Origin of the sequence: Streptomyces sp. DvalAA-43 (assembly GCF_900091725.1) — a bacterium.
GTDB lineage: Bacteria > Actinomycetota > Actinomycetes > Streptomycetales > Streptomycetaceae > Streptomyces > Streptomyces pulveraceus.
Genome location: NZ_FMBW01000039.1, coordinates 225,738 through 266,261 on the forward strand (window position 1 = coordinate 225,738; position 40,524 = coordinate 266,261).

The following is a 40,524-nucleotide window of genomic DNA, read 5'->3' on the forward strand; positions in this document are numbered from 1 at the left end:
CGCGGCACGAGGGCAGACCGTGGGACCGGATCCAGGCCCTCTACGTCGACGCGGTCGTGGCCGCATGGGAAGGCGACGTGGAGACCGCACGGGCCTCCGGTACCGAGGGCGTCGGGCTGGCCGTCGAGCACGGGTTGTCCTACTGGAAGGCCATGGTCCATCTGCCGCTGGGCTGGGCACTCACGTACACCGGCCGCCGGGAGGGGATCTCCGCCATGAAGAACGCACTGGCCGAACTGCGGCGGTCCAGGACGAACATACGTCTCCCGCTCCACCTGGGGCTGCTGGCCCAGGCCCAGCACCACGCCGGGCAGCGGGAGGACGCCGTGGACACCCTGCGCACCATGGTCGCGGTGGTCGAGCACCGGCGCGAGTACGCGTACCTCAACTCCGCGCTGCCTGCCACGCACCTGCTGCACGAACTTCTGGGCCCGGAGTCGACAGAAACGGTACTGCCGTGACGATCCCGGGGGCCGTGTACGACGCAGGCGGGCCGGCCGGATGATCGCGGCATCGGCGGGCCCCTCGCGGACCTCGTGTGAATAGCGCTCGCGGATGTCCTCGGCAATCACCGACCGCTCGCGGAATTCGACGGGAAAGCGGATCCGCGGGAGATCCGGGCCCGGTTGAGGATGCTCGTCCTCCAGCCGTCCATGGATCCCCGGGTGTGGTTCGCAGCCGACGAGATGTCCCCGCCGGCCGCCGAGTTCCTGGCGGCTCACGGTCGGCGCCACCGCGATGCCGACGCGGCGCTCGCCGGCCGCACCGCCTCATGCGGCCGGACCGGACCACGAGTGCGGCCACCCCTCGGGGATCACGCCGGGCTTCGCCGTACTCGGCGGGCAGCTCGCGGTGGGCGCGGGCGTACCCGCGGAACTCAGGATACTCGCCGAACAGCACGAGGACGTGAGGCAAAGGGCCACCGGCGTTCCAGATCTTGCGGGCCGGAGAGAAACTCCACAGGCGTGCTCATAGGGCCCCTCCAACGAAAAAGTTCCCATTGCCAACGGAACCCTTATCGAATTTTTAGCAGGGCAGGCGGGCAGAACCAGCGTAAAACGGATGACCCCGAGATGGGGGCTCCCCAACCAGCTCATCGTGGGCTTAACTTAGGTGTCATGACCTCCCCCCGCTCCACCTACGGCGGCGGCTACTACGCCGCACCGTCGTTCCCCGACACTCCGATCTACGACTCCCTGGTCGCGGAGCGGGGCACCCCTCAGATCGCGCCGATCCGAGTCCCTGCCGCCTATGACACCGGCAACAGCTATCTGCCGGCTCTCCCGGCGGCGCTGCCGGCTCTTCCCGCGGCGCCTTCCCAGCCCGTTCCGTCGTACGGCTACCAGCAGCCGCCGGCTCAGCAGGGTTACGCGCCGATGCAGCCCGCTCAGTTGCAGCACGCCCCGGCGCCGTACATCCCGCAACAGCCGTCCGCGGCCCGCGGCGGATATCAGGCGCCCCATCCGCAGCAACAGCAGCGGCCCGCGCCGGGCACGGGCTACGAGGCGATGCGTCCGGCGTCACCGCGACCGGCCCCGGCGCCGCGTCAGGCCCCGGCGCCCTCGCCCTACGAGGATCCGTACAACCGCCCGTACCAGGGCCGGGGGTACTGAACCGAAGGTCACGCACGGTCGCACGGAGTCGTCGTCGAGCCATGGGGACTCGACGGCGGCTTCGGCGTTGCCGCACCGGACGGGCCGTCAGCTCGGCCGGGCGGGCGGGAACTCACGGGGGTGGCCGGTGCGTTGACCGGGGTGAGGTTGCTCTCTCTTCGCCGTCTTCCGCGTGCGAAGCATCCCGTGTCCGGCCAGGACGGACACGGAAGGGGGGTGCAGGACTGTGCGAGCGGTCACGGGTGTGTGGCGCTGGCGGCACAATCCCCTGCGCCGCGCCACCGACCGGCGCGAGGCGTGGGTGGCTCTTGTCGCGTTGCTCCTCATGGTGCTGGCGGCGCCTGCCCTGGGCTGGGTATGCGCGGCGCAGACCGACGACGCCCTGCAGAGATCGGTACGGGCCCAGCGGGCCGGGCGTCATGCCACCACCGCCGTCGTGGAGCGCCTGTCCCCGAGCGCGCCACGTCATGTCGCCGACCCCGAGATCTCCTCGGAGCACGCTTCGCAGACCTCGGTGGTGGCCCGCTGGAAGGCCCCGGACGGCACGAAGCGCCGCGGCACCGCGCTGACCGCCTCCCGGAGGACCGGCCCCGGCGCCCGGGTGGAGATCTGGACGGACTCCGAGGGGCGCCCGGTGCCGCGGCCCATGGACGCCGCCACGGCCCGTGCCCATGCGGTGCTGGCCGGGATCGGGGCGATGCTGCTGGCCGCCGGACTGGTCGAGTGCATACGCCTGCTGATCGTCCGGCACATGATGAAGGGGCGGTACACCCGGATCGACCGGGACTGGGCCGAGGCCGGTCCGGACTGGGGCCGGACGGGGACCGGCAGCTGATCAGCTGCTGATCGGGTCAACTCCCGCCCGCCATGCGCGCTACGGTGGACCGGCCCGCCCGCTTTCCCGGTGGGCGGTCCCGCGATTCACCGCTGCCGCAAGGCCGGTGACACGGGCATCACGCACGCACGAGGTGGGGGCACAACAGCGCCATGGCACAGGGCACGGTCCAGGTGACGCACACCGGCACATCGCGGTGGCGGCGCCGCACAGGCGAATACGCCTCCCTCACCGCAGCCCTGGAGGCCGCGGCCGACGGCGATGTTCTCACCATCGCACCGGGCACCTACCGGGAGAATCTGGTTCTGCACCGCGCGGTGACCCTGCGCGGGCCCGAAGGGTCCGTCGGATCCGTGCGGATCGCACCGGCCGACGGCGTACCGCTGACCATCCGCGCCGCCGCCGTCGTCTCGGACCTCCATGTGGAGGGCCAGGACTCGACGGCCCCCGCGCTGCTGGTCGAGGACGGCGCACCGGAGATCGCGGACCTGCGGATCGTCACCCGGTCCGCCGCCGGGATCGAGGTCCGCGGCGCGGCCCGGCCGACCGTGCGCCGCTGCACGGTCGACAACCCCGCCGGGGTCGGCATCGCCGTACTCGACGGCGCGGGCGGAGTGTTCGAGGAGTGCGAGGTCGTCTCCGCCGGGCAGTCCGGCGTCTCGGTGCGCGACGGCGCGCATCCGCGGCTGGAGCGCTGCCGGATCCACCACGCGTCGGGCGCGGGCCTGAGCGTCACCGGGGAGGGCAGCGGTCTGGAGGGCTTCGGCTGCGAGGTGTACGAGATCAAGGGCAGCGGGATACAGGTCACCGCCCGCGCGGCCGCCCACCTCACCGACTGCACGGTGCACCGCACTTCGGCGGACGGCGTGACGCTCGACACCGACGCCGTGCTGACGCTCGCCGACTGTGACATCCACGACATCCCGGAGAACGCGGTGGATCTGCGCTCCCGTTCGGTGCTCACCCTGACCCGCTCCACGGTGCGCCGCTTCGGCCGCAACGGCCTCTCGGTCTGGGATCCCGGGACCCGTGTCGACGCCAACCAGTGCGAGATCCACGACAGTACGGGCGACTACCCCGCGGTCTGGGTGAGCGACGGGGCGACCGTGATACTGGACTCCTGCCGGGTGCACGACGTGCCGGACGCCATCTTCGTGCTCGACCGGGGCTCGCGCGCCGATGTCGTCGACAGCGATCTCTCCCAGGTCCGCAACACCGCGGTGTCGGTGAGCGACGGGGCGACCGCGCAGTTGGACGACTGCCGCATCCGCGAGGCGTCCACCGGCGCCTGGTTCCGCGACCACGGCAGCGGCGGCACGCTCAACAACTGCACCATCGACACGGCGCAGACCGGAGTGATCGTCACCAAGGGCGCCGACCCGACGATCGAGCGCTGCACGGTCACCGCCCCCGCCGAGGCCGGATTCTATGTCTCCGCCGAGGGCCGCGGTACGTTCCACAGCTGCCGGGTCACCGGCAGCGACGGCTACGGCTTCCATGTGATGGACGGCTGCCGTACGACGCTGACGCGTTGCCGGACCGAACGGTGCGCACGCGGTGGGTACGAGTTCGCCGAGCCGCCCGTCGCGCACGGTGACGGGCAGGGCACCGGCCCCGTCGTGGAGGACTGCACCAGCGACGAGAGCGCGCTGCGCTCCCCCGCTCCCCCGGCGCCCTCCGTCCTGACGGCGACCCAGTCGGCCCCCGGGCTGCTCGGCGGGGTCCCCGGAGAGCGTGCCGTCGAGCCCGCCCCGGCCGAGGTTCCCGCCACCGAGCCGGCGCGCACGTCGGACGCGGTGCTCGGGGAACTGGACGCGCTGGTGGGCCTGGACAGCGTCAAGCGGGAGGTGCGCGCCCTCACCGACATGATCGAGGTGGGCCGCCGGCGCCAGGAGGCCGGGCTCAAGGCCGCCTCGGTCCGGCGCCACCTCGTCTTCACCGGTTCCCCCGGTACCGGCAAGACCACCGTGGCCCGGCTGTACGGCGAGATCCTCGCCTCGCTCGGGGTGCTGGAGCGGGGGCATCTGATCGAGGTGTCCCGCGTCGATCTGGTCGGCGAGCACATCGGCTCGACCGCCATCCGTACCCAGGAGGCCTTCGACCGGGCGCGCGGCGGGGTGCTCTTCGTCGACGAGGCGTACGCCCTGTCGCCCGAGGACTCCGGCCGGGACTTCGGCCGGGAGGCGATCGACACGCTGGTGAAGCTGATGGAGGACCACCGGGACGCGGTGGTCGTCATCGTCGCGGGTTACACCCACGAGATGGAGCGGTTCCTCACCGTCAACCCCGGTGTGGCGTCCCGTTTCTCCCGGACCATCACCTTCAGCGACTACGAGCCGGCGGAACTGCTGCGGATCGTCGGACAGCAGGCCGACGAGCACGAGTACAGCCTGGCCTCCGGGACCGACGAGGCGCTGCTGAAGTACTTCGCCGAGCTCCCCAAGGGTCCGGCGTTCGGCAACGGCCGCACCGCGCGCCAGACCTTCGAGTCGATGGTGGAGCGGCATGCGGGGCGGGTCGCCCAGCTCGCCGAGCCGAGCACGGACGACCTCACCCTGCTCTACCCCGAGGACTTGCCGGAACTGCCCTGACTCCGCGGGACTTCGAGGCTGTCCGGTCCATCGGCCTGGCGGGGCAGGACCGGGTCGAGCCGCTCCAGCAGCGCGGCCCGCTCCTGGGCGAAGACCGGGTCGGCCTGGTAGTCCGAGTGCCCCAGGACGGCTTCGGGCAGCGGATGTTCGGGGGTCCGCCCGTAGACCAGGGGGTCCCTCAGCGGCCCGCGGTCCACCTCGGGTCCCGGTCCCTCGTCGAGCCGGACCCGGCCGCCGATCGGGTCGGTGGCCCGCCACAGGTTGCGCCAGCAGTGCACGGACCGGTGCAGCGCGTGCAGCGGTCCGGGGCCGAAGTAGGCCGGGAACCAGCGCCCGTACAGTCGCTCGATCGGCGAGCCGTAGGTGAGCAGGGCGACCCGGCTCCGGGTGTGGGCGGGCAGCTGCCAGACCGCGGACGCCGCGAGGACACTGCCCTGGGAGTGCCCGGAGATGACGAGCCTGCCACGGGTGAGCCCGGTCCAGCCTGACATCCGTGACGCCAGATCGGGGACGGCGCGCTCGGCGTAGCAGGGCGGTGCGAAGGGGTGGGCGGCGCGCGGCCAGAACGTGCCGACGTCCCAGAGGATGCCGATGGTGCGCCGGGCCGAGGCGTCGCGGTAGGCGCGGCGGCCCCAGGTGACGAAGAGTATGAAGCCGAGTCCGACCATCCAGGAGCCGGTGGACTGCGCGGCCTGGGCGACCGACTCGATGAACGGGCCGTCGCCCTTCATCGCGAGCCCGGGTACCTTTCCGCTCAGCCAGGCTCCACAGACCGCCGCCGCGCCGAGCAGCAGGGTGGCGCCGCAGACCGGGCCGAGGATCCAGGCGGCGGAGTCGGTGAGGGCGGCGGCGGCCTGGATCCGGGCGATCTGCCGGGTGCGGGCGGGCTCCGGGCGTTCCTCCTCGTACTCCCGGTCGATGCCGGGCTCCAGGGCGCGGGCGGCGAGCCAGGTCCGTACGAGCAGCAGGAGGGCGGGGACGGCCAGCAGTGCCAGGAGCACGGGAATGACCGATGCCTGCCAGCTGAGCAGCACCGGCGGCCCCTCGATGACGGAGCTCCGGCCCATGCCTGGGGTGCCGGGGCCGTCCAGCCAGTCGGCGACGCGCTGGGAGACACCGCCGCTCATGACCCCGCCGAGGGCGCAGGCGAGCATCGCGACGACGGGGCCGCCGAGCCCGAACATGACGGTGCGGGGTTCGGGGGTCCGGCGGTAGAGGCCCAGTGACACCAGGGCGAGTACGACGACGAGTGCCCCCTGGCCGACGGTGACGACACTGAAGGCGAGATCGCCGGGCAGGGCACCGGAGGAGACCCAGTCGGGGCGGGACCAGGCGGCGTAGGCCGCGGCGAGGACGAGCAGGGCCAAGGCGGCGCCGGGCAGATAGGTGATGAGGGCGCGGTCGAGCCGGTTGTCGAGGCGCCGTTCGCTGCGGCCCCGTCGGCAGACCACCCAGACCACGACGAACGCGCCCAGGACCAGTGCCGTCTCGATCAGCCGGCCGATGATGCCGGGCACCGGGCCGGTGACGGCGCGGTCGTGGCGGGCGGCGGCGCCGGCGACCGATGCGGCGACGGTCAGGAATCCGGCGGCGGTGTGGGCGGCGCGCAGCCGGGCGACCAGTCGGCGGCCGTACCAGAATCCGGGCCGTCCGAGGGCGGGACGGCCGAACGGCGTGGTGCCGGCGGAGGCCGGTGAGGGGTCGGGCTCCGCGTCGGGGTCGTCGTCCGGTTCGGTTCCGGCGAGCGGGCGCTGTGACTCGTACGCGCTCCAGGTCCGGTTGGACAGGAACCACAGGAGCACCACCAGGGCGGCGGGCACCAGGGCGGCGAGGGCGAGCCTGCGGCCCGGCTGGGACCACCAGCCGCCCTGTGCCGTGGAGAGGAAGCCGAGCCAGGACCGCTGGTTGGAGCAGTCAGGTACACCGGCGCACTGCCAGGCGGTCAGATCGAGCGCGACCTCGCAGGCCGCCGCGGTCAGCAGGACGGTGAGGCTGAGCGCGACGAGCCGGACGAGGACGCCGTACAGGCGCACGGCCCTGGTCCGGGAGCGGGCGGTGGGGCGCATCCAGTGGGCGAGGTTGACCACCATGAACGGGAGCAGCAGCAGCCACAGGGCACGGGAGCCGTTGCCGGAGGTCAGGTTGGACCAGCAGTAGGCCTCGGGAATGGGCCGGTCGCGGTACCGCTCCGGGTGCTGTTCGGCGTCCGTGTCCTCGGCCCGCCGGTAGATGGCGGCGGTCGCGTCGCCGGTGATGCGGACCGTACGCGGATCGTCGAGCATCTCCTGGGGGGTGGCGCCGCCCACGCCGTGGACCAGCAGTTCCAGCGCGGGCCCCGGACTCTGCGGGGCCTGGGTGGCAGGTGGCACTGGAGTGACTCGCTCTCTCGTTCGTGGGGGGAGTTGGGGGGAGTGCTGACGCGTGGTCACCAGAATCGTGGCAGAGGGCCGGCGGCCGCATCTCTCTCACGGAATCTCCCCAGTGCGGCGGCCGGCGACACCGCGTGCGAGGATGACCCCGTTCAAAGAGGCTGCCGCACGGCCAGAGGGAAGGACCGGACCGGCGTTGAGCGAGAATCAGAACCTGCTCGCGGAGCAGCGGCGCGCCCTGATCCTCGACGAGGTGCGCAAGCGCGGCGGGGTCCGGGTCAATGAGCTGACCCGCAAGCTGAACGTCTCCGACATGACGGTGCGCCGTGACCTGGACGCCCTGGCACGCCAGGGGGTCGTCGAGAAGGTGCACGGCGGGGCCGTTCCGGTGGTCGAGGCCAGCACGCACGAGCCCGGTTTCGAGGCGAAGTCGGCGCTGGAGCTGACCGCCAAGGAGGACATCGCGCGCGCGGCGGCGGCGATGGCGGTGCCCGGCAGCGCGATCGCGCTCTCCGGCGGCACGACGACGTACGCGCTCGCGCAGCAGCTGCTGGACGTGCCGGATCTGACGGTGGTGACCAACTCGGTGCGGGTCGCCGATGTCTTCCACGCCGCGCAGCGGGCGGGGGGCGCGTCAGGGACGCGGCCCGGGGCCGCCACGGTGGTGCTCACCGGTGGGGTGCGGACCCCTTCGGACTCGCTGGTGGGTCCGGTCGCCGATCAGGCGATCGCCTCCCTCCATTTCGATGTGCTGTTCCTCGGGGTGCACGGGATCTCGGTGGAGGCCGGGCTCTCGACGCCGAATCTGGCGGAGGCCGAGACCAACCGCCGTTTCGTCCAGTCGGCCCGGCGGGTGGTGGTGGTCGCCGACCACACCAAGTGGGGCACGGTGGGCCTGAGTTCGTTCGCGGCGCTGGAGCAGGTGGACACGTTCGTGACGGACGCGGGGCTGTCGGCCGCCGCCCGTGCGGAGATCGAGGAGCATCTGCCGGGCCTGGTGGTGACGGGCCGGGCCGCGGACGACGACGCCTGAGCAGCCGGACCGGGCGGGGATTCCGCTTGCCGGCGCCGGGCGCCGCGCGGGCCGGGGCCCTGCGGGCGAGCCTTTAGGATCGTGGCGTGGCCGTCTTCCGGATCGAGCGCTTCACCTCCTTGCCCGCCGCCGAGTCCTGGCGCCGGGTGACGGACTGGGAACGGCACGCCGCGCATGTCCCGCTGACCACGATCACCGTCCTGCCGGGTCCGCCGGCCGGGGTCGGGACCGTCTTCGTGGCGCGCACGGGCGTGGGGCCGCTGGCGTTCGACGATCCGATGGAAGTGGTGCGGTGGACGCCGCCCACGGCCGGGCGCGCGGGGCTGTGCCGGCTGGAGAAGCGCGGTTCGCCGGTGCTGGGCCGGGCCTCGATCGATGTGTATCCGACGGATTCCGGATCCCATGTGGTGTGGGTGGAGGAGCTGGGTGTGCGACTGCTGCCGCGGTGGGGCGATCCGCTGATCGCCGGAGCGGGCCGGCGGATCTTCGGCCGGGTGCTCGACAGTCTGCTGGACCGTCCGGCCCGGCACCATCCGTAGCGTGCGGCGCGCCCCGGGGTGTTTCCCCGAGGTCCGCGCGGGCGGCGACACCTGACGCCCAGTCAGCTATGGTGTGCGCGACCCGTCCGCGACCGCACGGGAGGTGCGTTCCATGGCCCGCCGACTCCGTTCCGTGGAGCTCGAATTCGTCGATGCCGCTCCGGTGCGGCTGGTCTTCGCCGCCGAGGTGTCCGCGGCTCCCGGGAAGGTCTACCGCGCGCTCGCCGATGACGTGCCGGGCTGGCCCGGCTGGTTCACCGCGGTGACGGCCGCCCGGCCCACCGAGGGCGGCGCGGGACGCGAGGTCCGGCTCAAGGGCGGCTTCGTGATCGGCGAGACGATCCTGGCCGCGGAGCCCGGCGAGCGGTACGCCTACCGGGCCGACCGGTGCAACGCCCCCGGGATGCGGGCCCTGCTGGAGGAGTGGCGGCTCACCCCGGCCGGGACCGGCACACGGGTGCAGTGGACGTTCGCCGCGGACGGTTCCGCGGCGTATCGGCTGGTCCTGCGGCTGGCCCGGCCGGGGATGGGCCGGGCCTTCCGGACCGCGGTGCGCACGCTCGACCGGCGGCTGACCGGGTCCGCGGCCTGAGCGTCACCGCGCCCCGGTGAGTGGGGCTGGTCAGGGCCAGTTGCCGTCGGCCAGGAACGATTCGATGGTCGCCGTGTGCGGGGCGATGTCCAGGCCCTGTCCGGCGAGCCAGCTGTCGGAGTAGTACTTGTCGAGGTAGCGGTCGCCCGGGTCGCAGATCAGGGTGACGACGCTGCCCGTATCGCCCCGTCCGACCATCTCGGCGACCAGTTTGAACGCGCTCCACAGTCCGGTGCCGGTGGAGCCGCCGGCCTTGCGGCCGATGGCCTTCTCCAGGGCGCGCACGGCCGCGATGCTGGCCGCGTCCGGCACCTTCATCATCCGGTCGATGGCGCCGGGCACGAAGCTCGGCTCCATCCGGGGCCGGCCGATGCCCTCGATCCGGGAGCCGCAGTCGCTGGTGGCCAGGGGATTGTGCTGGGTCCAGCCGTCGAAGAAGCAAGAGTTCTCGGGGTCGGGTACGCAGATCCGGGTGTCGAACTGCATGTAGTGCACATAGCGGGCGATGGTCGCCGAGGTGCCACCGGTGCCGGCCGTGGCCACGATCCACGTCGGCTCCGGATAGCGCTCCAGCTTCAGCTGCTGGTAGATCGACTCGGCGATGTTGTTGTTGCCGCGCCAGTCGGTGGCCCGTTCGGCGTAGGTGAACTGGTCCATGTAGTGGCCACCGCTCTCCGCGGCGAGCGTGGCGGACTCCTCGTACATCTTCCGCGAGTCGTCGACGAAATGACATCGGCCGCCGTGGAATTCGATCAGCCGGCACTTCTCGGGGCTGGTGGTGCGGGGCATCACGGCGATGAACGGCACCCCGATCAGCTTGGCGAAGTACGCCTCCGAGACGGCCGTCGAACCGCTGGACGCCTCGATCACCGGCTTGCCCGGCCGGATCCAGCCGTTGCAGAGCCCGTAGAGGAAGAGCGAGCGGGCCAGCCGGTGCTTGAGACTGCCCGTGGGATGCGTCGACTCGTCCTTGAGGTAGAGGTCGATGCCCCATGCCTCGGGCAGCGGGAAGCGCAGCAGATGGGTGTCGGCGGAGCGGTTGGCGTCGGCCTGGACCTTGCGCACCGCTTCCTTGAGCCAGGCCCGGTACCCGGCGTCGGAACGGTCGATGTCGATCGTCGTCGCGGCCCGCCCGCCGTCTTCCCGCTTCTCGGTGCCCATCAGCGCGCTCCTCCTCGTGTCCCGTCACTCTCCCCCATAACCTATTCCCCCCACCTGCACAAACGTTCACTTTGATGCTCCATAGCCCTGCCTTGGCGTCGACGGACCCCACAGCCGCGATTCCGGTCCGGACGCGGCCTGGCGCGCCGCTCCCGGTTTGTGCAGACTTCCCATCAGAAGCGTCACGAAGGGGGCGAAGCAGCCATGCCGGAAACGGAGTTCAGTGCGACGGGGGTACGGATCGAGCGGTGGGCCCGCTCGCTCACGAGGGCCGGGCAGGTGGTCGTCAAGGACGGCAGGCTGGCCCTGCTGACCAGCAACGGACGGGAGATCGACAGCGCCCCGGTGGTGACGGTGAGCGCGGGCAGGCCGTGGTTCGCCGGGGCCGGGGCCGCCGTGGCCCGCCTCAACGGGACGCGATACCGGCTGACGATGGGCCAGCGCAACCGCGGGCCGGACCGGACCGGCCCGACCCGCCGGTTCCTGGAGACGCTGCGCAGCGCGGGCGGACGGATGACCTGAGCCGGACGGCGGCACCCGGAGACCGCGAGTTGCGGAGCAGTGACCCCTGGGTGACATTGGACTCGTCACTCATGGTTCACCGGCGGTGACAGTGTGATCCACACCGCCGGGGCCGGATCGGCAGCCGGTCGGCTGCCGGATCCGTTCCTTCGTCTTCTTCCGGACCTATTTCGGGGAGTCGCAGCCGTGATCAGCGAGCCAAGCAGGCACTGCACGGTGGAGCTCCAGGCCCTGCCGTCGCGGATCGGTCAGGTCCGCAGAATCATCTCGGCGCAGTTGCGCTACTGGCATCTCGATCCTTTGATCGACCAGGCGGCGCTCGGCGTCACCGAACTGCTGACCAATGTCCACCGGCATGCCCAGCCGGACAAATCATGCACCGTCGAGATCGAGTTGCTGCTCGAACGGCTGACGGTGTCCGTCCATGACCACGACCCACGGCTGCCGACCGTGCGCGAGCCCAGCATGTCCAGTACGTCGGGACGCGGGCTCGCACTGATCGCCGCCGTCAGCGAGAGCTGGGGCGTCCGACCGAGCGGCGGGGCCGGGAAGGTCGTCTGGTTCACCCTTTCGGCGCCTTCCCGGTGCGCCGCGCTGCCGCCCCATCCGGTGTACGGGGCGACCACCGACGGGCCGTTCGAGCTGGGCCCCGTCACGTTCCTGGAGAGCGGCGCGCCTTCCGTCGCGCGGTCGGCGGTGGTGGGCTGACCTGCCGGCGGCCGGGACCGGCGTGGTGGAGAGGGGTGAGGCGCGCTACGACGTCCCGCCCCTCCCTCACCTCGCGTCACTCGGCGGCGATCGCGCGGAGCACGTTCAGCCGTGCGGCCCGGCGGGCCGGGCGCCGGCCCGCCAGTGCTCCGGCGGATACGCCCACCAGAGCGACCACCAGGAGGCGCAGCGGCGGCAGCTCGAAGGCGACGGCGGTGTCGCCCGCGGACGCCCTGACCAGGACCCAGCCGAGGAAGCCGCCGAGCAGCAGGCCGCCCGCCGTGCCGAACGCGGCCACCAGGACGGATTCCCAGCGGACCATCGAGCGCAACTGGCCCCTGGTCTGTCCCACCGCTCGCAGCAGGCCCATCTCCCTGGTGCGTTCGTGGAGGGCGAGGGTGAGCGTGTTGGCGATGCCCAGCAGGGCGATCAGTACGGCGAGCGCCAGCAGGGCGTAGACCAGGGTGAGCATCATGTCGATGCCGCCGGCCGAGGACTGCGCGTACTCCGCGCGGGTCTGCACATCGGGGTTGCCGTACGCCGCCGCGGTCCTCGCGACCGCCGCCTTGCCGTCGGCGGTGGACACACCGGGCCCGAAGGAGACGGCGATCAGCGAGTCGGAGTCCTGGGCGCGGTGCGGGGCCCAGGCCCGGCGGGTGATGACGTAGTCGCCTGCCAACTCCGACCGGTCGTAGACGGCGCGGACGGTGAATGCCTGCCGCGTGCCGTCGGTGAAGGCGAGCCGGGTGGTGGAGCCGGGGTGCAGGCCGCGCTTCGCGGCCTCGGTGCGGGACAGGGCGATCCCGTTCGTGCCCAGCCCCGTCAGCGAGCCGTCGACCCGGCCTAGGTCGAAGACCCTGCCGAGCGCGGCCGGGTCGGTGACGGTCAGGGCGCGTCCCGTGCCGTCGACCTCCGCGACCCCCTTGCCGAGGCCGACGGCGGTCGCGACCTGCGGCAGCCGGTCGACGGCCGGGGCGAGCCGGGGGCTGAGTCCGCTGCCACCGGCCCCGAAAGCGGGCGCGCTGATGGCGACATCTCCCGCGAAGGAGCGGTCGACGGTCCGGTTCATGGTCGCCTTCAGTGATGCGCCGAAGACGGTGAACAGGGAGACCACGGCGACACCGATCATCAGCGCGGTCGCGGTGGACGCGGTCCGCCGGGGGCTGCGCAGGGCGTTGCGCCCGGCCAGTCGGCCGCCGGCACCGCGCAGCCGGTCGAGCGGGGCGCCGAGGGCCCGTACCGCGTATGTGGCGGCGACCGGGCCGAGGACCACGAACGCGACGAGTGACGACACCGCGCCGATGGCCGACAGCCGGACGGACGGGACGGCCAGGGTGCCGGTCAGGACGGCGCCGACGGAGGCCACCAGCAGCACGAGCCCGGTGAGGGTCCGCGTCCGGGACGCCCCGGAGTCGTCGACTGCGCTCTCGCGCAGGGCGGCGAGCGGGGCGGTGCGCCCGGCCCGGACGGCGGGCAGGACGGCGGAGCCGAGGCAGACCAGGACACCCACGCCGAGCGGCAGCAGCAGTGAGACGGCGCCGATCACCAGCGCCCCGTCGGGGAAGGGGAACCCGACGACGGGGAACAGGGCCCGCAGCCCGGCGGCGAGGCCGATACCGCCGGCCAGACCCGCGGCCGAGGCGGTCACGGCGACCGCGGTCGCCTCGACGAGCGTCGAGGCGACGACCTGCCGACGCGAGGCGCCGAGGACGCGCAGCAGGGCGTTCTCACGGGTCCGCTGGGCGACGACGATCGCGAAGGTGTTGTGGATGGAGAACGTGGCGACGAGCAGCACGATGCCGGAGAACACCAGCAGCAGAGTGGTGAACAGGCCGAGGAAGGCGCCGGAGATCATGTCCCGGTTCTCGGCGGCCGCGGCCTGTCCGGTGACGGCCTCGACGCCCTTGGGCAGGACGGGCCGCAGTGCGGCGACGAGTTCCCGCTGGCTGGTGCCGGGCCCGGCGCGGACCTGGATGGCCGATGCCTCGCCGGGCTTCGGCGTGAGGTGCTTCTCCGCGTCGGTCTGCGTCATCGCCGTGTAGGTGACCTGCCCCATGCCGTCCTGGCCGCCGAAGGTGGCCAGTCCGACGATCGTGACGTGCACGGGGTCGGGGGTGCGCAGCACGGTCGTGTCGCCGATCCTGAGTCCGCCCCGGTCGGCGGCCCCGCGGTTGACGACGACCTCCCCGGGTGCGGCCGGGGCGCGTCCGGCGGCGAGCCGGTACGGGTTCAGTTCCGGGTCGCCGATCCAGTTGCCCGCGAGGGTGGGCGGCCCCTGACCGCCGATGGGTCTGCCGTCGGCTCCGATGAGCTGGCCGGCGCCCTGGATGTCGGGGGCCGCCGCGGCGACGCCGGGCGTCCGCTCGATCCGCTTCAGCAGCGCGGTGTTCACCGGTTGCCGGGTGCCCTGGGTCTCGCCCGCGACGGTGACCACGTCGGAGCCGCGCACGACGGCGTCGGTCCCGGCGTCGGCGGCGGCGAACATGGTGCCGAAGCTCGCGCGCAGGGTGTCGCCCATGACGAGTGTCCCGGTGAGGAACGAGACGCCGAGCAGGGCGGCGACGAACGTACCGGCGAAGCGGCGCTTGTGGGCGCGGAGCGAGGAGATGCCCAGGCGCAGGGAGGCACGGGTGCCGTTCAATGCCGTCACCGCCTGCGGGAGGGATGGGGCGCGAAGGCCTTGAAGCGGTCGAGCACGCGCTCCGCCGTGGGGTCGGGCATCCGGTCGACGAGTCGGCCGTCGGCGAGGAAGACGACCTCGTCCGCCTGGGCGGCGGCGACCGGGTCATGGGTGACCATGACGACCGTGCGGCCGGTCTGCCGGACGGTGCGGCCGAGCAGCCGGAGCACTTCCTGACCGGAGCGGGAGTCGAGGTTGCCGGTCGGTTCGTCGGCGAAGACGACATCGGGGCTGCCCACGAAGGCCCGTGCCACCGCGACCCGTTGCTGCTGTCCGCCGGAGAGCTCGCCGGGCCGGTGGTGCAGCCGGTCCCGGAGCCCGACGGTGTCGACGAGGACGTCGAGCCGCTGCGGGTCGGGCCGCTCCCCCGCGAGATCGAGGGGAAGGGTGATGTTCTCGGCGACGGTGAGCGTCGGCAGCAGGTTGAAGGACTGGAAGACGAAGCCGATGCGGCGTCGGCGCAGCAGGGTGAGTCTGCGATCGTCGAGCGTGCTGATGTCGGTGTCGCCGATGAAGGCGGAGCCCGAGCTGAGCGTGTCGAGTCCGGCGGCGCAGTGCATCAGGGTGGATTTGCCGGAGCCGGAGGGCCCCATGATCGCGGTGAAGCGTCCGGCCGGGAAGTCGACGCTCACCGCGTCCAGGGCCCTGACCCGGGTGTCGCCCGTGCCGTGGAGCTTCACGGCGTCGACGACCCGGGCGGCGGTGGCGGGATCGGAGGTGGTCATGCCACGCCTCCCTTGCTGCCGCGGCCGAACTGCTCGTCCAGGACGGAGAGTCGGCGCTCGTACTCGTCCTCGTCGATCTCGCCGGACGCGAAGCGTCGGCCGAGCAGGGTGATCGGTGAGGATTCGGCAGCTGTCTCCCGGGTCTGCCAGGGTCCTCCTCGGCCGCGCCACACGGTGCGGCGCAGCAAGGCGACACCGCCGATGACGACAGCCGCCCAGAAGAGCGGGAAGAACAGGATCCAGGGCCCGGGTCCACCGCTGTGCGCCAGAGTGTTCATCTCGGTCGGCTCCCTCGGTTCGGGGTTCGGGGTCGGGGTTTCCCGACGCTTGCGAGCCTCGCCCGAAAAGGGGTCCGAGTCGTCGTACGGCCAGCGGCCGTGTGCGTACCTCCTCGGGAGTACGTGGCGCCTGTGTGGCTGCTCCCGAAGGCGCCCGGGGCGTACGGGCGTTGTTTTGCGCCAGGCACACGGTCCCGGAACCGAAGGACCTGCGGGCCTACGAGATCCACGGCACCGTCATCGCAGCAGCGATCCGCCTACGCGTCGGCGGCCAACGCCCACACCGCGCGTTCGGCCGCGGCTCGGCGCCCCTCGGGAGTCCGGGCCTGGAGCAAGGGCAGAAGCACCAGGTACTTCGCGGTCCTGTCGAGTGCCGCGAAGGCTTTCGCCGCCCGGGTATCCGCCGCCAGCGCCGCCGCCAGTTCGTCGGGCACCGCGGCCGTCGACTGCGGCGCGTACGCGGCGGCCCAACGTCCGTCCGCCTGGGCCCTGCGCACCTCCGCCAGGCCCGGCTCGCGCATCCGGCCCTCGGCCGCCAGCGCGGCGACCTTGTCGACGTTGACTTGCGACCACAGGCTCCTGGGGCGCCGCGGCACATACTTCTGCAGGTAGTACGAGGCGTCGAGCGACCGGCGCTGACCCGAGATCCAGCCCCAGCACAGCCCCACGTCGACCAGTTCGTCGGCTGTCACGGACGCGATGTCGGAGCCCTTCTTGGCGACCTTGACCCACACGCCTTCGTGCCGTGCGTGGTGAGCCTCCAACCAGCCCTCGAACGCCTCGCCGTCCGCGAAGGCCACGACCTCGACACCGCCGATCTCGTCCATGTCCTCATGCTATGCGGCGGCGGCAGAGCGTCCGTCAGGAGAGCGCGGCACAACGTAAGAGCCCCGCCGCGGATGCGGCGAGGGCTCGCGGTGGTGTTCGGGCACGGTTCCTTCCGGCGATGGTCCTGTCCGGATTCACTGACCGCCGCCGACTCCGACCTGGAGCCTCGTCAGCGCGAACACGATCATGAGGTCGAGCGCCATCATGGGGATGGCCCAGGCCGGGTAGTACGGAACGAACATGAACTGGGAGATCAGACTGATCCCCGCGGCTGCCGCACCGGCCCCGCGGCCCCAGCTCTTGTTCAGCAGGACTCCCAGACCGGCGACGACGAGCCCCACTCCGATCACGAGGTGGATCACGCCCCACGTGGTCACGTCGAATCGGTAGGCGTAATGGGACGAGACGGCGAACAGGGTGTCCTGTGCGATGCCCGCGGCGCCCATCAGAATGCTGAGCGGCCCGCTGAGCATCAGCGCGGCCCCGGCGAACAGGGACGCGCCGTTGGCCTTTTCGCCGTCGGGCGCCCCATGCCTCGGCCGATTGCTGTCCGGTATCGCTGCCATGGCCGTCGCCTTCCTGTACAGCGCGGTCACCGACGCACACTGCCCGCGCGAAGCCGACCACGCTCCACTGCCAGGATCACCGCAATCCATCGGCGCCGCGACTGGAGGACCCGTCGCGGGGAGGCGACGGCGGACCCGTACGACACCGGGTGCCGCGGGGACGTAGGGCCGCTCGGCGCCCCTGTCAGGCCAGTGCGGCCAGCGGATCGTCCAGTACCGGCTGCCAGGCCAGTTCCGCCGCGCCCACCAGACTGTTGTGGTCCAGCGTGCACGGCAGGATCGGCACACTGCCACTCCGCCCCCACAGGCTGCGGTCGGCGACCACCGCACGCAGCCGCTCCGGATCCGCGTCGAGCAGGGCGCGGTGCAGTCCGCCGAGGATGATGCGGTCCGGGTTGAGGATGTTGACCAGACCCGCGAGCCCGAGGCCGAGCCGGTCGATCAGTTCCTCGGCCGCGCCCCGTACCGCCGCGTCCTCGTACTCCGTGCGCAGCAGATCGCCGGCCTGCTTGAGCAGCGACTCCTCCGGACCGGGTTCGCGGCGGGCGGCGACGAGGAAGGCCAGCGGGTCGGTCTCGACGTCCAGGCAGCCGCGCCCGCCACAGTGGCAGGGGCGCCCCTCGGGGTTCACCGTGAGATGACCCACCTCCAGCGCGAGTCCCGAACTCCCGGTGTGCAGGCGGCCGTCGAGGACCAGGGCGCCGCCCACTCCCCGGTGGCCGGTGGCCACACAGAGCAGATGCTGGGCGCCGCGGCCCGCGCCGTGCCGGTGTTCGGCGAGCGCGGCGAGATTGACGTCGTTCCCGGTGAACGCGGGTCCGGGGATGCCCGCTTCCCGTACGCAGTCGGCGAAGATCTCGCTCACCGGGGCACCGGCCGGCCAGGCGATGTGCAGCGGGTTGAGCGCGGTGCCCTCCGGTTCGGCGACCGCCGAGGGCACCGCGAGGCCCGCGCCGACGCAGCGCAGTCCGCTGTCCCGCAGCAACCGGGCGCAGTCGTCCACCACTTCGCCGATGACCTGCGCCGGGTCCGCCGTGACGGTGACACAGCCGGGTGCGGTGGCGACGAGCCGTCCGCCGAGCCCGACGAGCGCCGCCCGGAATCCGTCGGCGTGGACCTGGGCCGCGATGGCGACAGGTCCGGACTCCCGGACCGACAGCCGGTGCGAGGGGCGGCCCTGCGAGCCGGCCGCGGAACCTGGCCTGGAATCCACCTGGATCAGACCCAGCGCCTCCAGTTCGGCGGCGACCGCGCCGGCCGTCGCCCGGGTGACGCCGAGCTCGGAGGTGAGGACGGCGCGGGTGGGCGCGCGTCCGGTGTGGACCAGTTCCAGCGCGGGTCCGAGCGCGCTGCGGCCCCTCTCCAACTTTGTCCGGGTGGTGGACACCTTGCCGTTCATGGGGGCGAGTCTCCCACGGTCCCGGGGCGCTCCTGACGCCCCGGTGGCGCGACCGTATCGCCGGCAGCCGTCTTGCGCCCGTTGTCGTGGCGCCCCTATGCTGAGTTTGTGCCGCAACTAAACAAACTGCGGACGGCCCTACCGGGGGGACCGGGCGGAAACCCCGCCGCAGCTCCGTCGGCCCGCCTCCGTACCGCCCTGACCGTGTTCTTCGCCCTCGACGGCTTCCTCTTCGCCGGCTGGGTGGTCCGCATCCCGGCCATCAAGCACCAGACCGGTGCTTCCGCCGCCACCCTGGGCCTCGCCCTGCTCGGAGTCTCCGCCGGGGCGGTGGTGACCATGATGTTCACCGGCCGGCTGTGCCGCCGCTTCGGCAGCCATCCGGTGACCGTGGTCTGCGGCGTCCTGCTCTCCCTCGCCATCGCGCTGCCCGCGCAGACGAGTTCGGCGCTCGCGCTCGGCCTGGTCCTGCTGGTCTTCGGTGCCGCGTACGGCGGGATGAACGTGGCGATGAACAGTGCCGCGGTCGATCTGGTCGCCGCCCTGAGGCGCCCCGTGATGCCCAGCTTCCATGGCGCTTTCAGCCTCGGCGGAATGGTCGGCGCCGGACTCGGCGCACTGGTCGCGGGCGGCCTCTCCCCCGCCAGCCATCTCCTCGTCCTCACCGGGGCCGGGCTACTGGTCACGGCGGTGGCCGGACCGGTACTGCTGCGCCACCCGGCACCCCGGCCCGCGGTCGGGGCCGATGCCCCGGAACCGCCGAGGCGGTTGAGCGGAAGGGCCCGTCGGCTGGTGCTGCTGTTCGGTGTGATCGCCCTCTGCACCGCGTACGGCGAGGGCGCGCTGGCCGACTGGGGCGCCCTCCATCTGGAACAGGACCTGAACGCCCGTCCCGGCGTCGCGGCCGCCGGCTACTCGCTGTTCGCGCTGGCCATGACGGCGGGCCGGCTCAGCGGTACGGCGCTGCTCGAACGGCTCGGCCAGACCCGCACCCTCGTCATGGGCGGCGCGACAGCCGCGGCCGGGATGCTGCTCGGGGCACTCGCCCCCACCACGTGGCCGGCTCTCCTCGGCTTCGCCGTCACCGGTCTCGGCCTGGCCAACATCTTCCCGGTCGCGGTCGGCCGGGCCGGTGAGCTGGCCGGGCCCGGCGGAGTGGCCGCCGCGTCGACGCTGGGCTACGGCGGCATGCTGCTCGGGCCGCCCGCCATTGGCTTCCTGACCGACTGGTTCTCGCTCCCGGTGGCGCTCACCACGGTGACGCTGCTGGCCGTCGCCGCCGCGGCGCTGGGGTACGGAGCGCGCAACGCGACCCACGCGCAGATGAGCTGACTCACCGCGCCGGGCGGCCGGACCGCTGGCACCATCGAAGCCATGGATATCACGGACCACATCAAGTCCCTTGCCTCCGAGGGCCAGTTGCTGGCGATGGCCGCGCAGGAGGCGGGGACCGGGGCGCAGGTGCCGACGTGTCCGGACTGGCGGGTGCGCGACCTGCTGCGGCACACCGGGATGGTGCACCGCTGGGCCACCGCCTTCGTCGCCGAGGGCCACACCTCGTACCTCCCCGACATCGGGGAGCCGGATCTGGACGGGCCGGAACTGCTCGACTGGTTCCGCGAGGGGCACGGCCTCCTGGTGGACGCGCTGGAGACCGCACCGGCCGGGCTGGAGTGCTGGGCCTTCCTTCCCGCCCCGTCCCCCCTCGCCTTCTGGGCCCGGCGGCAGGCGCACGAGACCACGATCCACCGGGTGGACGCGGAGTCGGCGCGCGGCGGGCGGCGCTCGCCGGTCCCGGCCGCTCACGCGGTGGACGGGATCGACGAGCTGCTGCGCGGGTTCCACGCCCGCCCGAAGAGCCGGGTGCGCACCTCGGCACCGCGCACTCTCCGGGTACGCGCCACCGACACCGGTGCCGTCTGGACCGTACGGCTCTCGCCGGAGCCGCCGCAGGCCGTGCGGGCGGACGGGGCGCCCGAAGAGGGGGCCGTGGACTGCGAGTTGACCGGGCCGGCCGGGGAGCTCTACCTGACGCTCTGGAACCGGCTGCCGCCCTCGGCGGTCCGTGTGACGGACGATCCGGAGCCCGCCCGGATCTGGCGCGAGAAATCCGGGGTCACCTGGTCCTGACGACCGGCCGGGGCGAGCCGGTGGTCGGCGCGGCGACCGGCTTCCCGGACCGCTCCGACGCCGGACCCGGCCGCGGCCCGTTCCGACGCCGCACTCACTCCCCGGGGCCGTTCAGCATCCGGTCGAGCACCGACCGCTGCAACGGCTTCACCTCGGCATGGCGCTCCCGGCCCTTCGCCGTCAGCTCCACCCGGACGCCTCGCCGGTCCTCGCTGCACATCCCCCGGCGCACGAGCCCGTCCTTCTCCAGCCGCGCGACCAGACGGGACAGCGCGCTCTGGCTGAGATGGACCCGGGAAGCCAGCTCCTGTACACGACAGGCGGATCCGCCATCCTCGGGCGCCCCCTCCGCCAGGACGTCCAGCACCTCGAAATCGCTGGCGCCGAGGCCGTGGTGGTGCAGCTCGCGGTCGAGCTCACAGAGCGTCCTGGCGTGCAACGCGAGGATGTCCCGCCACTCGTCGACGAGCATCCGCTCGGACTTCTTCGCTGCCATGACCGCACGTTAGCAGAGATGAGGCCAATTGTTGCACGGGAATTAAATGCACTTGCATTCAATGCATGCGCATGTACCGTGCTCCTCATGACCTCTTCGCTCAACGTCCCCGATTCCCACGAGCGTTGGAGCCCCCGGCTGTGGGGCACCCTGCTCGTGCTCTGCGCCGCGATGTTCCTGGACGCTCTCGACGTCTCCATGGTCGGCGTCGCACTGCCGTCCATCGCCGACGATCTCGGACTGACCACCTCGACGCTCCAGTGGATCGTCAGCGGCTACATCCTCGGCTACGGCGGACTGCTGCTCCTCGGCGGCCGGGCGGCCGATCTGCTGGGCAGGCGGCAGGTCTTCCTCGTCGCGCTCGGTGTCTTCGCCCTCGCCTCGCTGCTCGGCGGTTTCGTCGACTCCGGGCCGCTGCTGATCGCCAGCCGCTTCATCAAGGGACTCAGCGCCGCGTTCACCGCGCCGGCCGGCCTCTCGATCATCACCACCACGTTCAAGGAGGGCCCGCAGCGCAATCGCGCCCTCTCCATCTACACCACCTGCGCGGCCACCGGCTTCTCCATGGGCCTGGTCCTCTCCGGCCTGCTCACCCAGCTGTCCTGGCGGTGGACGATGCTGCTGCCCGCCCCGATCGCCCTGATCGCCCTGGTCGCGGGCCTCCGGCTGATCCCGCACAGCGAGCGCGAGGACACCCACCGCGGCTACGACCTGCCGGGCGCCGTCACCGGCACGGCCGCCATGCTGCTGCTGGTCTTCACGGTCGTACAGGCTCCCGAGGCCGGCTGGACCTCCGCCCGCACCCTGCTGTCGTTCCTCGCCGTCGCCGTACTGCTCACCCTCTTCATCGCCATCGAGCGGCGCACCGCGAACCCGCTGATCCGTCTCGGGGTGCTGCGCTCCGGGAGCCAGGTCAGGGCGCAGTTGGGCGCCGCGGCGTTCTTCGGCAGTTACGTCGGCTTCCAGTTCCTCGTCACCCAGTACATGCAGTCGCTGCTGGGCTGGTCCGCGCTGGAGACCGCGCTGGCCTTCCTGCCCGCGGGGGTGCTGGTCGCCCTCTCCTCGACGAAGATCGGGGATGTGGTGGACCGGTTCGGGACACCGCGTGTGATCGCGGCCGGTTTCACGTTCCTCGTCATCGGCTACGCGCTCTTCCTGCGGATCACCCTCACCCCGTCGTACGCCGTGGTGATCCTGCCCTCCATGCTGCTGCTCGGCGCGGCCTGCGCACTGACCTTCCCCTCGCTCAACATCCAGGCGACCAACGGGGTCCACGACGACGAGCAGGGCATGGTCTCGGGGCTGCTGAACACCTCGATCCAGGTCGGCGGCGCGATCTTCCTGGCGGTCGTGACCGCGGTGATCACGGCGCACGGCAACGGCGACGGATCACGTCAGGCGGTCCTGGACAGCTACCGGCCCGGCCTGGTCGTGGTGACCGCGGTCGCCTTCGCCGGACTGCTGATCACACTCACCGGTCTGCGGCGCGTCCGGCCCGTTCAGCACACGGTGCTGGTCGCGTCGTCCGAGAGGGACCGGACCGCCGGGGCCGGGGCGACGACCCCCGCACCGAAGGTGTCCGTGCGGGACTGACCACCTGGCGAGGGGGAAGGTGCGGGGCCCGGGGCGCCTGCCCGCCGTACGGGCCCCGCACCTGTGCCCCCGCTCCGTACCGCGCCCTCCGCCGTGTCCGGGTCAGCCGAGCCAGCCCGGCCGGACCAGCCCCGACTCATAGGCGAGTACGACGAGCTGGGCCCGGTCGCGGGCGCCCAGCTTCACCATGGTGCGGCTGACATGGGTCTTGGCGGTGAGCGGGCTGACGACCAGTCGCCGGGCGATCTCCTCGTTGGAGAGCCCTATGCCGACGAGCGCCATCACCTCCCGCTCCCGTTCGGTGAGCCCGCTCAGCCCGGTCGCCGCCGCGGGCTCCTTGGAGCGGGCCGCGAACTCGGCGATCAGGCGGCGGGTGACCCCCGGCGAGAGCAGGGCGTCACCGCCCACCACGGCGCGTACGGCGCGCAGCAGTTCCTCCGGTTCGGTGTCCTTGACGAGGAAGCCCGATGCTCCGGACCGGATCGCCTCGAAGACGTACTCGTCGAGCTCGAAGGTGGTGAGCATGACCACCTTGACCCCGTCCAGCCGGGCGTCCTCGGTGATGGAGCGGGTCGCGGCGAGGCCGTCGAGGCGCGGCATCCGGATGTCCATCAGTACGATGTCCGGCCGCAGTTCACCCACCAGACGCACGGCCTCCGCGCCGTCCGCGGCCTCCCCCACCACCTCGATATCGGGCTGGGCGTCCAGCAGGGCCCGGAAGCCCGCCCGGACCAGGGACTGGTCGTCGGCGAGCAGTACGCGGATCACGGTGTCTCCTCCTGGTGCGCCCCCGTGCCGGACGGCAGCGGAAGCTCGGCCCGTACCCGGAAGCCGCCGCCGGTCCGGGGGCCCGCCTCGATCGTGCCACCCAGTCCGGCGGCCCGCTCCCGCATCCCCGCCAGCCCGTTGCCGCTGCCTCCGGCTTCGCCGTCGGTGGCGGGCCCTTCGTCGTCGATACGGAGCCGGAGGCGGCCAGGTCCGTAGCCGATGCGGACCCGCGCGGTACGCGATCCGGAGTGCCGGACCACGTTCGTCAGCGCCTCCTGCACGATGCGGAAGGCGGCGAGGTCCGCGCCGGGCGGCACCGACGGCCGTACACCGTCGGTCTCGACGGTGACGGTCAGTCCGGCGCTCGCCGCCTGCTCGACGAGTTCGGGGAGCCGGTCGAGTCCGGGAGCCGGAGCCCTGGGGGCGTCCCCGGGGGTACGCAGGGTGGCGAGGACCTGACGGACCTCGCCCAGTGCCTCCTTGCTCGCCGCCTTGATGGTGGTGAGCGCCGCACGCGCCTGCTCGGGGTCGGAGTCCAGCAGCGCGAGGCCCACGCTCGACTGGACGTTGATGACGGAGATGCTGTGGGCCAGGACGTCATGGAGTTCGCGCGCCATCCGCAGCCGTTCCTCGTCGGCCCGGCGCTGCTCCGCCGCCTCCCGTTCCGCCCGTCGGTCCGCCCACTGCTCACGGCGTACGCGGACGAACTCGGCGGCGGCGACGATGGCCACCACCCAGGCCGCGATGCCCAGTTCCTGCCCCCAGGGCGCCCCGTGGTCGTCGGAGGGCGGCAGCCAGCGGTAGAGCCAGTGCACCATCAGGACGTGTCCCAGCCACACCATGCCGACGGCGGACCAGGCGGCCCGCCGGTGCCCGGAGACGACGGCGCTGAAGCAGCCGACGGCGACGGCCAGGAAGACCGGCCCGTACGGATAACCGGCCGCCAGATAGATCATCGCGGCGGCCGAGCTGCCGAAGGCCGCCGCCACGGGGTGCCGGTGGCGCAGCAGGAGCACGGCGACGGCGAGGAAGAGCAGCAGCCGCGCGAAGAGGTCCAGCGGGGCCCGCTCGTCCAGCTGCCCGCGGGCCGCGATGGTCGAACCGATCATGACGACGGCGCCCAGCAGGATCGTCGACGGCCAGGGCATCCGGGCGGCGGAGCCCCCCGGCGCCCCGGTCAGCCACCGCGGCGGTTCGCCGTGCGCCCAGGGGGGACCGCCGCCACTTCCGTGTGAGCGCTGCTCTTCCATGTCGGCCACGCTAGACCGCGCGCCCCGGCAGGGGCGTCAGCCGGGCGTGGTGATCACCCGTACTCCGTGGGGAGTACGCCGCCGGGGGCCGGGCGGGGGTGCTCGGTCACGGCCCGGCCGTTCCCGCCGGCCGTCGTGCCGCCCCGCCGCCGAGCAGACCGACCGTGCGGGCCAGTTCGGTGACGGCTTCCCGGAAGAAGGCCTCCCTGTCCTCCACCACCCTGTGGAACTGTCCGAAGACCTCGAAGGAGATCAGCCCGAACAGCTGTGACCAGGCGGCGATCAGCGGGGTGGCGGCCTGGGGCGGAAGGCCGGGGGCGAATTCGGCGACCATCCGGTCGGCCTCGGCGCGCAGGTCGTCGGCGAGCGGCGGCAGGGCCAGACCGTCCGTGCGGTAGGCGTCCGCGACCACGGCGATCAGGACGAGGCCGACACGGGAGGCGGGGCCGATCGTCGCCTGCGGCGCGGTGTAGCCGGGTACGGGCGAACCGTAGATCAGGGCGTACTCATGAGGGTGGGCCAGGGCCCATTCCCGTACGGCGCGGGTGACCGCGATCCAGCGGGCGACATGGGTGGCGGCCTCGGCGCGGGCGGTGCGGTGGGCGGCCTCCGCGGACTCGCCCACGGAGTCGTACGCGTCGACGATCAGGGCGGTGAGCAGCTCGTCCCGGCTGGGGAAGTAGCGGTAGAGGGCGGAGGACGCCATCCCGAGCTCCCGGGCGACGGCGCGCAGCGACAGCTTCGCGGCGCCCTCGGCCATGAGCTGCTTCTTCGCCTCGTCCTTGATAGCTGCGGTGACCTCGATGCGGGCCCGTTCCCTGGCTCCTCGGACAGTGCTCATGGGCGTCATTCTGCCACGAGAGCAGAGCACTGACCAATAACAAGAGCACTGCTCTTGATTTTGAGCACCGTTCCCGTGCACACTGATCTCAAGCGAGAGCACCGCTCTCAGAACCTTGGGGAGTCACCATGTCTCAGCCGTACTACCTTCAGGGCAGCGCCCTCAACGTCCGGATGAACGGCATCGTCGGCTGGCTCGCCCGCCGCGGCCTCAGCCTGTTCGGCTCGGCCGAGCTGTCGGTGCGCGGCCGCAAGAGCGGGCAGATGCAGCGCGTACCCGTGAACCCCCACACCCATGAGGGCACGCAGTACCTCGTCTCCGCCCGGGGGCACTCCCAGTGGGTGCGCAACATGCGCGCGGCCGGTGGCGGCGAGCTGCGGGTGGGCCGGAAGGTCCATGCCTTCACGGCCGTGGAGATCGCGGACGACGAGCAGAAGGCACGGATCATCCGCACCTACCTGAAGCGGTGGGGCTGGGAGGTCAACGAGTACTTCAAGGGCATCACCGCCAAGTCCTCGGACGCCGAACTCCTGGCGGCCTGCCCCGACCACCCCGTCTTCCGGATCGCTGTGGAGGGCTGACCGTGCGGTCGGCCCTCCACAGCGCCGGGAGCCCGGCACGGTCCGAACGAAAGGCTCTAGCGGTCCATCGCGGACAGCGCCCGCTGCGCCAGCGGATGCGTACGGACCAGTTCGCCGAGCGAGGTCGTTCCGCGGGTGATCCCGGCGAACGCGTTCCAGGCAGGGCGGAATCCCGTCAGCACCGCGTGCAGCACCCCGGGGCGGCGCTCGAACAGCTTCAGCATCCGGCGCCCGACGCCCATCTCGACACCGAGGCCCGCCTTGATGGCGAACGCGTAGTTCAACGCCTGGCGCCGGGCGTCCACCGCGTCGTGCGACTCCGCGATCCGGACCGCCCACTCACCGGCGAGCCGCCCCGACCGCAGCGCGAAGGAGATCCCTTCGCGGGTCCACGGCTCCAGCAGCCCCGCCGCGTCGCCGCACACCAGCACCCGCCCGCGTGACAGCGGCGAGTCGTCGCTGCGGCAGCGCGTCAGATGCCCGGAGGAGATCTTCGGCTCGAAACCGGCGAGGCCGAGTCGTGCGATGAAGTCCTCCAGGTACCGCTTGGTCCCTGCCCCGTCACCCCGTGCCGAGATCACACCGACCGTCAGGACATCACCCTTGGGGAACACCCAGCCGTAACTGCCGGGCATGGGGCCCCAGTCGATCAGCACCCGCCCCGCCCAGTCCTCCGCGACCGTGGCCGGCACCGGGATCTCCGCCTCCAGGCCGAGGTCCACCTGGTCGAGCTTCACCCCGACATGGGCTCCTATCCGCCCCGCGCTTCCGTCGGCACCGACCACCGCGCGGGCCAGGACCGTCTCGCCGCCGGACAGCACCACGGCGACCGTGCGCCGGTCGGGCACCGAGGCGCCGTGCTGCTCCACCCTCGTCACCGTCGCCCCGGTGCGGAGTTCGGCACCCGCCTTCTGCGCCTCCTCGACCAGCCCCGCGTCGAACTCGGGGCGGTTGATCAGCCCGAAGAGCATCCGCTTGGAGCGGCGGGTCCGCGTCAGTCTGCCATTGAGCGAGAACGTGACCGCGTGGATCCGGTCCCGCAACGGCAGTTCGAATCCGGGCGGCAGCGAATCCCGTGAAAACCCGATGATGCCGCCGCCACATGTCTTGTACCGGGGAAGCTCCGCCTTTTCGAGGAGCAGCACCCGTCGGCCGGCGACTGCCGCCGCGTATGCCGCGGAGGCCCCGGCCGGTCCGCCACCGACTACGACGACATCCCACACGGACGACTCTTCGTGCTCCTGTACGGCGTCTGCGTTCTCGCTGCTCACGATGTGCTTCTGCTCCCGATCCCACCAGTGGCCCATGCTGCTCACGGCATCCTACGGCGCGTTGCTCCCGACCCCCGCTGTGGGAGGATCGACCGTACGTTCGTCCTGCATGCGACGCCGCACACCCGGCGTCCATGTAGCCGGATACGTACACATAACGTCGCACCCACGAGGAGCGTGCCCATGACCGCCCGTCCGATTTCCGAGACCATCGCCTCGCTGATGCCCCGTGCCAAGGCGGAGCTGTCCGAGCTGGTGGCCTTCCAGTCGGTGGCGGACCCCGCGCAGTTCCCGAAGAGCGAGTGCGAGGCGGCGGCCGACTGGGTCGCCGACGCGCTGCGCGCCGAGGACTTCCAGGACGTCGCCCTGCTCGACACTCCCGACGGCACCCGGTCGGTCTACGGCTTCCTGCCCGGTCCGGCCGGCGCCCCGACGGTGCTGCTCTACGCGCACTACGACGTACAGCCGCCGCTCGACGAGTCCGCCTGGCTCTCCCCGCCGTTCGAGCTGACCGAGCGCGACGGCCGCTGGTACGGCCGCGGCTCGGCCGACTGCAAGGGCGGCTTCATCATGCACCTGCTCGCCCTGCGCGCCCTCAAGGCCGACGGCGGCGTCCCGGTCTCCGTCAAGGTGATCGTCGAGGGCTCCGAGGAGCAGGGCACCGGCGGTCTGGAGCGGTACGCGGAGGCGCACCCCGAACTGCTGGCGGCCGACACCATCGTCATCGGCGACACCGGCAACTTCCGGGTCGGCCTGCCGACGGTCACCGCGACGCTGCGCGGCATGACGATGCTGCGGGTCACGCTCGACACCCTCGAAGGGAACCTGCACTCCGGGCAGTTCGGCGGCGCCGCCCCGGACGCGCTGGCCGCGATGATCCAGCTGCTGGCGTCGCTGCGCGCCGAGGACGGCACCACGACCGTCGACGGGCTCGCCACGGACACCGAATGGGACGGGCTCCAGTACCCGGAGGCGGATTTCCGCAAGGACGCCAAGGTCCTGGACGGTGTCGGGCTGATCGGCACGGGTACGGTCGCCGACCGCATCTGGGCCCGGCCCGCCGTCACCGTCATCGGCATCGACTGCCCGCCGGTGGTCGGCGCGACGCCGTCCGTGCAGGCGAGCGCGCGGGCCCAGATCAGCCTGCGGGTCCCGCCGGGCCAGGACGCCGTCGAGGCCACCGGACTGCTGACCGCCCACCTCGAGGCCCATGCCCCGTGGGGGGCCAGGGTCGCGGTGGAACAGGTCGGCCAGGGGCAGCCGTTCCGCGCGGACACCTCCAGCCCGGCGTACACCTCGATGGCGCAGGCGATGGAGGCCGCGTACCCGGGCGAGAAGATGCAGACGTCTGGTATGGGCGGCTCGATCCCGCTCTGCAACACCCTCGACGCCCTCTACCCGGAGGCGGAGATCCTGCTGATCGGCCTGAGCGAGCCGGAGGCGCAGATCCACGCGGTGAACGAGAGTGTGTCGCCCGAGGAACTGGAGCGCCTGTCGCTCGCCGAGGCCCTGTTCCTGCGGAACTACGCCGAGTCCAAGCGGGCCTGATCTCGCGCCACCGGTGCCGCCGTGTCCCTGCGGGCCCCCCGCTCGCAGGGCCCGGCCGGTCCCGCCCCCACGGGTTGGTGCCGGCAGCCGGGTTCGGCGGGCCCGTGCCGTGACCACGGGGACGGGAGCCGGCCGGGCGCCGCCGCGCTACGCGTTCGGCGAAGCTCGCCCAGAGCGTAGACCAGGGACTACGGGCAGTCCGTCCGCGTACGTTCGTGGCATGGATCTCGTCGAGGTACTCCCCCAGCTCCACATGTTCCGCTTCCCCATAGGCCAGGCCTATCTGTGGCGTGACGGGGCCGATCTGACACTGATCGACGCGGGCGACATCAATGCGGCGCCCGCGATCGAGGACGGGGTGCGCAGCCTGGGCCTGGACCCGGGCCACATCTCCCGGATCGTCATCACCCATGGGCACATCGACCACTACGGCGCCGCACAGGAGCTCGCCGACCGGCACGGCGCCGAGATCATGGCCCATCGGCTGGACGCCGCGGTGATCCGGGGCGAGGAGGAGATCGCCGAACCCGTCCTGCTCGACTGGGAACTCCCGCTGTGGGAGCACACACGGACCGTTCCCCCCGCCCCGCCGACCCGGGTCGACCGCGAACTGGCCGACGGCGACGAGCTCGGGTTCGGCCAGGGCGCCCGGGTGGTCCACTCCCCGGGCCACACCCCCGGCTCCATCGGAATCCATCTGCCGCACCACGGTGTGCTGTTCACCGGGGACTGCGTGGCCAGGGTAGACCGGGTGATCCTCGGCGTCTTCAACATCGACCCGGAGCAGGCCATGACCTCCTTCCGGCGGCTGGCCGCGCTGGAGCCGGCCACGGCCTGCTTCGGGCACGGCGACCCGGTCACCCCCGGCGCCGCCGCGGCGATGCGGGCCTCAGTCGACCGGGACCCCGGCCTCCAGATTGAGCACGGCTGACCGCTCACGGGCGCGCAGTGCCCAGCGCAGCCGTTCGTACCGGGTCGGGGGCAGCAGGGTGGCCGCCTCCGCCTCGGTGACGAACCGCCAGCCGCGCAGTTCGGATCCGGGCAGGAGCAGCCGCTCGGCGTCCGACCCGGTCAGCAGCCCGCCGTCGAAGAGCAGCCGCAGGCCGCCGTAGCCGGGCGGCCGGGGTGCCTCCCAGTCGACGACGAGGAGCTTCGGCACCCGGTCCAGACGGATGCCTATCTCCTCGGCCACCTCACGGATCCCGGCCTGGGCCGGTGCCTCGCCGGACTCGACCACTCCGCCGGGGAATTCCCAGCCGGGCTTGTACGTCGGGTCGACGAGCAGCACCCGGTCGTACTCGTCGAAGAGCAGGACGCCGGCCGCCACGGTCTCCGCGGTCGGCTCGGGTGTCTGCACGATCTCGCACGGGGTGGCCGTGCCGCTGCTGACCGCCTCGGCGATCCGTTCGGCCGTTCCGTACGGGGTGAGCGCCCCGGAGTCGATGAGGTGGGCGTCCCGGGTGAGCCAGCCGAGTGCCGCCCGGTAGGGCTCGATGTGCTGGTAGGCCCACTGCCGTACCCGTTCGCTGTGCTCCGGGTCGTCGGGGTACTCCACCCGGTCGGCGATCCGTTGCCGCAGGATCGTTTCCTCAGGTGAGAGCAGCACATGGCTCACCGGGATGCGCCGGGAGGCCAGCCCCCCGAAGATCTCGTCGCGGTACTCCTGTCGCAGCAGAGTCATCGGCACCACCAGCACCCCGGACACCTCGGCGAGCAGCGCCGCCGCGGTGTCCACGACCAGACGCCGCCAGATCGGCAGATCCTGGAAGTCCGTCACTTCGGCGAGTTTCTTCTGGGGCAGCAGATGCCGCAGCCCCGCGCCGATGAGTGCGGGGTCGTAGAAGGTGCTGTTCGGGATCAGATCGATCAGTTCACGCGCGGCGCTCGTCTTGCCCGCACCGAACGCGCCGTTGACCCAGACGATCACGGTTCCCCCTCTTCCGTAGCCCCCTGTGGCTTGCCCGCAACACCCTGCCGCGAAAACCCGGCTGTGGCGATGCTTGTTTCCCGAACGGAACCGTCCGATGCCCGCGGGCCGTGCGCCCGGTCGCATGCGTCCGGTCGTACGCACGGCCGTAACGGGGACGCGGCAGGGTCGTTGGAGCGGACAGCCGACCCGACGACCAGGGGGTGCAGCGTGCTGCGCACAGTGCTTGAGCGGTTTCCCGCGGGAGGGCCACGGGGCAGTTGGCCTGCGGAGGAGTTCGCGGCCGCCCGCCGCTGCGAGGGCGTGGCGGCCGAGGTGGTGATGGATCTGGAGCAGGACGCGTTCCTGGTCGTCGTCCCACAGCAGTCGCCGGACCGGGGCCGCTGAGGCCGGGGCCCGGTCCGGTGCCGGGCCCCGGCCGACCGAACGGGCCGGAACCGGCCCGGGAAGAGGCACCCGGCCTCCCCCCTTTCCTCACCATTCCGTCACCAACGGAGCAGGGGGATCCGCCCCGGGCGGCCGCTGCGGCATCCCCTACCCCTTGCTGGCGCCCAGGGTGAGCCCCGCGATGAAGTGGCGCTGGAGCAGGAGGAAGACCACCAGCGTGGGCAGGGCGACGATCACCGAACCCGCGGCGAGCAGGTTGTAGTCCGTGAAGAACTGGCCCCTGAGGTTGTTCAGTGCCGAGGTGATGGGGAGCTTGTCGCCGTCGGAGATGAAGACCAGCGCCCACAGGAAGTCGTTGTACATCCAGGTGAACTGGAGCGTGCCGAGCGCGGCCAGGGCGGGGCGGCACAGGGGCAGGGTGATCCGCCAGTACTGGGTCCACACGCCCGCGCCGTCGACGATGGCGGCCTCCAGGATCTCCTGCGGCAGGGTGCGCATGAAGTTGGCCAGGACGAAGACGCAGAAGCCGAGCTGGAACCCGATCTGGACGACGACGACGGCCCAGTACGAGTCGTACATCGTCATCGAGTCGGACATCCAGTAGGGCAGCGGGATGCGGTTGAACACCACGTAGAGGGGCGTCACGATCACCTGCTGCGGCAGCAGGTTCCCGGCGGTGAAGAACATCAGCAGGACGAGCCCGCCGCGCATCCTCAGGCGGGCCAGCGCGAAGGCCACGAACGAGGCGAGGAAGAGGGTGACGAGCACCCCCGGGACCGCGATGATCATGGTGTTGACGAAGTACTTCGTCATGCCGGAGTCGGAGAACGCCTGCCGGTAGTAGTCCAGGGAGAGATGGCGCGGCAGCGAGAAGTAGCCGTGTTCCGAGGTCTCGTCGTACGGCCGCAGCGACGCGTACACCGCGAGCAGGAGTGGGGCGAGGAAGGCGAGGGAGACCGCCATCAGGAAGGCGTGGACGCCGATCCGGCCGGGCCGGATCCGGCGCCGGGCGGCGGGGACCGGCGGCGCCGGCGGTGCGACGGGGCGGGCGGGGGCGGCTTGGACGGTCAACGGTTCTTCTCCCCTCGGAGCTCCTGGACCAGATACGTCGCGACGAATCCCAGGGAGACGACCAGCAGGACCACGGCGATGGCGGAGCCGAAGCCGATCCGGCTGGCCTCGCCGATGATGTTGTCGGTGACGAGCACCGAGAGCAGTTCGAGTCCGTTGCGGCCGTGGTTGACGGCGTACACGATGTCGAACGCGCGCAGGGACTCGATGACGGTGATGACGCCGACGATGACGTTGACCGGTCGCAGGGTGGGGAGGACGACGCGGAAGAAGGTCTGGGCCTCGCCCGCCCCGTCGATCGCCGCGGCCTCCTTCAGCGAGGGGTCGACGGCCTTCAGCCCCGCGAGGTAGAGGATCATCACATAGCCGGTGTGCCGCCAGGCGGCGGCGAGCAGCACCATCCAGATGTTGAGGTCGGGGTCGCCGAGCCAGTCCGTCGGTGAATCCGTGTCCCCGAGGACCGCGTTGAGGGCGCCCTGGTCGCGGGAGAAGACCAGCTGGGCGATGAAACCCACCACGGCGAGGGAGAGCACGACGGGCATGTACAGCGTCGACTGGTAGAAGCGGCTGAAGCGCACCCCCCGGTCGATGAGCACGGCCAGCAGCAGCCCGAACGGTGCGGCGACCAGGCCGAGGAAAGCGAGCCAGAGAAGGTTGTGCCGGGCCGCGGGCCAGAACTGCGGGTAGTTGGTGAAGAGGTTCTCGTAGTTCTGCGTGCCGACCCACTTGATGTCACCGATGCCGTCCCAGCCGGTGAAGGAGAGCACCACGGAGGCGAGGGTCGGCCCCCAGACGACGGCGACGTCGAGCAGGACGGGTATGCCCAGCAGCACACCGATGACGGCGAGGTCGCGGCCGGTGAACCGCCGCGCGGCCCGCCGTCCGGTGCGCCGGGTCGAGAGGAACGACACGGTCGGGACTCCAGGTTCGGTCGGATGCCATCGGGGTCGTCCGGGGTCAGTCGGCGGCGAAGATGGTCTTCTTCTGCCGTTCGATGCCGTTCACCAGGCCGTCCACGTCGTTCGGGTCGCTGATGAACTGCTGGATCGCCGGGATCATGACCGTGGAGGAGAAGTCCGGCCTGGTGTCCCGGTCCAGGAACTGGGAGATCTGCTTCGCCCCGGAGACCAGCTCCACGGCCTTCTTCTGGAGCGGTGAGTAGGCGGAGATGTCCGCCTGGTCGCTGACCGCGATGTTGTTCGGGTCGCTCTTCAGGTAGATGTCCTCGGCCTTGCCCGTCGCGAGCCACTTGAGCAGGTCCTTGGCGCTCTCCAGGTTCTTCTTGTTCTTGAGGTTCTTCGACTTCTTGGCCAGCAGGAACCCGTCGATGGGGGCCTCGACCGCGTCCTGCCCGTGCTGCGGGTCGATGACGGGAAAGGGGAAGAAGTCGATGTCGCCCTGTTCCCCTTTGGGGAACTGGGCACCGGGGTGCGGCAGCCCGAGGACGGCCATGCCGGCCTCCTTCTTCTGGAGGCTGTTGGCGGCCTCCTGCCAGGTACGGCCGTTGGCGCCCGGCTGGCAGTACGGCAGGAGCCGGCGCCAGGTGTCGAAGACCTCCCTGACCCGCTTGTCGGTCCAGGCGACTTCCCCCGCCATCAGGCTCTTGTGGAAGTCGTAGCCGTTGGTCCGCATGTCGATGTAGTCGAAGGTGCCCATGGCGGGCCAGCCGTCCTTGTCACAGAAAGCGATGGGGTCGAGCTTGTCCTTCTTCATCTGCTTGGCGAGCGCCACGTACTCGTCGAGCGTCTTCGGTGCCTGATAGCCGCGGTCGGCGAAAAGACTCCTGCGGTGGAAGACGGCCCACGGATAGTAGTAGTACGGCGTGAGGTACTGCTTGCCGTCCGCTCCGGTGGACTGGGCCTTCAGTGCGGCCGAGAAGCCTTTGTAGCCCTGCCAGTTGTCGCTGATGTCGTGCAGCAGCCCTTTCTCCGCGAAGAATTGCATCCGGTTGCCGGCGAACCACATGAAGACGTCGTCCGGCTTGCCCTGGAGATACCGGTTGATGTTCTCCTGAAAGGTGTTGTGGTCGACGGTGTTGACCTTCACCTTCCGTCCGCCCGACTGCGCCTCGTACGCGGCGAAGGCGTCGGCGAACGCCTTCTTCGGAATCGGGTCGGAGGAATTCGATCCCAGGGTGATCGTCTTCCCGTCACCGCCGGGGCCGCTCCCGCAGGCCGCGAGCAGCGCGGGCAGCGCCACGGCTCCGGCGCCAACAGCCGCACCACGCAGCAGACTTCGCCGGGACATCCGATGTCCCGCCACACTGCCCGGAACACCTGACCTGTCGTCATCAGACTGCGTCATGCCCAACTCCTCCGGAGATGCAACCCAACACAACCGAACGTGCGCTTGGATCTCACTCCCAACTGATGGTGCAGTCAAGGGTTTTGACGAGATGCCGGACAACCGACACCGACCCTCTTCCAACAGACTTCAACACGCCCTAACGTAATCGCACGCCTTGGCGTGCACATGCTGTCATCCGATCATGCACGAGTATGGAGGAACGTAACGATGCGTCATCTTCCAACCCGTACAACCCGAACCAGCCGTCGTGGAGTCATCGGAGCGGTGATGGCCGGGCTGCTCTGCGCGGCCGGGACCATCGTTCCCGCCGTCGCGGACTCCCCCGCCCCCGCTCACGCCGTGACTTCGCAGTCCGGAAACAGTCTTGCCCTCACCCCGCCGATGGGGTTCAACAATTGGAACTCGACACACTGCCGGGCCGAGTTCGACGAGTCGATGGTCAAGGGCATCGCCGACATCTTTGTCGAGAAGGGCCTCAAGGACGCGGGCTATCAGTACGTCAATCTCGACGACTGCTGGGCGAAGCCGCAGCGCAATGCGGACGGCAAGCTGGAGGCCGATCCGCGGCGTTTCCCGAACGGGATCAAGGCCGTCGCGGACTATGTCCACTCCAAGGGCCTCAAAATCGGCATCTACACCAGCGCGGGGACCAAGACCTGCGACAGCGTGGGCCTCCCCGGCGCACTGGGCCACGAGTACAGCGACGCACAGCAGTTCGCCGACTGGGGCATCGACTATCTGAAGTACGACAACTGCAACAACCAGGGTATCGACGCCAGGAAGCGTTATACGACGATGCGGGACGCACTGGCGGCGACCGGCCGCCCCATCGTCTACAGCATCTGCGAATGGGGCGAGAACAAGCCCTGGGAATGGGCCGGTGAGCTCGGCAACCTCTGGCGCACGACCGGCGACATCAACGACAGCTGGGGCAGCATGCTGTCGATCATGAAGCAGAACCTGCCCCTCGCGGCGGCCGCCGGACCCGGGCGCTGGAACGACCCCGACATGCTGGAGGTCGGCAACGGCGGCATGACGGACACGGAGTACCGCACCCACTTCTCGATGTGGTCCATCATGGCGGCGCCGCTGCTCATCGGTTCCGATCTGCGCAAGGCGAGCGCGGAGACCTTCGAGATCCTCTCCAACCACGAGGTCGTCGCGGTCGATCAGGACCCGCTCGGCAAGCAGGGCACCGTGCTCTCCTCCGCCGGTGGGCGCTGGGTGGTCGCCAAGGAGATGCGGGACGGCAGCCGTGCCGTCGCCCTCTTCAACGAGACCGGCAGCGCACAGCGGATCGCGACGACGGCCTCCGAGGTGGGACTGCCGCAGGCCGGCGGGTACACCATGCGCGATCTGTGGGAGCACAGGTCGTACAACACCGCGGGCACCGTGGCGGCGACCGTCCCGGCGCACGGCACGGTGCTGCTGCGGGTCTCCGCCGACGACAAGTGGGCCGCACATCCGCCCGCGGTCGAACTCGGCCTGGAATCCACCCCGTTGATCGAGGCCGGACGCACCGCCACACTGACCACGACGGTCACCGGCCTGGGCCGCACCCCCGCCAGAAAGGTCTCGGCCCTGCTCACCGGCCCCTCGGGCTGGCGGGTGAAGGCACTGTCGCCGACCGCCGCACCGGCCCTGCCGACCGGCCGCTCCCTGACCACTCGCTGGCAGGTGACGGCCCCCGCGGGCACCCCGACCGGTGCCTACGATCTGACCCTCGACGCCCGGTACCGCTCACCGGCCGGGGCCCGGGTACGGTCCACCGTCCCGTTCCGGGCCCATGTGGTGGTCGCGCCACCGGCGGGTGACGGCTACCTGAGCGATCTGCCGCAGCTCTCCGCGACCAACGGCTGGGGCCCGGTCGAGAAGGACACCAGCAATGGCGAGAGCGGTGCGGGCGACGGGAATCCGCTGACGATCGGCGGCACGGTCTTCACCAAGGGGCTCGGCGTGCACGCCGACAGCGCCGTCGAGTTCTACACCGGCGGGGCATGCCGCACCGTGACGGCGCAGGTGGGCGTCGACGACGAGAAGGACGCCAAGGGGACGGTCGCCTTCGAGATCTGGGCCGACGGCACGAAGGCGGCGTCGACCGGCGTACTGACCAACGCGATGCCCGCCCTGCCGGTCACCGCCGATGTGAGCGGGGCGCAGGTGGTACGTCTGGTGGTCACCGACGGCGGGGACGGCGTCGATTCCGACCACGCGGACTGGGCCGACCTGCGGATCACCTGCTGACGAGGGAGCGTGGCGGCGACGCCGCGCGCGTCCGGCCGCCGGGCGGGTCCGGGGCACCTCCCCCGAAGCCCGCCCGGCACCGGTCAGCCCTGGACGGCCACCACGCCGCCCGGACCCACCCGAGCCGCCGCGGCGGCCGCGCCCACCAGACCCGCGTCGGTCCCCATCACCGCCGGGGTCACCTCGATCCGCCGGATGAAGGAGAGCGTGGCGTACCGGCGCAGGGCCCGGCGCAGCGGTGCGAAGAGGATGTCGCCCGCACCGGCCACTCCCCCGCCGATCACCGCGATGTCGATCTCGACCAGTGCGGCGGTGGCGGCGATCCCGGCGGCCAGCGCCTGGGCGGCGCGCTCGAACGAGGCGAGGGCGATCTCGTCCCCCGCTCGCGCGGCGGCGGCCACGGCGGCCGCCGATGCGTCGCCGTCCGGGCCGGGCCGCCAGCCGGCCTCCAGCGCCCGGCGGGCGATGTTCGGACCGCTGGCGATGCGCTCGACGCAGCCGCGCGAACCGCACGGACACGGGTCGCCGTCCAGATCCACGCTCACATGGCCGATATGCCCGGCGTTGCCCGTGGGGCCGGGGTGGAGCCTGCCGCCGAGGACGAGCCCGCCGCCGACACCGGTCGACACGACCATGCAGAGCGCGTTGTCGTAGCCGCGGGCGGCGCCCAGCCAGTGCTCGGCGGCCGTCATCGCGACCCCGTCGCCGACCAGCCCCACGGGCAGTCCGCCGACCGTCTTGCCGACCCGCTCCACCAGCGGGAAGTCCCGCCAGCCGGGGACGTTGACCGGGCTGACCGTGCCGGCCGAGGCATCGACCGGGCCCGCGCTTCCGATGCCGACCGCCGTCGCCCGCCCCCACAGCGGCGAGCCGGACAGCTCGTCGAGGACCTCAGTCACGGCCGCCATCACCGTCTCAGCGCTCTCCCGGGCGGGCGTCGGCCGCTGCGCCCGTACGAGAAGTGCGCCGCCGCCGTCCACCAACGCGGCGGCGATCTTGGTACCGCCGATGTCCAGCGCGGCGACGAGGTCGGTATGCATCGGTGTGGCTCCGTGAGTAGGGGGCGGGGACCTGCGGCTTCAGGAAACAGTCTGCCCAGTCTCCATTCAGCTGACAACGTTGTCCAGGGCCTATGCTCGTCGGCACAGCCTCCGGCCGGCTCCGCGGCACCGCCCACGGACCCGCCGGACCGCCCGCACCCGAGGACAGGACAGCGCACCGTGGCCGAGACCGCCCGTCACTCCGAGACCCGTTACGGCAACCGGCCGACCATGAAGGACGTGGCCGCCCGCGCCGGAGTGGGCCTCAAGACGGTCTCCCGCGTGGTCAACAGCGAGCCGGGGGTGACGCCCGACACCGAGCGCCGGGTCCAGGAGGCCATCGAGGCGCTCGGCTTCCGGCGCAACGACAGCGCACGCGTCCTGCGCAAGGGCCGCACCGCCTCGATCGGGCTGGTCCTGGAGGATCTCGCCGACCCCTTCTACGGACCGCTGAGCCGCGCGGTGGAGGAGGTCGCGCGGGCGCACGGCGCCCTGCTCATCAACGGGTCGAGCGCCGAGGACCCGGAGCGCGAGCAGGAGCTCGTGCTCGCTCTGTGCGCGCGCCGGGTGGACGGGCTGATCGTGATCCCGGCCGGTGACGACCACCGCTATCTGGAACCGGAGATCAAGGCGGGCATCGCCACCGTCTTCGTGGACCGCCCCGCGGGCCGCATCGACGCCGACATGGTCCTCTCCGACAGCTTCGGCGGCGCCCGCGAGGGCGTCGCACATCTGATCGCGCACGGCCACCGCAGGATCGGCTTCATCGGCGACCAGCCGCGCATCCACACCGCCACCGAGCGGCTGCGCGGCTACCACGCGGCGATGACGGACGCGGGGACGGAGGTCGAGGACTCCTGGGTGTCCCTCGGCTCGACCGAACCCGAGCGGGTCCGGGCCGCCACCGAGCGGATGCTCGCCGGCCCCGATCCCGTCACCGCGATCTTCACGGGCAACAACCGGGTGACGGTGACGGTGGTGCGGGTCCTCGCCGAGCAGGACCGGCGGATCGCCCTGGTCGGCTTCGACGACATCGAACTGGCCGATCTGCTCGGCATCACCGTCGTCTCCCAGGACGCCGCCGCCGTCGGCCGCACCGCCGCCGAGCACCTCTTCCGCCGTCTGGACGGCGCCGACCACGCCCCGGCCCGGGTGGAACTGCCCACGACGCTCATCCGGCGCGGCTCGGGCGAACTGCCGCCCGCCTGAGCCGCGCGGCTCCCGCGTGGGAGGCGGCTACGGTGCGGTCGCCGTGAGGTCGGCCCGCCGCGGCGAGGCGAACGCGTCCAGCTCCGCGCGCGTCAGCCCGGTCAGCCGGGCGACCTCGGCGGTGTCCAGGGCGCCGCAGTCGATGCCGCGCAGCAGGTAGGAGCTGAGCGCCTTGGCGGTGGCGGGTTCGTCCATGACGTCGCCGCCGGCCTTGGCCACGTACGCCGCGAGCCGGGCGGCGGCCTGCTCCAGGCCCTCGCGGTAGAAGGTGTACACGGCCGCGTACCGGGTCGGCAGATGGCCCGGGTGCATGTCCCAGCCCTGGTAGTAGGCGCGGGCCAGGGCGCGGCGGGTGAGGCCGTAGTGGAGCCGCCAGGCCTCGTGGACCTGGGGGGTGGGGCCGACCGGGAGGACGTTGGTGGAGCCGTCCGAGACCCGTACGCCGGTGCCCGCGGCGGCGACCTGCATGACGGCCTTGGCGTGGTCGGCGGCCGGGTGGTCGCTGGCCTGGTAGGCGGCGCTGACGCCGACACAGGCGCTGTAGTCGAAGGTGCCGTAGTGCAGGCCGGTGGCGCGGCCCCGCGCCGCGTCGATCATGCGGGCGACGGCGGCGGTGCCGTCGGCGGCGAGGATGGACTGGCTGGTCTCGATCTGGATCTCGAAGCCGAGCCGCCCGGCGGGCAGCCCGTGGGCCTGCTCGAACGCTTCGAGGAGCCGGACGAAGGCACTGACCTGCTCGGGGTACGTCACCTTGGGCAGCGTGAGGACCAGTCCGTCGGGAAGGCCGCCGGCCCGCATCAGGCCGGTGAGGAAGATGTCCGTGGTGCGGATACCCCGGTCCCGCACGGCGGCCTCCATGCACTTCATCCGGATGCCCATGTACGGGGCCGCCGTGCCGTTGCCGTACGCCTCGGAGACCAGCAGGGCGGCGCGGGCGGCCGCCTCGTCCTCCTCGGCGTCGGGACGGGGGCCGTAGCCGTCCTCGAAGTCGATGCGGAGGTCCTCGACCGGCTCGCGCTCCAGCTTGGCGCGGACCCGGTCGTGGACGGGCGCGGCGAGCTCGTCCGGGATGCCGAGGACTGCGGCGAACGAGGCCGCGTCGGGGGCGTGCTCGTCGAGGGCCCTGAGGGCCTGGTCGCCCCAGGAGCGGATGGTTCCGGCGGTGAACGCGTCGCCGGGGACGTAGACCGTGTGGACCGGCTGACGCGTGCCCGGGTCTCCCGGGTAGCGGCGTGCGAGCTCGGCGTCGACCGCGGTGAGGGAAGCGCTGATCTCCTCGCTGACCGCACCGGCGAGGCTCGTTGCCACCTTCTCCTGCTGACCCATTTCCACACCCTCCACAGTCACACTGTTTCCGCTTCCCGGAATCAACAATCCGTATAGTGAAGCTATAAGGCTGTCGGACCTGCGTCAATGGTGACC

At 71.8% G+C, this 40,524-nt stretch carries 37 protein-coding genes (1 of these 37 cut by a window edge); 18 read left to right on the plus strand and 19 right to left on the minus strand.

Features of this window, described 5'->3' with window-relative positions:
* From GA0115234_RS12400 to GA0115234_RS12415, 4 genes are all read left to right on the plus strand, one after another.
* Nucleotides 1–461: the 3' end of a BTAD domain-containing putative transcriptional regulator gene (locus tag GA0115234_RS12400; RefSeq protein WP_237541285.1), read on the plus strand. Its footprint begins 2,869 nt before the window's first position; only the last 461 of its 3,330 coding nucleotides appear in the window; its start codon lies off the left edge, out of view; it ends in the stop codon at nucleotides 459–461.
* Between the two features lie 657 nt (nucleotides 462–1,118).
* Nucleotides 1,119–1,613, plus strand: coding sequence for a DUF6643 family protein (locus GA0115234_RS12405; RefSeq protein WP_093540957.1), 495 nt, complete (start codon nucleotides 1,119–1,121; stop codon nucleotides 1,611–1,613).
* A 226-nt stretch (nucleotides 1,614–1,839) separates the two neighbouring features.
* Nucleotides 1,840–2,448 carry an Rv1733c family protein gene (locus tag GA0115234_RS12410; protein ID WP_093540958.1) on the plus strand — a complete coding sequence of 203 codons (609 nt, stop codon included), beginning with the start codon at nucleotides 1,840–1,842 and terminating at the stop codon, nucleotides 2,446–2,448.
* Nucleotides 2,449–2,600: 152 nt separating this feature from the next.
* Nucleotides 2,601–5,039: a right-handed parallel beta-helix repeat-containing protein gene (locus tag GA0115234_RS12415; RefSeq protein WP_093540959.1), complete on the plus strand. Its 2,439-nt coding sequence runs from the start codon at nucleotides 2,601–2,603 to the stop codon at nucleotides 5,037–5,039.
* Here the strand turns inward: GA0115234_RS12415 and GA0115234_RS12420 are convergent.
* Nucleotides 5,009–7,408: a hypothetical protein gene (locus GA0115234_RS12420; protein WP_093540960.1), complete on the minus strand. Its 2,400-nt coding sequence runs from the start codon at nucleotides 7,406–7,408 to the stop codon at nucleotides 5,009–5,011. The two genes, GA0115234_RS12415 and GA0115234_RS12420, sit on opposite strands and share 31 nt — an antisense overlap.
* Before the next feature lie 196 nt (nucleotides 7,409–7,604).
* On the opposite strand from GA0115234_RS12420, the gene GA0115234_RS12425 reads away from it, so the two are divergent.
* From GA0115234_RS12425 to GA0115234_RS12435, 3 genes are all read left to right on the plus strand, one after another.
* Nucleotides 7,605–8,441 (plus strand): DeoR/GlpR family DNA-binding transcription regulator, encoded by an 837-nt coding sequence (locus tag GA0115234_RS12425; protein ID WP_093540961.1) that lies wholly within the window; start codon nucleotides 7,605–7,607, stop codon nucleotides 8,439–8,441.
* 86 nt (nucleotides 8,442–8,527) lie between these two features.
* The gene (locus GA0115234_RS12430; RefSeq protein WP_093540962.1) at nucleotides 8,528–8,980 is read left to right on the plus strand and encodes an SRPBCC family protein; all 453 of its coding nucleotides are present in this window, start codon (nucleotides 8,528–8,530) and stop codon (nucleotides 8,978–8,980) included.
* 112 nt (nucleotides 8,981–9,092) lie between these two features.
* A complete protein-coding gene (locus tag GA0115234_RS12435; protein ID WP_093541004.1) occupies nucleotides 9,093–9,572 on the plus strand; it encodes an SRPBCC family protein in 480 nt (159 codons plus the stop codon).
* Between the two features lie 30 nt (nucleotides 9,573–9,602).
* Here GA0115234_RS12435 and GA0115234_RS12440 read toward each other — a convergent pair whose 3' ends face one another.
* The gene (locus tag GA0115234_RS12440) at nucleotides 9,603–10,733 is read right to left on the minus strand and encodes a PLP-dependent cysteine synthase family protein (RefSeq protein ID WP_093540963.1); all 1,131 of its coding nucleotides are present in this window, start codon (nucleotides 10,731–10,733) and stop codon (nucleotides 9,603–9,605) included.
* 204 nt (nucleotides 10,734–10,937) lie between these two features.
* On the opposite strand from GA0115234_RS12440, the gene GA0115234_RS12445 reads away from it, so the two are divergent.
* Nucleotides 10,938–11,255: a hypothetical protein gene (locus GA0115234_RS12445; RefSeq protein WP_093540964.1), complete on the plus strand. Its 318-nt coding sequence runs from the start codon at nucleotides 10,938–10,940 to the stop codon at nucleotides 11,253–11,255.
* 186 nt (nucleotides 11,256–11,441) lie between these two features.
* Nucleotides 11,442–11,963: an ATP-binding protein gene (locus GA0115234_RS12450; RefSeq protein ID WP_256088712.1), complete on the plus strand. Its 522-nt coding sequence runs from the start codon at nucleotides 11,442–11,444 to the stop codon at nucleotides 11,961–11,963.
* 76 nt (nucleotides 11,964–12,039) lie between these two features.
* Here GA0115234_RS12450 and GA0115234_RS12455 read toward each other — a convergent pair whose 3' ends face one another.
* From GA0115234_RS12455 to GA0115234_RS12480, 6 genes are all read right to left on the minus strand, one after another.
* Entirely contained in the window at nucleotides 12,040–14,604 is a 2,565-nt protein-coding gene (locus GA0115234_RS12455) for an FtsX-like permease family protein (RefSeq protein ID WP_093540965.1), read from the minus strand.
* Between the two features lie 5 nt (nucleotides 14,605–14,609).
* Complete coding sequence (locus tag GA0115234_RS12460) at nucleotides 14,610–15,368, minus strand: ABC transporter ATP-binding protein (RefSeq protein ID WP_093540966.1); 759 nt, start codon at nucleotides 15,366–15,368, stop codon at nucleotides 14,610–14,612.
* Nucleotides 15,365–15,646: an SHOCT domain-containing protein gene (locus GA0115234_RS12465; protein ID WP_093540967.1), complete on the minus strand. Its 282-nt coding sequence runs from the start codon at nucleotides 15,644–15,646 to the stop codon at nucleotides 15,365–15,367. The genes GA0115234_RS12460 and GA0115234_RS12465 overlap by 4 nt, the downstream gene beginning before the upstream one ends.
* Before the next feature lie 257 nt (nucleotides 15,647–15,903).
* Nucleotides 15,904–16,473, minus strand: coding sequence for a YdeI/OmpD-associated family protein (locus tag GA0115234_RS12470; protein ID WP_093540968.1), 570 nt, complete (start codon nucleotides 16,471–16,473; stop codon nucleotides 15,904–15,906).
* A 135-nt stretch (nucleotides 16,474–16,608) separates the two neighbouring features.
* Complete coding sequence (locus GA0115234_RS12475) at nucleotides 16,609–17,040, minus strand: DUF7144 family membrane protein (RefSeq protein WP_237541286.1); 432 nt, start codon at nucleotides 17,038–17,040, stop codon at nucleotides 16,609–16,611.
* 184 nt (nucleotides 17,041–17,224) lie between these two features.
* Nucleotides 17,225–18,439 (minus strand): ROK family protein, encoded by a 1,215-nt coding sequence (locus tag GA0115234_RS12480; RefSeq protein WP_093540969.1) that lies wholly within the window; start codon nucleotides 18,437–18,439, stop codon nucleotides 17,225–17,227.
* A gap of 108 nt (nucleotides 18,440–18,547) precedes the next feature.
* Here GA0115234_RS12480 and GA0115234_RS12485 point away from each other — a divergent pair, with 108 nt between their 5' ends.
* Entirely contained in the window at nucleotides 18,548–19,771 is a 1,224-nt protein-coding gene (locus GA0115234_RS12485) for an MFS transporter (RefSeq protein ID WP_093540970.1), read from the plus strand.
* Nucleotides 19,772–19,813: 42 nt separating this feature from the next.
* Nucleotides 19,814–20,569 (plus strand): maleylpyruvate isomerase family mycothiol-dependent enzyme, encoded by a 756-nt coding sequence (locus GA0115234_RS12490; protein ID WP_093540971.1) that lies wholly within the window; start codon nucleotides 19,814–19,816, stop codon nucleotides 20,567–20,569.
* Nucleotides 20,570–20,663: 94 nt separating this feature from the next.
* Here the strand turns inward: GA0115234_RS12490 and GA0115234_RS12495 are convergent, their stop codons facing one another.
* Entirely contained in the window at nucleotides 20,664–21,065 is a 402-nt protein-coding gene (locus GA0115234_RS12495; protein WP_093540972.1) for a MarR family winged helix-turn-helix transcriptional regulator, read from the minus strand.
* Between the two features lie 87 nt (nucleotides 21,066–21,152).
* Between GA0115234_RS12495 and GA0115234_RS12500 the strand changes: the two genes are divergently transcribed.
* A complete protein-coding gene (locus GA0115234_RS12500; protein WP_093540973.1) occupies nucleotides 21,153–22,658 on the plus strand; it encodes an MFS transporter in 1,506 nt (501 codons plus the stop codon).
* A 102-nt stretch (nucleotides 22,659–22,760) separates the two neighbouring features.
* Here GA0115234_RS12500 and GA0115234_RS12505 read toward each other — a convergent pair whose 3' ends face one another.
* From GA0115234_RS12505 to GA0115234_RS12515, 3 genes are all read right to left on the minus strand, one after another.
* Nucleotides 22,761–23,426 carry a response regulator gene (locus GA0115234_RS12505; RefSeq protein ID WP_093540974.1) on the minus strand — a complete coding sequence of 222 codons (666 nt, stop codon included), beginning with the start codon at nucleotides 23,424–23,426 and terminating at the stop codon, nucleotides 22,761–22,763.
* Nucleotides 23,423–24,676 carry a sensor histidine kinase gene (locus GA0115234_RS12510; RefSeq protein WP_093541007.1) on the minus strand — a complete coding sequence of 418 codons (1,254 nt, stop codon included), beginning with the start codon at nucleotides 24,674–24,676 and terminating at the stop codon, nucleotides 23,423–23,425. Before GA0115234_RS12510 ends, GA0115234_RS12505 begins: the two co-directional genes overlap by 4 nt.
* A gap of 106 nt (nucleotides 24,677–24,782) precedes the next feature.
* Nucleotides 24,783–25,517 (minus strand): TetR/AcrR family transcriptional regulator, encoded by a 735-nt coding sequence (locus tag GA0115234_RS12515; protein WP_093540975.1) that lies wholly within the window; start codon nucleotides 25,515–25,517, stop codon nucleotides 24,783–24,785.
* 128 nt (nucleotides 25,518–25,645) lie between these two features.
* On the opposite strand from GA0115234_RS12515, the gene GA0115234_RS12520 reads away from it, so the two are divergent.
* Nucleotides 25,646–26,098, plus strand: coding sequence for a nitroreductase family deazaflavin-dependent oxidoreductase (locus tag GA0115234_RS12520; RefSeq protein WP_093540976.1), 453 nt, complete (start codon nucleotides 25,646–25,648; stop codon nucleotides 26,096–26,098).
* Between the two features lie 56 nt (nucleotides 26,099–26,154).
* On the opposite strand, the gene GA0115234_RS12525 is transcribed toward GA0115234_RS12520, so the two are convergent.
* The gene (locus GA0115234_RS12525) at nucleotides 26,155–27,369 is read right to left on the minus strand and encodes a geranylgeranyl reductase family protein (protein ID WP_176729144.1); all 1,215 of its coding nucleotides are present in this window, start codon (nucleotides 27,367–27,369) and stop codon (nucleotides 26,155–26,157) included.
* A gap of 183 nt (nucleotides 27,370–27,552) precedes the next feature.
* On the opposite strand from GA0115234_RS12525, the gene GA0115234_RS12530 reads away from it, so the two are divergent.
* Both GA0115234_RS12530 and GA0115234_RS12535 read left to right on the plus strand, forming a co-directional pair.
* Nucleotides 27,553–28,917 (plus strand): dipeptidase, encoded by a 1,365-nt coding sequence (locus tag GA0115234_RS12530; protein ID WP_093540978.1) that lies wholly within the window; start codon nucleotides 27,553–27,555, stop codon nucleotides 28,915–28,917.
* A gap of 220 nt (nucleotides 28,918–29,137) precedes the next feature.
* Nucleotides 29,138–29,848: an MBL fold metallo-hydrolase gene (locus GA0115234_RS12535; protein WP_093540979.1), complete on the plus strand. Its 711-nt coding sequence runs from the start codon at nucleotides 29,138–29,140 to the stop codon at nucleotides 29,846–29,848.
* On the opposite strand, the gene GA0115234_RS12540 is transcribed toward GA0115234_RS12535, so the two are convergent.
* Nucleotides 29,807–30,844, minus strand: coding sequence for an NUDIX hydrolase (locus GA0115234_RS12540; protein ID WP_093540980.1), 1,038 nt, complete (start codon nucleotides 30,842–30,844; stop codon nucleotides 29,807–29,809). The two genes, GA0115234_RS12535 and GA0115234_RS12540, sit on opposite strands and share 42 nt — an antisense overlap.
* A 210-nt stretch (nucleotides 30,845–31,054) precedes the next feature.
* On the opposite strand from GA0115234_RS12540, the gene GA0115234_RS42300 reads away from it, so the two are divergent.
* Nucleotides 31,055–31,231, plus strand: coding sequence for a hypothetical protein (locus GA0115234_RS42300; protein ID WP_176729145.1), 177 nt, complete (start codon nucleotides 31,055–31,057; stop codon nucleotides 31,229–31,231).
* A 147-nt stretch (nucleotides 31,232–31,378) separates the two neighbouring features.
* Here the strand turns inward: GA0115234_RS42300 and GA0115234_RS12550 are convergent, their stop codons facing one another.
* Genes GA0115234_RS12550 through GA0115234_RS12560 form a run of 3 tightly spaced genes read right to left on the minus strand, consistent with a single transcriptional unit; the run spans nucleotide 31,379 to nucleotide 34,549 of the window.
* Entirely contained in the window at nucleotides 31,379–32,302 is a 924-nt protein-coding gene (locus GA0115234_RS12550; protein WP_176729146.1) for a carbohydrate ABC transporter permease, read from the minus strand.
* Entirely contained in the window at nucleotides 32,299–33,213 is a 915-nt protein-coding gene (locus tag GA0115234_RS12555; protein ID WP_093540982.1) for a carbohydrate ABC transporter permease, read from the minus strand. The genes GA0115234_RS12550 and GA0115234_RS12555 overlap by 4 nt, the downstream gene beginning before the upstream one ends.
* Nucleotides 33,214–33,259: 46 nt before the next feature.
* On the minus strand, nucleotides 33,260–34,549 hold the full coding sequence (locus GA0115234_RS12560; protein WP_093540983.1) for an ABC transporter substrate-binding protein: 1,290 nt from the start codon (nucleotides 34,547–34,549) through the stop codon (nucleotides 33,260–33,262).
* A 267-nt stretch (nucleotides 34,550–34,816) separates the two neighbouring features.
* Here GA0115234_RS12560 and GA0115234_RS12565 point away from each other — a divergent pair, with 267 nt between their 5' ends.
* Nucleotides 34,817–36,853 carry an NPCBM/NEW2 domain-containing protein gene (locus GA0115234_RS12565; RefSeq protein WP_093540984.1) on the plus strand — a complete coding sequence of 679 codons (2,037 nt, stop codon included), beginning with the start codon at nucleotides 34,817–34,819 and terminating at the stop codon, nucleotides 36,851–36,853.
* Nucleotides 36,854–36,936: 83 nt separating this feature from the next.
* Here the strand turns inward: GA0115234_RS12565 and GA0115234_RS12570 are convergent, their stop codons facing one another.
* Nucleotides 36,937–37,893, minus strand: coding sequence for an ROK family protein (locus tag GA0115234_RS12570; protein WP_093540985.1), 957 nt, complete (start codon nucleotides 37,891–37,893; stop codon nucleotides 36,937–36,939).
* A gap of 180 nt (nucleotides 37,894–38,073) precedes the next feature.
* Here GA0115234_RS12570 and GA0115234_RS12575 point away from each other — a divergent pair, with 180 nt between their 5' ends.
* Nucleotides 38,074–39,102 carry a LacI family DNA-binding transcriptional regulator gene (locus GA0115234_RS12575; RefSeq protein WP_093540986.1) on the plus strand — a complete coding sequence of 343 codons (1,029 nt, stop codon included), beginning with the start codon at nucleotides 38,074–38,076 and terminating at the stop codon, nucleotides 39,100–39,102.
* A 27-nt stretch (nucleotides 39,103–39,129) separates the two neighbouring features.
* On the opposite strand, the gene GA0115234_RS12580 is transcribed toward GA0115234_RS12575, so the two are convergent.
* Nucleotides 39,130–40,428, minus strand: a complete 1,299-nt coding sequence (locus GA0115234_RS12580) for a DUF6986 family protein (RefSeq protein ID WP_093540987.1) — start codon at nucleotides 40,426–40,428, stop codon at nucleotides 39,130–39,132.
* Between the last annotated feature and the right edge of the window lie 96 nt (nucleotides 40,429–40,524).

What these genes read in the sequence shown, in the direction of transcription:
- GA0115234_RS12465 (WP_093540967.1), bottom strand. Translation starts at nt 15,646, where the DNA reads ATGAACACTCTGGCGCACAGCGGTGGACCCGGGCCCTGGATCCTGTTC.
- GA0115234_RS12475 (WP_237541286.1), bottom strand. Translation starts at nt 17,040, where the DNA reads ATGGCAGCGATACCGGACAGCAATCGGCCGAGGCATGGGGCGCCCGAC.
- GA0115234_RS12510 (WP_093541007.1), bottom strand. Translation starts at nt 24,676, where the DNA reads ATGGAAGAGCAGCGCTCACACGGAAGTGGCGGCGGTCCCCCCTGGGCG.
- GA0115234_RS12560 (WP_093540983.1), bottom strand. Translation starts at nt 34,549, where the DNA reads ATGTCCCGGCGAAGTCTGCTGCGTGGTGCGGCTGTTGGCGCCGGAGCC.
- GA0115234_RS12460 (WP_093540966.1), bottom strand. Translation starts at nt 15,368, where the DNA reads ATGACCACCTCCGATCCCGCCACCGCCGCCCGGGTCGTCGACGCCGTG.
- GA0115234_RS12490 (WP_093540971.1), top strand. Translation starts at nt 19,814, where the DNA reads ATGGATATCACGGACCACATCAAGTCCCTTGCCTCCGAGGGCCAGTTG.
- GA0115234_RS12535 (WP_093540979.1), top strand. Translation starts at nt 29,138, where the DNA reads ATGGATCTCGTCGAGGTACTCCCCCAGCTCCACATGTTCCGCTTCCCC.
- GA0115234_RS12530 (WP_093540978.1), top strand. Translation starts at nt 27,553, where the DNA reads ATGACCGCCCGTCCGATTTCCGAGACCATCGCCTCGCTGATGCCCCGT.
- GA0115234_RS12515 (WP_093540975.1), bottom strand. Translation starts at nt 25,517, where the DNA reads ATGAGCACTGTCCGAGGAGCCAGGGAACGGGCCCGCATCGAGGTCACC.
- GA0115234_RS12440 (WP_093540963.1), bottom strand. Translation starts at nt 10,733, where the DNA reads ATGGGCACCGAGAAGCGGGAAGACGGCGGGCGGGCCGCGACGACGATC.
- GA0115234_RS12435 (WP_093541004.1), top strand. Translation starts at nt 9,093, where the DNA reads ATGGCCCGCCGACTCCGTTCCGTGGAGCTCGAATTCGTCGATGCCGCT.
- GA0115234_RS12500 (WP_093540973.1), top strand. Translation starts at nt 21,153, where the DNA reads ATGACCTCTTCGCTCAACGTCCCCGATTCCCACGAGCGTTGGAGCCCC.
- GA0115234_RS12520 (WP_093540976.1), top strand. Translation starts at nt 25,646, where the DNA reads ATGTCTCAGCCGTACTACCTTCAGGGCAGCGCCCTCAACGTCCGGATG.
- GA0115234_RS12405 (WP_093540957.1), top strand. Translation starts at nt 1,119, where the DNA reads ATGACCTCCCCCCGCTCCACCTACGGCGGCGGCTACTACGCCGCACCG.
- GA0115234_RS12480 (WP_093540969.1), bottom strand. Translation starts at nt 18,439, where the DNA reads ATGAACGGCAAGGTGTCCACCACCCGGACAAAGTTGGAGAGGGGCCGC.
- GA0115234_RS12470 (WP_093540968.1), bottom strand. Translation starts at nt 16,473, where the DNA reads ATGGACGAGATCGGCGGTGTCGAGGTCGTGGCCTTCGCGGACGGCGAG.
- GA0115234_RS12415 (WP_093540959.1), top strand. Translation starts at nt 2,601, where the DNA reads ATGGCACAGGGCACGGTCCAGGTGACGCACACCGGCACATCGCGGTGG.
- GA0115234_RS12495 (WP_093540972.1), bottom strand. Translation starts at nt 21,065, where the DNA reads ATGGCAGCGAAGAAGTCCGAGCGGATGCTCGTCGACGAGTGGCGGGAC.
- GA0115234_RS12570 (WP_093540985.1), bottom strand. Translation starts at nt 37,893, where the DNA reads ATGCATACCGACCTCGTCGCCGCGCTGGACATCGGCGGTACCAAGATC.
- GA0115234_RS12580 (WP_093540987.1), bottom strand. Translation starts at nt 40,428, where the DNA reads ATGGGTCAGCAGGAGAAGGTGGCAACGAGCCTCGCCGGTGCGGTCAGC.
- GA0115234_RS12565 (WP_093540984.1), top strand. Translation starts at nt 34,817, where the DNA reads ATGCGTCATCTTCCAACCCGTACAACCCGAACCAGCCGTCGTGGAGTC.
- GA0115234_RS12445 (WP_093540964.1), top strand. Translation starts at nt 10,938, where the DNA reads ATGCCGGAAACGGAGTTCAGTGCGACGGGGGTACGGATCGAGCGGTGG.